General features: G+C 52.7%; 47 protein-coding genes (2 of these 47 cut by a window edge). 30 read left to right on the forward strand and 17 right to left on the reverse strand.

From position 1 onward, the window contains the following. Together IE076_RS14780 and IE076_RS14785 are read right to left on the reverse strand one after the other, a co-directional pair. Positions 1-1,365: the 5' portion of a heavy metal translocating P-type ATPase gene (locus tag IE076_RS14780; RefSeq protein ID WP_189437562.1), read on the reverse strand. 855 nt of this gene lie to the left of the window's left edge; only the first 1,365 of its 2,220 coding nucleotides appear in the window; the start codon lies at positions 1,363-1,365; the stop codon falls past the left edge of the window. Positions 1,366-1,710: 345 nt separating this feature from the next. After that, entirely contained in the window at positions 1,711-2,613 is a 903-nt protein-coding gene (locus tag IE076_RS14785) for a LysR family transcriptional regulator (protein ID WP_189437563.1), read from the reverse strand. Between the two features lie 85 nt (positions 2,614-2,698). Between IE076_RS14785 and IE076_RS14790 the strand changes: the two genes are divergently transcribed. Beyond that, positions 2,699-3,322 (forward strand): class I SAM-dependent methyltransferase, encoded by a 624-nt coding sequence (locus IE076_RS14790; RefSeq protein ID WP_189437564.1) that lies wholly within the window; start codon positions 2,699-2,701, stop codon positions 3,320-3,322. A 79-nt stretch (positions 3,323-3,401) separates the two neighbouring features. Here the strand turns inward: IE076_RS14790 and IE076_RS14795 are convergent, their stop codons facing one another. The 6 genes from IE076_RS14795 to IE076_RS14820 form a co-directional block, all read right to left on the reverse strand. Continuing rightward, a complete protein-coding gene (locus tag IE076_RS14795) occupies positions 3,402-3,767 on the reverse strand; it encodes a UCP032817 domain-containing protein (RefSeq protein ID WP_189437565.1) in 366 nt (121 codons plus the stop codon). Between the two features lie 78 nt (positions 3,768-3,845). Further along, positions 3,846-4,328, reverse strand: a complete 483-nt coding sequence (locus IE076_RS14800) for a hypothetical protein (protein ID WP_189437566.1) — start codon at positions 4,326-4,328, stop codon at positions 3,846-3,848. Between the two features lie 268 nt (positions 4,329-4,596). After that, complete coding sequence (locus IE076_RS14805) at positions 4,597-6,324, reverse strand: ABC transporter ATP-binding protein (protein WP_189437567.1); 1,728 nt, start codon at positions 6,322-6,324, stop codon at positions 4,597-4,599. A 12-nt stretch (positions 6,325-6,336) separates the two neighbouring features. Beyond that, positions 6,337-7,299 (reverse strand): ABC transporter permease, encoded by a 963-nt coding sequence (locus IE076_RS14810; RefSeq protein ID WP_189437568.1) that lies wholly within the window; start codon positions 7,297-7,299, stop codon positions 6,337-6,339. Positions 7,300-7,319: 20 nt separating this feature from the next. Next, complete coding sequence (locus IE076_RS14815; RefSeq protein WP_189437569.1) at positions 7,320-8,300, reverse strand: ABC transporter permease; 981 nt, start codon at positions 8,298-8,300, stop codon at positions 7,320-7,322. A 72-nt stretch (positions 8,301-8,372) separates the two neighbouring features. Beyond that, a complete protein-coding gene (locus IE076_RS14820) occupies positions 8,373-9,953 on the reverse strand; it encodes an ABC transporter substrate-binding protein (protein WP_189437570.1) in 1,581 nt (526 codons plus the stop codon). Positions 9,954-10,263: 310 nt separating this feature from the next. On the opposite strand from IE076_RS14820, the gene IE076_RS14825 reads away from it, so the two are divergent. After that, entirely contained in the window at positions 10,264-10,617 is a 354-nt protein-coding gene (locus IE076_RS14825; RefSeq protein WP_189437731.1) for an ArsC family reductase, read from the forward strand. A gap of 569 nt (positions 10,618-11,186) precedes the next feature. Here the strand turns inward: IE076_RS14825 and IE076_RS14830 are convergent. Further along, positions 11,187-11,990 (reverse strand): creatininase family protein, encoded by an 804-nt coding sequence (locus tag IE076_RS14830; RefSeq protein ID WP_189437571.1) that lies wholly within the window; start codon positions 11,988-11,990, stop codon positions 11,187-11,189. A 206-nt stretch (positions 11,991-12,196) separates the two neighbouring features. On the opposite strand from IE076_RS14830, the gene IE076_RS14835 reads away from it, so the two are divergent. From IE076_RS14835 to IE076_RS14845, 3 genes are all read left to right on the forward strand, one after another. Continuing rightward, a complete protein-coding gene (locus tag IE076_RS14835; protein WP_189437572.1) occupies positions 12,197-13,009 on the forward strand; it encodes a hypothetical protein in 813 nt (270 codons plus the stop codon). 28 nt (positions 13,010-13,037) lie between these two features. Further along, on the forward strand, positions 13,038-13,811 hold the full coding sequence (locus IE076_RS14840) for an ABC transporter ATP-binding protein (RefSeq protein WP_244649686.1): 774 nt from the start codon (positions 13,038-13,040) through the stop codon (positions 13,809-13,811). Positions 13,812-14,161: 350 nt separating this feature from the next. Next, complete coding sequence (locus IE076_RS14845) at positions 14,162-14,689, forward strand: MarR family winged helix-turn-helix transcriptional regulator (RefSeq protein ID WP_189437573.1); 528 nt, start codon at positions 14,162-14,164, stop codon at positions 14,687-14,689. Between the two features lie 53 nt (positions 14,690-14,742). Here IE076_RS14845 and IE076_RS14850 read toward each other — a convergent pair whose 3' ends face one another. Further along, complete coding sequence (locus tag IE076_RS14850; protein WP_189437574.1) at positions 14,743-15,270, reverse strand: DinB family protein; 528 nt, start codon at positions 15,268-15,270, stop codon at positions 14,743-14,745. Between the two features lie 193 nt (positions 15,271-15,463). Here IE076_RS14850 and IE076_RS14855 point away from each other — a divergent pair, with 193 nt between their 5' ends. Then, positions 15,464-16,513, forward strand: coding sequence for a LacI family DNA-binding transcriptional regulator (locus IE076_RS14855; RefSeq protein WP_189437575.1), 1,050 nt, complete (start codon positions 15,464-15,466; stop codon positions 16,511-16,513). A gap of 317 nt (positions 16,514-16,830) precedes the next feature. On the opposite strand, the gene IE076_RS14860 is transcribed toward IE076_RS14855, so the two are convergent. Beyond that, on the reverse strand, positions 16,831-17,184 hold the full coding sequence (locus IE076_RS14860; protein WP_189437576.1) for a hypothetical protein: 354 nt from the start codon (positions 17,182-17,184) through the stop codon (positions 16,831-16,833). 284 nt (positions 17,185-17,468) lie between these two features. On the opposite strand from IE076_RS14860, the gene IE076_RS14865 reads away from it, so the two are divergent. The 5 genes from IE076_RS14865 to IE076_RS14885 all read left to right on the forward strand — a co-directional run bounded on the left by IE076_RS14865 (position 17,469) and on the right by IE076_RS14885 (position 21,896). Then, positions 17,469-17,903 carry an AprI/Inh family metalloprotease inhibitor gene (locus IE076_RS14865; RefSeq protein WP_209009143.1) on the forward strand — a complete coding sequence of 145 codons (435 nt, stop codon included), beginning with the start codon at positions 17,469-17,471 and terminating at the stop codon, positions 17,901-17,903. 397 nt (positions 17,904-18,300) lie between these two features. Continuing rightward, positions 18,301-19,401 (forward strand): CobW family GTP-binding protein, encoded by a 1,101-nt coding sequence (locus IE076_RS14870; protein WP_189437578.1) that lies wholly within the window; start codon positions 18,301-18,303, stop codon positions 19,399-19,401. Between the two features lie 6 nt (positions 19,402-19,407). After that, entirely contained in the window at positions 19,408-20,385 is a 978-nt protein-coding gene (locus tag IE076_RS14875; RefSeq protein WP_189437579.1) for a WD40 repeat domain-containing protein, read from the forward strand. Between the two features lie 18 nt (positions 20,386-20,403). Further along, the gene (locus IE076_RS14880) at positions 20,404-20,928 is read left to right on the forward strand and encodes a DUF2937 family protein (protein WP_189437580.1); all 525 of its coding nucleotides are present in this window, start codon (positions 20,404-20,406) and stop codon (positions 20,926-20,928) included. A gap of 26 nt (positions 20,929-20,954) precedes the next feature. After that, on the forward strand, positions 20,955-21,896 hold the full coding sequence (locus tag IE076_RS14885) for a LysR family transcriptional regulator (RefSeq protein ID WP_189437581.1): 942 nt from the start codon (positions 20,955-20,957) through the stop codon (positions 21,894-21,896). Between the two features lie 99 nt (positions 21,897-21,995). Here IE076_RS14885 and IE076_RS14890 read toward each other — a convergent pair whose 3' ends face one another. Next, positions 21,996-23,084: a Glu/Leu/Phe/Val family dehydrogenase gene (locus IE076_RS14890; RefSeq protein WP_189437582.1), complete on the reverse strand. Its 1,089-nt coding sequence runs from the start codon at positions 23,082-23,084 to the stop codon at positions 21,996-21,998. A 269-nt stretch (positions 23,085-23,353) separates the two neighbouring features. Between IE076_RS14890 and IE076_RS14895 the strand changes: the two genes are divergently transcribed. From IE076_RS14895 to IE076_RS14965, 15 genes are all read left to right on the forward strand, one after another. Then, positions 23,354-25,186 (forward strand): HoxN/HupN/NixA family nickel/cobalt transporter, encoded by a 1,833-nt coding sequence (locus IE076_RS14895; RefSeq protein WP_280514303.1) that lies wholly within the window; start codon positions 23,354-23,356, stop codon positions 25,184-25,186. Between the two features lie 694 nt (positions 25,187-25,880). Then, on the forward strand, positions 25,881-26,969 hold the full coding sequence (locus IE076_RS14900; RefSeq protein ID WP_189437584.1) for a TRAP transporter substrate-binding protein: 1,089 nt from the start codon (positions 25,881-25,883) through the stop codon (positions 26,967-26,969). A 130-nt stretch (positions 26,970-27,099) separates the two neighbouring features. Then, the gene (locus tag IE076_RS14905) at positions 27,100-27,633 is read left to right on the forward strand and encodes a TRAP transporter small permease subunit (RefSeq protein ID WP_189437585.1); all 534 of its coding nucleotides are present in this window, start codon (positions 27,100-27,102) and stop codon (positions 27,631-27,633) included. A gap of 6 nt (positions 27,634-27,639) precedes the next feature. Next, positions 27,640-29,220 carry a TRAP transporter large permease gene (locus IE076_RS14910; protein WP_189437586.1) on the forward strand — a complete coding sequence of 527 codons (1,581 nt, stop codon included), beginning with the start codon at positions 27,640-27,642 and terminating at the stop codon, positions 29,218-29,220. Positions 29,221-29,671: 451 nt separating this feature from the next. Next, positions 29,672-31,654 carry an AMP-dependent synthetase/ligase gene (locus IE076_RS14915; RefSeq protein ID WP_189437587.1) on the forward strand — a complete coding sequence of 661 codons (1,983 nt, stop codon included), beginning with the start codon at positions 29,672-29,674 and terminating at the stop codon, positions 31,652-31,654. A 5-nt stretch (positions 31,655-31,659) separates the two neighbouring features. Further along, the gene (locus tag IE076_RS14920) at positions 31,660-32,469 is read left to right on the forward strand and encodes an ABC transporter ATP-binding protein (RefSeq protein ID WP_189437733.1); all 810 of its coding nucleotides are present in this window, start codon (positions 31,660-31,662) and stop codon (positions 32,467-32,469) included. Between the two features lie 10 nt (positions 32,470-32,479). Next, positions 32,480-33,463 (forward strand): branched-chain amino acid ABC transporter permease, encoded by a 984-nt coding sequence (locus tag IE076_RS14925; protein ID WP_189437588.1) that lies wholly within the window; start codon positions 32,480-32,482, stop codon positions 33,461-33,463. An 11-nt stretch (positions 33,464-33,474) separates the two neighbouring features. Beyond that, complete coding sequence (locus IE076_RS14930) at positions 33,475-34,551, forward strand: branched-chain amino acid ABC transporter permease (RefSeq protein WP_189437589.1); 1,077 nt, start codon at positions 33,475-33,477, stop codon at positions 34,549-34,551. A 72-nt stretch (positions 34,552-34,623) separates the two neighbouring features. After that, complete coding sequence (locus tag IE076_RS14935; RefSeq protein ID WP_189437590.1) at positions 34,624-35,937, forward strand: ABC transporter substrate-binding protein; 1,314 nt, start codon at positions 34,624-34,626, stop codon at positions 35,935-35,937. An 87-nt stretch (positions 35,938-36,024) separates the two neighbouring features. Further along, the gene (locus tag IE076_RS14940) at positions 36,025-36,888 is read left to right on the forward strand and encodes an ABC transporter ATP-binding protein (protein WP_189437591.1); all 864 of its coding nucleotides are present in this window, start codon (positions 36,025-36,027) and stop codon (positions 36,886-36,888) included. Positions 36,889-37,011: 123 nt separating this feature from the next. Continuing rightward, positions 37,012-38,037 (forward strand): ribonuclease T2 family protein, encoded by a 1,026-nt coding sequence (locus IE076_RS14945; protein ID WP_244649688.1) that lies wholly within the window; start codon positions 37,012-37,014, stop codon positions 38,035-38,037. Between the two features lie 77 nt (positions 38,038-38,114). Next, positions 38,115-39,359 carry a phenylacetate--CoA ligase family protein gene (locus IE076_RS14950; RefSeq protein ID WP_189437593.1) on the forward strand — a complete coding sequence of 415 codons (1,245 nt, stop codon included), beginning with the start codon at positions 38,115-38,117 and terminating at the stop codon, positions 39,357-39,359. A 173-nt stretch (positions 39,360-39,532) separates the two neighbouring features. After that, positions 39,533-40,579, forward strand: a complete 1,047-nt coding sequence (gene hemH / locus IE076_RS14955) for a ferrochelatase (protein WP_189437594.1) — start codon at positions 39,533-39,535, stop codon at positions 40,577-40,579. A 149-nt stretch (positions 40,580-40,728) separates the two neighbouring features. After that, positions 40,729-41,703: an SPFH domain-containing protein gene (locus tag IE076_RS14960; RefSeq protein WP_189437595.1), complete on the forward strand. Its 975-nt coding sequence runs from the start codon at positions 40,729-40,731 to the stop codon at positions 41,701-41,703. 5 nt (positions 41,704-41,708) lie between these two features. Beyond that, positions 41,709-42,176 (forward strand): NfeD family protein, encoded by a 468-nt coding sequence (locus IE076_RS14965; protein WP_189437596.1) that lies wholly within the window; start codon positions 41,709-41,711, stop codon positions 42,174-42,176. Between the two features lie 3 nt (positions 42,177-42,179). Here the strand turns inward: IE076_RS14965 and IE076_RS14970 are convergent, their stop codons facing one another. From IE076_RS14970 to IE076_RS14980, 3 genes are all read right to left on the reverse strand, one after another. Beyond that, positions 42,180-43,040 (reverse strand): OmpA/MotB family protein, encoded by an 861-nt coding sequence (locus IE076_RS14970; protein ID WP_189437597.1) that lies wholly within the window; start codon positions 43,038-43,040, stop codon positions 42,180-42,182. A gap of 24 nt (positions 43,041-43,064) precedes the next feature. Continuing rightward, a complete protein-coding gene (locus IE076_RS14975; RefSeq protein ID WP_189437598.1) occupies positions 43,065-43,835 on the reverse strand; it encodes a motility protein A in 771 nt (256 codons plus the stop codon). 198 nt (positions 43,836-44,033) lie between these two features. Further along, positions 44,034-45,047, reverse strand: a complete 1,014-nt coding sequence (locus tag IE076_RS14980) for a KpsF/GutQ family sugar-phosphate isomerase (RefSeq protein WP_189437599.1) — start codon at positions 45,045-45,047, stop codon at positions 44,034-44,036. Positions 45,048-45,288: 241 nt separating this feature from the next. Here IE076_RS14980 and IE076_RS14985 point away from each other — a divergent pair, with 241 nt between their 5' ends. The 4 genes from IE076_RS14985 (at position 45,289) to IE076_RS15000 (ending at position 50,976) form a co-directional block, all read left to right on the forward strand. Then, positions 45,289-46,797: an outer membrane beta-barrel protein gene (locus IE076_RS14985; RefSeq protein WP_209009145.1), complete on the forward strand. Its 1,509-nt coding sequence runs from the start codon at positions 45,289-45,291 to the stop codon at positions 46,795-46,797. A 202-nt stretch (positions 46,798-46,999) separates the two neighbouring features. Next, positions 47,000-48,217, forward strand: coding sequence for a lytic murein transglycosylase (locus tag IE076_RS14990; protein ID WP_189437600.1), 1,218 nt, complete (start codon positions 47,000-47,002; stop codon positions 48,215-48,217). A 61-nt stretch (positions 48,218-48,278) separates the two neighbouring features. Further along, positions 48,279-49,451, forward strand: coding sequence for an SGNH/GDSL hydrolase family protein (locus IE076_RS14995; RefSeq protein WP_209009146.1), 1,173 nt, complete (start codon positions 48,279-48,281; stop codon positions 49,449-49,451). A gap of 184 nt (positions 49,452-49,635) precedes the next feature. Beyond that, positions 49,636-50,976 carry a methyl-accepting chemotaxis protein gene (locus IE076_RS15000; RefSeq protein WP_209009147.1) on the forward strand — a complete coding sequence of 447 codons (1,341 nt, stop codon included), beginning with the start codon at positions 49,636-49,638 and terminating at the stop codon, positions 50,974-50,976. 701 nt (positions 50,977-51,677) lie between these two features. On the opposite strand, the gene IE076_RS15005 is transcribed toward IE076_RS15000, so the two are convergent. Together IE076_RS15005 and gltB are read right to left on the reverse strand one after the other, a co-directional pair. After that, positions 51,678-53,111: a glutamate synthase subunit beta gene (locus IE076_RS15005; RefSeq protein ID WP_189437603.1), complete on the reverse strand. Its 1,434-nt coding sequence runs from the start codon at positions 53,109-53,111 to the stop codon at positions 51,678-51,680. A gap of 11 nt (positions 53,112-53,122) precedes the next feature. Beyond that, positions 53,123-57,671 carry the 3' portion of a glutamate synthase large subunit gene (gene gltB, locus IE076_RS15010; protein ID WP_189437604.1) on the reverse strand. 134 nt of this gene lie beyond the right edge of the window, so the window shows 4,549 of its 4,683 coding nt (coding positions 135-4,683); its start codon lies off the right edge, out of view; the stop codon is at positions 53,123-53,125.

Here is a 57,671-nt window from a genome sequence, read left to right on the forward strand (position 1 = left end):
GTCGTTGCGGTCAAATGCTTGCGCATCCGTCAGAACCGGCTTGCCGACGGTCAGCGTGCCGGTCTTGTCAAAGAGGATGGTATCGACCTTGTGGGCGCGTTCCAGCGCTTCGATATCGCGGATAAGTATGCCAGCCTTGGCTGCGGCGCCAGTGCCTGCGACAAGTGCTGTGGGGGTAGCAAGTCCCAATGCGCATGGGCAGGCGATGACGAGGACAGCGACGGAGGCGCCGACGGCTGTAGTGATATCGCCGGAATACATCATCCAGCCAGCGAAGGTTGCCAGCGCGATCAGTACGATAATGGGAACAAAAATACCGGCGACTTTGTCGACTAATTTCTGCAGTGGAGCCTTGGAGGCCTGTGCGCCTTCGACAAGGCGGATAATCTGGGCCAGGCGTGTTGATTCGCCTAGCGCTGTGGTGCGGACAAAGATCGCGCCGGATCCGTTGATTGTTCCACCGGTTACCTGATCGCCTGTGTATTTGTGCACGGGAAGGCTCTCGCCGGTGAGCATTGATTCATCCAGCTCGCTTTCGCCGTCTTCAATCAAGCCATCGGTTGGAATGCGTTCACCGGGTTTGACAACAATGTAGTCGCCAAGACGCAGGTCCGAGATGCTGACGGGCACAATTTTGTCGCCGGAAATCTTGTTGGCTGTGGTCGGGCGCAGGGCAATCAAAGAGCGGACAGCTGCCGAGGTGGAGCGTTTGGCTTTAATCTCCAGATACTTACCCATCAGGATGAGCGTAAGAATGACGGCAGAGGCTTCGAAATAAAGGTCTGCTGTGTGGGCGTTGGCAGCGAAGAAGACGTTGTAAACGCTGTATAGATACGCTGCGGAGGTGCCCAATGAAACGAGGACATCCATGTTGGCGGCGCCGTGGCGCAGTGCTGCAAATGCACCTTTGTAGAATCGGGCACCGACGAAAAGTTGAATTGGCGTTGCTAACGCAAACTGCAACAGTCCGGAAAGCTCAAATTGCACGCCAAAAGCCATCAAAACCATTGGAATTACTAAAGGAATTGCCAGTAGCGTTGAAAATGCGAAAAGTTGAAAGGTTTTGCGTTCTTCTGCGTCGCTATGTGCCTCGCGCTCTTCAAAAGCCTTCTGCGCGGCCTCTGCTTCCTCCCGGCGTTCTTTCGCCTCAAAGCCAGCTGTGGTGACCACAGCAACGAGGTCATGCGTTGCGAGCTGAGGCGAGTGTTCCACCTCTGCCGTTTCCAGTGCGAAGTTGACAGTCGCGCCGACCACACCTTCGGTTGCTTGCAGGGCCTTTTCCAAGCGAGATGCGCAACCTGCACATGTCATTCCGGTTATGTCGAGTTTGACGGTTTTGGCTGTGGCGGTTGCGTGTACGTTCATCAGAGCTATCTTCGGTTGCCGAGTTTAGACCATCAGGACTTATTACCATTGTTGATGGCGGGTCAAGAGGTTGTAGAGAGTGTAAATACGCAAGCTCCCTTATGTGATGTAGAGTTGCTGTGATCCTGATCAAAGCAGAGCTCAGGGCTTGTTCAATTTTACTGAGAACTTATGGGTTTTAACGGTGTTTGGCGTGTAAATGACCTTCCGTTGGCAGAAGAGACACTGTGGATAGTCACGCTATGGGAAACCGGCGACCATGCTCGCGAGTTACGTCAACAGGAGTGAGATTCCCTGAGCAATCGGGTTGGATGGATTTGGTTGGTTTTGACGCGTTTGACGGTTCTAGCTTATCAGCTGCTTGCCTGAGAGTGCGTCGGCCAGAAGGTCGAAGACGATGCGGATGCGTCTTGAGGTGTGCAGTTCGCGGTGGGTTGCGAGCCAGAAGGGGACGACGAACGGCTCGAAGCTTGGCAGGACTTGCTCCATTTCCGGAAACTGTTCTGCGATCTCTTTGATCATCACGATGATGCCGAAGTCGTTTCTTGCCATCTCCCATCCGACCAATCCGCTTGCAGTTGCCAGCTTGAAGTTGCGTTCTTGCAAGGGGAGGCCGGTCTCAGTGAAGTGCTGAAGGAATCGGTCTGGTCTGTCGAAGGCGATAAATTCGTGGCTGGACAGGCCTTCGGCAGATTGCGGGCGGCCTTTGCGGTCCAGATACGCCTTGCTGGCGTAGAAGTGGGCTGCCGTTTCTCTGACAAGTCTTGCAGTGAGGTCAGGTTGCTCGGGGCGCACATGACGGATGGCGATGTCTGCTTCGCGGAGTTGCAAATCACTGACAGCATTGGTTGCGACGATCTCCACGTTGATTCCCGGTGCGCTCTCTCGAAGGCGCTTCAGAATTGGGGGGAGCAGGTAAGCGGAGGCGGTGTCGCTGGCGCTGATGCAGACGGTACCGTCGATCTCCTGTGATTGGCCCGAGGCTGCCAGCGAGATACGGTTGGCGGCTTCTCCCATGGACTTCACGTGGTCCAGCAGCTCAAGGCCTGCCGGTGTGAGGGAGAGGGAGCGGCCAATGCGCTCGAACAGGGTGACACCTAACGCTTCTTCCAGAGCGGAGACCTGCCTGCCCAATGTTGGCTGGGTGAGGCCAAGAGCGCGGGCGGCAGCCGACAGCGAGCCTTCCTCTGCGGTGACGAGGAAGGCGCGGGCCTGATTCCAGTCAAAAGAGACGCTTTGCCAGTTCATGCATATTTGTATATCGCAACTGCGAATTTTGGCAATTTGTTTTGAGAATATGCATGGATACACTGCAGGAAATGGAGGGATTTCGATGCAGGATTCAGCAGGTTTTTGGGATAGGCAAGCGCCGGGTTATGTCGCCCGACCAATGAAAGACGTTGCCTCCTATGAAAAGGCTATGGACCGAGTGCGCTCTTATCTTGCACCGGAGCAAGAGGTGCTGGAGCTGGGCTGCGGCAGTGGGATGACTGCGATGCTGTTGTCCAGTCACGTCAAGCACGTCACCGCCAGTGACATTTCTGGAAAGATGATTGAGTTGGGCCGTGAGAAAGCGCAGGCGGATGGGATCGAGAATGTGAGTTTTGTGCATGCGCCAGCAGGTAGCTTAGCATTTGAAGGGCACACCTATGATGTGGTGATGGCGTTTAACGTGATCCATCTGATTAAAGGCTCTGCCACAGCGCTTAATCAGGTGCACAGAGTATTGAAGCCGGGCGGGCTGTTTATTTCCAAAACGCCATGTGTCGGGGATTCTGCGTTTTATTGGCGTTGGCTGATCAATGTGATGCGGGTTGTCGGGTATGCGCCTTATGTGACCTACTTCAAGCAGGTCGAGTTGGGTCGGCAGATTGAGAATTCGGGTTTCAAGATTGTTGAGACCGGCAACTATCCCGCTTCTCCAATGGGCCGCTTTATTGTGGCGCGTAAGATATAGGCAATGTGACAAGTCGCAGTGGGAGCGAAAGGCTCTGTAAGGGTGCCTCTGCTGATAATGCCTGAAGGAGCTGAGTGGATTACCCCGTTACAGGTGTAGGGACCTGCGGGGCGTGATGCAGGTAACGCCCGAAGATTGTGTTGCAATCTTCAAAGTACTTTTCGGTGAAGAGAATGTGAGTGTGCCAGACGATTCCCACGGCTTTGGAGGGTCTGGTGCGTGCGTCGCGGGCCCGCTCTTTGTGAAAGTCGATCTCAAGTTTGAGGGTGTCAGTAAGAAACTCCCGGTAGTCCTTTAGTGCCTTCCGGGCGTCTTTTTGCGACCACTCATAACCGCCAGTTTTAACGGGAGCCGTGAGCTGGTTTAAAACGCACTCCAGATCAAGGGCTGCGATTTTCTCGCGACCCTCTTCATATCTGGAGTGTTTTGTTGAATACCAGTCCATGTCTTCGGCTCCCGTTGCCAGAAGTTAAGCTTCAGCTCTGATGAGAGACCTGAAGCTTTGTCTTCCTTGTTTGATCTATTATGACGCGGAACCGTCAACCTCAACTGAGATGCGGCCACGGCATGTGCCATCGGAGAAAACGCCTGTTACAGGGCTTTCGCCGCTCAAACCGGAAGCAAACATCTGCACTTCAACAGCATCGCCGTTGTCACTGTCCGGGAAGACGATCGCGTAGGTGTTGCTGAGAGTGTAAATCCCTGCGCCAACTGTCCCGTCTGTTTCAGTGATCACAATATCGTTGTCCTGATCGGACTGTGCTTGACTTTGGTCCTGATCAGACTGGCCCGCCTGGGGTGCGGTGTAGCTATTTGAATAGCGGGTCGCACATGTACCATCATCTGCAGATCCATCCGCCATAGACAGGTCGGAGAACGAGATAGTTGCTGGACCGCCAGCAGGGGGTGTTGCATCAGCATTTGAATCTTGGGCGTTGGCAAATGCTGGGTAAGCGACGAGGGCCAGGATGCCCAGGCCTGCGATGGTAGCAGTTGTTCTTTTCATGTTTTCAGCCTGCTTTGATCAAAATGGGTTGGCATTTATTTGGTATTTTATCCTTGCGGATGCGCAGAGCTTAAGGATGGTAGCCTTAATGAAAACAGTACTGGCGCGGTGGATGTGCATCCTAGGGTAATGCAAGCTGAAGTAGTTGTTTGGCAGTTTAAGCACTATTGAAACAAAGTGTTTCCTAAAGCGTTTCGTTCTACGCTCGTGTGCTGCGAAAAAAAGGGCCCGCTGGGGCCCTTTGTGATTTTCAGATCTTCATCCAATGCTAGGCCAGCTCTTCTTCGAGATTGCTGCGCGACAGGCCTTCCATGCTTGGCATCAGGGAGAGAAGCTCCTTGGTGTAGGCATGTTTTGGGGTGTCGAAGAGTTCTTCCGTTTCAGAGACTTCCAGAAGCTGGCCGTGGCGCATGACACCGATGCGGTTACACATCTGCCGAATGACCGCGAGGTCGTGGCTGATAAACAGCATGGTCAGGCCAAGTTCGTCCTGAAGGTCCTTCAGCAGGTTCAGGATCTGAGCCTGAATGGACACGTCCAGTGCGGAGGTTGGCTCATCACAGACGAGGAAGCGTGGACGAGTCGCCAGTGCGCGGGCAATGGAGATACGCTGACGCTGACCGCCGGAAAACTCGTGCGGGAACTTGGCAGCCGCAGCAACGCCAAGGCCGACGTGCTCCAGAAGGTCGTCGACGATCTGATTTACTTCGCTGTTGGTGCTTGCCAGTTTGTGGAACTTGATTGGCTCAGCCACAATGTCACGCACACGCATGCGGGAATTGAGGGACGAGAACGGGTCCTGAAAAATCATCTGCATCTGACGACGCATTGCCAGAACCTGCTTCTTGTCCTTCAGGCTGGTTAGTTCTTGCCCCGCGAAGTGGGCGGTGCCGCCTGCCGGGTGGTAAAGACCAGTGATGACGCGGGCGACGGTTGATTTGCCTGAACCACTTTCCCCCACGAGGCCGAAGGTTTCGCCAGCGTAGATGTCGAACCCGACCTTATCCAGTGCTGTGAAGTACTCTCTGTTCTTTGGGAACCACGAGTCCTTGGTGAGGAACTTCATGGTGATGTCTTTGACAGAGAGCAGTGGGCCGTCGACTGGCTTGTAGTCGCGGGCTTTGCCCAGCCAGTGGGTGGAGATGTCGATCTGCTTGAATGGCTTTGCAGAGCCTTCAATGTAGTCCACCTGTGGGAAGCGATGGACTTTTACGTCCGGACGCGGAACGGCTGCGATAAGGCTTTGAGTATATGGGTGCTTTGGAGCGCCCAGAACCTGTCTGGATTCGCCGTACTCCACCAGATCACCACGGTACATAACAGCAACGTGGTCGGTGAGGTCTGCGATCACGCCCATGTCGTGGGTGATGACGACCATCGCCACGTTCTTCTCTTCACACAGACGCTTCATCAGCTTCAGAATTTGCGCCTGAATGGAAACGTCCAGAGCGGTTGTTGGTTCATCGGCGATGACAACTTCCGGGTCTGCGCAGAGGGCGAGGGCGATCACGACTCGCTGACGCATACCGCCAGAGAACTGGTGCGGATACTGTGAGATGCGCTCTTCAGGGTTTGGAATGCCGACCTGGTTCAGCAGGTCCACCGCGCGGGCCCGTGCTTCTTCCTTGGAAAGCGGCAAGTGCAGGCGGATGGTTTCGATCAGCTGGAACTCGATGGTCTGGAGCGGGTCCAGTGAGGTCAGCGGGTCCTGAAAGATCATGCCGATGCGCTTGCCGCGCAGCTTGCGCATGCTTTCCGGATCAAGATTGTCGATGCGCTGGCCGTCGAGGTGGATTTCACCTTCCGCAATACGGCCCGGATGCTCCAGCAGGCCGATGGTGGCGTTGCCGACGGTGGATTTACCTGCGCCACTCTCACCCACAACGCCGAGGATCTTTCCAGCGTCTACAGAGAGATTGACATTGCGGGACGCCGTGAAGACGTCTTTGCGGCTCGGGAACTGAACAGTGAGGCCGCGGATATCTAAGATGCTCATGGTCTGGCCTCCCTAGCGCAGTTTCGGATTGAGTGCGTCGCGGAGCCAGTCGCCCAGCAGGTTCACTGCCAGAACGAGGATCGCAAGAGCCAGACCTGGGAAGATCGCAATCCACCACTCGCCTGAGAACAGGAAGTCGTTACCGATGCGGATCAGCGTGCCCAGAGATGGCTGTGTTGATGGAACACCAACACCGAGGAAGGACAGAGTAGCTTCTGTAATGATCGCCAGAGCAAGGTTAATGGTTGCAATAACCAGAACCGGGCCAAGTACGTTTGGCAGAACGTGGCGGATCATGATGATCCATGCGGGAATGCCGATGACGCGGGCGGCCTGAACGTATTCCTTGTTCTTCTCGACCAGCGTGGAGCCACGAACCGTACGTGCATACTGCACCCAGAAGGACAGGCCGATGGAGAAGGTGAGGATCCAGATCGCCCAGGTTTCGCGGTCGATGTTGCCAAAAATACCGCTGGCGATGCCATCGATAAGCAGAGCGAGCAGGATGGCCGGGAAGGTGAGCTGAACCTCTGCAATACGCATGATGATTGCATCTGTTCGACCGCCTACGTAACCGGAGATCAGGCCCAGAGAGATGCCGAGCACTGCTGCGAAGGCGACGGACAAGAAGCCCACCGCCAGCGAAATACGCATGCCGTACAGGATGCCGGAGAGCAGGTCACGGCCCTGATCGTCGGTTCCCAGCAGGTAGCGCGGGTCAGACCATTCCATGCCGATTGGCGGGATACGTGCGTCCAGAATGCTGATCTGTGCCAGATCGAACGGATTGAACGGTGCTACGAGCGGTGCGAACAGTGCAGCCAGCATCAGTCCCAGTGTTGTGATTGCAGCCAGAACTGTAATCTTGGAGCTGAGGAAGCTGTGCAGCAGATCGCTGTCCAGGAAGCGGGCCAGCGCGGAGCGGGAGGCTGCTGAAACCTCGCTTCCGGAAACGGTTGGTGTGTTATCTGTCATGATTGTTGTCCTACCGTTTCTTATGCGCGGCCGCGTTCGGTGCGCAGGCGTGGATCAATCACAACGTAGAGAAGATCTACGATGAGGTTGATAACAACGAAGATGAATGCGGTGAGCAGCAGGTATGCTGCCATGATTGGAATATCCACGTTCTGAACGGCTTGCAGGAAGAGGATACCCATACCCGGCCACTGGAATACGGTCTCAGTGATGATCGCGAAGGCGATGATGGAGCCGAGCTGCAGGCCGGTGATGGTGATCACAGGCACCATGGTGTTTTTGAGCGCGTGGACGTAGTAGACGGACCGGTTCGGCAGGCCGCGGGCGCGGGCGAACTTGATGTGGTCGGTACGCATAACTTCCAGCATTTCAGCGCGGATCAGGCGCATGATGAGGGTCATCTGGTACAGGCCAAGTGTGATCGCTGGCAGGATGATGGCCTTGAGACCGCTGGCGGTCAGGAAGCCGGTATCCCAGAACGGAGCGATCTGAACAACTTCACCGCGACCAAAGCTTGGTAGCCACTGTAAGGTGACCGAAAACAGGAAGATAAACAGGATGCCGATAAAGAATGTTGGCAGGGAGATACCTACGAGAGATACCGAGAGGAATACTTTCGAGAGCCATGAATCCCGGTTCAGGCCGGTGTAAACGCCCATCGGAATGCCGAGCAGCAGTGCGAAGATCGCGGAGGCAAAGGAAAGTTCCAGAGTTGCAGGCAGACGGCGACCGATCAGGTCTGCTACAGGCTGCTTGAACTGGTAGGAGTTGCCGAAGTCAAATTGGACGGCACCCCAGATATAACGAAAGAATTGAGTGAGAACGGGGTCATTCAGGCCGAGGCGTTGGCGCAGGGCTTCACGCTGTTCCGGGGTGGTCTCAACGCCAACCATCTGGTTGACAGGGTCTCCAACAAAGCGGAAGAGCAAGAAAGAGATTAAGGCTACGACAAACATGACCACGAGGGCCATGGCGATACGCCGAGAAATAAAGCCAAACATTTTTTTAATTGTTCCTGAATAAGGGAAGCCCGGCACCCGTGGCGCCGAGCTTTTCTCTATGTGCTTACAGGCTTATTTGAAGTTCACGTATTTCAATAGGAACTTGTTGTCTGCGCGTTGTGTCACTGTAACCTTGTCAGATACACCCCAAGCTAGGCCTTGCTGGTGCAGCGGGATGTGGGACACGTCGTTGTTAATGATGGTGTAGGCCTCGGAGATCAGCGCGTTACGCTTCTCTTCGTCGTTCTCAGAGAGAACCAGCTTGGTCAGCTCATCAACCTTCGGGTTACAATAGCCACCCAGGTTGAATGGGCTTGCTGTACCTTTGTCATCACGGCAGTTGTTCAGGTTTTTGAGAATGTTATAGCTATCAAAGGAACCTGGGGTCCAGCCGAGCATGTAGAAGGAGGTGTCAAAACCACCAGAGGCAAGAACCTTAGCAAAGTACTTTGCTTTAGGCTGTGCGTTCAGGTTGATTTTGATGCCTACGCGAGCGAGGAATGCCGCGGTTGCCTGACAGATTGCTTCGTCGTTCACGTAGCGATCGTTCGGGCAGTCCATGGATACTTCAAAGCCGTCTGCATAACCTGCTTCTGCAAGGAGTGCCTTTGCTGCTTCCGGATCGTATGGGTAACGAGAGAAGTCACCAGAGTTTGCAAAGAGGAATGGCGAGATCAGCAGGGCTGATGGCTCGGATAGACCACGCATGATTTTTGCTTTGATCGCGTCAACGTCAATTGCCTGATAGAACGCCTTACGAACGCGCACGTCCTTGAACGGGTTCTTGCCTTTGATGTTGGAGTAGGTCAGCTCATCGCGGCGCTGATCGAAACCAAGGAAGATTGTGCGCAGCTCTGGTCCTGTCAGAGCAGAGGTGCCCGCATTGTTGTCTACGCGCTTGATGTCCTGAACCGGGATCGGATAAGCCATGTCCAGCTCGCCGGAAAGCAATGCTGCAACACGGGTTGCATCTGATCCAATTGGCGTGAACTCAGCGCCCGTCAGGTTGTGTTGCTTCTCGTCCCACCAGCTGTCATTCACGGTGTAGGTCGTTTTCACACCTGGCTCATGGGAAGCGATCTTAAATGGACCGGTCCCATTTGCATGCAGAGATGCATAGTTTGGATTGGTGTCAGAAGCGGAAGTGACCTTCACAGCGTCGTTTGCTTCTGTCCATTCCTTGTCCATGATGGGCCAGTTTTCCCACTCGGAATGCAGAATTGGATTGACCCCTGGCAGAATGAAGTCGACGGTATAATCATCAACCTTTTCGACCTTTACTTCTGCTGAAAGAACCTGGGTAAGGTCAGAGCCTTCTGCGCGCACGCGGTCTGCGGAGAAGATCACGTCATCTGCGTTGAAGTCGTTACCGTTGTGGAACTTTACGCCCTTACGCAGGTGGAAACGCCAGCGGGTAGGCTCAATAACTTCCCAGCTTGTTGCAAGTGCCGGCTCAATTTTCAGGTCTGCCGAGCGGCGGACGAGAGTTTCGTAGACATTGCCATGCATGCTGAGCGAAAATGTTTCGTTCAGGCTGTATGGGTCCAGCTGGTTGTATGTTCCCTGAAACGCGAACTTAAGTGTTTCTGCATTTGCTTGAGTTCCCGCAGCAAGCACCATAGCCAATGCAGCGGATGCAATCTTTAAACGCATTCTCTTTTAACTCCCCTAATCCCCTTAATGCAGAAAAAATGCTTCTGCGGGGCCCCTCTGATTTCGCCAACTCCTTATCAAGTGGATTCTGGCGTCCCGATGATATTAACGATATGAATGAATGCGTCTAGGGGGCATTGAGTAGTTGAAACGCGGAATTACTGTGCATGCAGCGCAATTTCATAGCGTATTCAGAGGTTAAGGTATGTATTGGTGACGCTTTGAAGCGTTTCAATTGAAAGACACTCTAGCGTTAGGTGAGTAAAATTCATCTGATCACTAAAAATGAAGGGTTCTGATCTTGTTGGTTATGTATGGTATTCGCAATTGCGACACTGTTCGTAAGGCACGTAAGCTTCTGGATGAAAAGAAGGCGACTTACACTTTTCACGATTACAAGAAAGAGGGTGCTGATGAGCAGGCTCTTAAGGATGCCTGCGCGCAGTTTGGCTGGGAAGCTGTTTTGAACAAACGCGGGACCACGTGGCGCAAACTGGATGATGAAACCAAGGTGGGTGTGACGGATCAGGAGAGTGCTATCTCATTGATGATGCAGGAAACTTCTCTCATTAAACGACCGCTTGTGACCGGAGGAAAGCAGCTGTTGCTTGGGTTTGATGCTGTGTTGTGGGATGAGCTGTTGGAAAAAGGAGAGCTTTATTGACAGTGGACCTGTCGTAGTTCTCCTTTGCTGGACGGGAAACTTCAAGGGTTGGGGAGCCTTGGGTTTCGCCGTCCTGCTATGGTACGAGGCGCTGGCAGCTGGGAATTGTAAGGGGAAGCTGCCAACCTGAGATGTTTTATCCTATGAAGTTTTCTCGAAGCTGACCGCTGCGCTCGGAAAATCCCCGTAAGCCTCCTTTTTGGCCGAGGCTCCGGTGGGTTTTTGGGGCTGCTGAGCGGAACACGGCATCACGATGACCGATCAATGATGATCCACTCAGTATTAGGGTGAAATTGCGGTTTACATGAAAAATCTGAGTGTATTGCCGTTGGGTCAGAACTGAACGAAATGTCATCCATATTTCCATGTGCATGAGTGTTGGAAATTAGGAGTTTTGAGTATTTAGCTACGAAAAATCCGTGGAACCTGTTGGAGTGCCACCATGGGTGAGTATTACGTCTTAGTAGTAAGTAAGTGGTTCTTCTTCCGCTGCGGCTTCCAAAGGTTATGGTTGTCTTACTGTGGGAGATGTGTCTGAGGGACACATCTCAACATGCGTGTTCTGAAGATCAGGTGTTGCTCAGCGAGGAGACATCAAATCGCTGCACGTCCCTCAGCAGCTTGATGAACTCCTGAGAGGCGTGGGTGAGAGAGGCCTGGCCCTTTTCTGCGGTTGCCAGGGCCGCGTTGCCAAGTGCGCCGGTTTTGTTCAGATCTTCGCTCATCCAGCCGTATTGATGGCGGCCATGTGCACGCAGGTAGGCATCGTTTTTGATGTGGTTCGTTTGTGTGGAGGTGAAATCTGCTGCCTTGTCCATGTGCACAAGGTTGGGGCGGAGGGCCAGCATAATGGATGTCTCGATATCTCCTCCATGAATGCCATAAGAGAACTCTTCCTCAGAATAGAGACCTTGTGGTTGACCGAAGCGAAGCCAGCTGGATTCGACCGCAAGCATGTTGTGCTTGTAGCGCAGCTCGCGCGTGATGATATCCATCAGCGGGGAATTTCCGCCGTGAGAGTTGGCGAGCACCAGTTTGCGAATTCCTGCACGGGCAACGCATTCTCCGATTTCCACCCAGGCTTTGACGGCAGTTTCCCAGCTCAGGCTTAGGGTGCCGGGGAACGAGACGTGCTCATCTGATTTGCCGACGGCTTGCACCGGCAGAAATGTGACCGGCAGATCGTCCGGTAGCAGCTCAATGGTGCGAGAGATCTGGCCTTCTGCGATGCAGGTGTCGGTTGAGAGCGGAAGGTGAGGGCCGTGCTGCTCGATTGCTGCAATTGGCAGCACCGCGATCCACTCGCTGGTGTCGTTCCCAGAGAAGTCAGAGGTGGTCATCTCGTGCCAATAGGGGCGGGGCAGGGCGCTCATGTTGTTATCCGTGCTTGTTGTCTTCGCGCAAGAGTAGCGCGTTGGAGGGCTGACGTCATCGGTGGACGTGGGGGATGCTCTGGTTTTTCAGAGGTTGAGGGTAGCAAAGTGTTTAGTTTGTTAGTTCCTTTGCGGGCCTGATGGGTCACGGGTGCTTGGTTCTCACGTCTTTCTTGTTGGCTAATAACAAGAAGGAGAAGCCACTTATGTTTTCCAAGAAAATACGCGAAGGATTGATTGGCGGCGTTGCACTGGCATTGGCTGGGGTGATGGCTGGTGAGGCTGGGGCTGCCGGAGCCGTTTTGCTCACAAAGGAAATCTGCACCAATCCTGCCGATATTATCGTGTCGCATTGGGCTAAGCTGAAGCATGACGCCAATGATGTGTATTTCATGAAGGCAACAGGTGAGGTCGAGAACGTTAATTCCGACACCGTTTTTGATGATCTTGCGACCGTGTATATTTCTGCGCATGGGTCTCCGGAAAAAGTGGGCGGCATTACAAATGCTCATTTTGCCACCTTCTTTAAGGCAGCCCATGCAAGTACCCCTGAAACTGTGTTCTTTAGCAGTTGTAGTACTGGGGCAGGCAATGTGCGCAAGCTGACAAACGAAAAGTATGGGGGTGCTGTTGGTTCGCTTTACGGGCCTCTTGCTTCATGTGCTTTGGTCGGAGATGGCAGTACGGATCTAGCAAGTGCCAAAAACTTGTATAGCGTGTCTCATACCGATGGTGAGGACTTCAATACTGTTGTTGCGAACATCATGAATGTCTGGTCTGTGGACGGTGCGTACAAAGATACCGGCAACACCTGGGAGGCAGCATGTGAGTCTTATGTTGATCCGTTTGACGCAGACAATCTTGCAGAGTTCCATGATGCGGTCTATCAGGAGTTTATGCTGGATGCACAGTCAGATGACATTGCGCGCAGCCATAATTACGGCTTGCTGATCAAATGGAATAATGAAGGTACAGAGTTTGACGTCTGCGGTGCAGACCATGGTGCCTGCCCAGACTAAGATTAGCTGAAACATTGGATATCAGACCGTGAAAGCCACAATAAACTCCCCCCTCCTGTCCCTGAAGGGCGTTTCCAAGACCTTTGAGAATGGCACCACTGCTGTTGATGGGTTTGATCTGGATGTGCGGGCGGGGGAGTTTTTGAGCATTCTTGGGCCGTCAGGGTGTGGCAAGTCCACAATTCTGCGGCTTATTTCTGGTTTGGAGGAGCCTAGTGCTGGTCAGATCATTCGATCCGGGCAGGATGAGGTTGGGTTTGTTTTTCAGGAACCGACGCTGCTGCCTTGGGCTACTGTCTCTGACAATGTTTACTGGCCGTTGAAGGTGAAGGGTGTTTCCAGGCGTGATGCGAAGGATCGCGTGGAGGAAGCTCTGGAGATGGTTGGGCTATCCAGTTTTGCTGATAACATGCCCTCTGAGCTTTCTGGTGGCATGAAGATGCGGGTTTCTATTGCGCGGGCGCTGGTCACCAAGCCAAAACTGTTGCTGATGGATGAGCCGTTTGCAGCATTGGACGAGATTACGCGCAACAAGTTGAATGACGATTTGCTTGAGCTGAAGTCCACCCATGACTGGACCATCCTGTTTGTGACCCACTCTGTTTACGAGAGTGTGTTCTTGTCCTCCCGCATTGTGGTGATGGCAGCAGGGCCGGGGCGGATTACCCATGATATGAGGCTGGACGCACCTTATCCGCGCTCTTTGAATTACCGCATGGAAGCGCAGTATGCCGCTTATTGCCGTGAGGCGGTGATGGCGTTGGAGCAGGCGATGGGGCATCACACTGCACTCTCCAGATAGCGTTCACTTTCTTCGCTTGCGATATAGGTTGATTTCCTCCGAGAACCAGCCCGTACTTTCGGGATTGGCACGCTCGTAATCTCTGTGAGCCGGGCTTTAAAAGCTTAGGGGCCTCAAAATTTCTGGTTAGGCCGCTAAATAATCGTCGGACTGTCATCTGACTTTTATATTCGGGGGCTATCACTGCTTTGAGGTAGGGTGCGCGGGGTTCTATGTGTTCATGCCATAAGCTCTAAGCCCTTATTATCACGCGTATTCTTTTTGGAAGACCGCGACCACTTTTTACGAATACGCTTCAGCCTTTTTCGGGCGTCTTTATTGATTGAAATAGCAGCGAGTTTTGCCAGACTATGGGATTTAATTTTAAAAAGAGTACGACTTTTCGTCTTGCGCAGGCAGCGAAGGCGCAGCGCGCGCGGTCAGGGGCGCACCTGTCGCGTATTGGACTGCACCCGGGGCAAGAAGCTGTTCTGAAGGTTTTGTTTGAGACAGATGGGAAGACCATGAGCCAGTTGGCTCTGGCGCTTGGGGTCAAGCCACCGACAGTCACTAAGATGGTGACACGCCTGACTGCTCAGGGGCTTGTCTTCCGCCGAATTTCCGAGAGTGATGGCCGTTTGGCGCGGGTGTTTTTGACTGAGGAAGGTCGTGAGCGGATATTGCTGGTCGACCGTGCGTGGAAGCGTCTTGAGAAAGAAGCGCTGGCGGGCATGGAGGAAAAAGACCGCAAAAAATTGCGCCGTTTGCTGCGTCAGGTAGAAAAGAACCTTTCCGCGAGCTTCGAAGATGATCCGGATCTTGAAGACCAGCTGGAGAATGAAACAGACTCAGCTGATGAGCAGGCAGGGAAGGTGAAAGAACGGGAAGCTGCGGACTAATCTGCGCGTATTGGGCCTGTGGTGAAGACAGGCCCATTTGTTTCTTGTTCCGATTATGCATCTTCGCAGAGAAAGAGCAGGTCTGTATCTGGTGTTTCCAGCCCAAACTGCGTGAGCAGCGTTGTTATCTGCCCACGGTGATGGGTTTGGTGGTTGAAGAAATGCAGCACCAGATCCCCGAAGTTTTTCGTGGCTGGGATGCCTTTTGTATCGGCATAGGCCAAGGCTTCATTGGCCTGAGACGTCGTAATGTCTCTTGCAAATTCTTCAATGATTTTGTCTAGCTTTTGCCGCGCTGTCTTGAGCTCTTCCCAATTGTCAAAGGGGATGGATGTTAGTGCGGTTGGTTTTGGAAATTCTTCCAGTTGCTGTAGGCTCTTGTAGTTTGGGGAGTGCTGCGCAAAGCGGCGTAGCCAAATCAGGTCTCCCACCACGAGATGATTGAAGGTGGCGAAAATTGATTTGAAGAATGCGCCACGATCTTCTTTTAGTTGCTGGTCGCTGAGCTGTTCAGCGCATTTATAGAGGCGTACATTCATCCACGTGTTGTACTGAGCCAATAATTTGAAGTCGGAATACATTCTGTGAAACCTGCTAATCTAATTATGAGTGGTGCAGAAAATATCGGGATCTCTTATGAGTTATGCAAGTGATTGACACTTGAGAATCCGTAATGATTTCTCTTTGTTGACCGTGTGGCGTATTGCTATTTACTAATGTTGCTGTGCATAAGAAGATGAACTGGATCCGGCTGGATATGCGAGGACATCAGCATTGAGCGGCACAGGCAAGCCACTGAGATTAGGCGATCTTGCTGAGAAGCTGGGCGTTTCGACGGCTACGGTTTCTTTGGCGCTGCGAGACTCTCCGTTGATCGCCAAAGACACAAAAGCGCGGGTGAAAGCCTATGCTGAGGAAGTGGGTTATATCTATAACCGGTCCGCTGCCTCGTTGCGCACGTCTCAATCTAATATGATTGGTGTGGCGGTTCACGATATTCTCAATCCATACTTTGCCGAGGTGTTTCGCGGACTTGAAGAAACGCTGGCGCAGCACAATAAGACAATCCTGATTTGTAATCACAGGGATATTGTCGAGCGGCAGAACCACTTTACGGATACGCTGCTTCAGCACCGCGTGGATGGGCTTATTCTTTGCGCCTCGGTTGGGACTTCTGACAAGGACATCAACTCCATCGTGCGTCAGGGCGTGCCAGTGACGCTTGTTTGCCGGGATGTGGCTGGAGCTGATGCGCCGTGTGTGCGTGGAGACGATTTTCTCGGATCCTACCGCATTACAAAACATCTGATCGAGCAAGGGCATACGCAGATTGCCATGGTTGGTGGTCGGCGTGGGAGCTCTGCTGGGCGTGATCGCAATCAGGGGTGGAGATCTGCTCTTGAGGAGTCGGGGATCAACGCGGACGCGCAGTTGGATATTCCTGAGTTGATGACGCAGGATGATGGCCGCTCTGTTGCTCAGCAGATTGTGGAGGCTGAACCGCGGCCAACAGCCGTGGTGTGTTTCAACGATCTTGTGGCGCTGGGCGTTATGAGCGCTGTGCGGCGGCTTGGTGTAGAGCCGGGCCCTGATCTGGCGATCGTGGGCTACGACGATACTGAGGGAACGGAAAATCGTACGCCTGCCTTAACCACTGTGGACAATGGCGCCGGGACCATTGGCATTAAGGCTGCAGAGCTCATGCTTTCGCAAATGAATGGCGAAAAGATCAGTAATGATCTGATGTTAATCGAGCCCAAGCTTCGCATTCGTGAAAGTGCTCCACCACCGGGCGAGCGTCTGGTCTCTGTGGGCGGCCTGTGAGTTAACCCTGAGTAAGTTTGTGCTGGTTGCGCAACTGTCCTTTCGCACCATGAAACTGCCCGATTGAAACCCTATGTTTACTATGCCGCGCTTACATATGCGGTGTGTTGTAGGGCGTTTGGGGGTTCGTCATGGTCAATAATCACAGTGATGCCGAAGATCGTAAAGATCTGAAAATGTTCGGCTTTTTTACGCTTGCCATGACTTGCATGGTGCTTCTTGTCGGTTAGGCGCTCCGGGCGACTCACTTGTTTTGACGGGCTGAAGTGCTCACGAATGAGAGCGAGTACGCACGCAGGCATTCACTCCTGTGGCATCTAGCCGATGTTGGTTGCCTTGAGGATACTATTGTCAATTTTGAGAGAATATATGCCACCACCGTCGTTGGTGTCTTTGAAATTGCCTGCTGTGTTTTTGCTTTTCAGAAGGTCCACCAACTTTGCGTAGGCATCGTGAATGACTTGTCCTTCAATATCCTTCCAGAAGTCGATGTTACCAAAGATCAATACTTCATCGAACTTAGGTGCGGCTTTGGCCTGCCGGAACTGATCCATCAGATCAAAGACAGTCTGGGCATCTGCTCTGCGATGGCGTTCAAGTCCGTAGCTTGAAGCAATACAAATGGCATGGCTATATTCCTCTTTATCTTCTTGATGCGGATATGTCCGCATTTGAGGAAGACGAAGGGGCTATTGATTTGTAAGGCAAATCTCTGCGGGCTGGGTGTTGTTTGTGACTTATGTAAATAATAGCCAGTATATAATATGATTTAGCTTAGATTGTACATGTCCTCTACAAGTAATTAGTGTATTTGTTTTTGAGTTAAATCCATGAATAAGTTATGTTTTTAGAGCTGTTATCTCTTGCTTAATTTATTGTTAACCTTGGGTTAACTGGATGAGCCCAGAATCTGTAGGAAAAACAGGTCCTGGAGGCGGTTCGCATGCATGGGATTTTGAAAAAAATAGTTGTGGCAGCTGGTGCAACCTTTGCGTTAGTAAGCCTTGGTGTCTTCTCCGGTCATGCCAGTGCGATTTCTGGTAACTGGTCCATTTCTGACGTGTTGTCTTCCAAATCCTGCTCGGCTGAGCTGGGTTCTGAACCTGCTGCGAGCGGGTACGGCAATTCGTTTGAGGCCACAAATTGTCATGGGCTTTATGCTCCAATTGCCAAAGCAACTGCGTGGCAGTGGAGCTTTGACGATGGTTTGTCGCTACTCGATCCAGAAGGGCAGGTTGTGCTTCAGTTCGATATTGATGAACTGGACGGATTGACCTCGTTTGGTCCTTCCTCGCTTTTCCTCATTATGCAGCCTGTGCATGAGGACAGTAACGTAACGGATCTTTCCGAGTTGATCGAAAAAGCGATTGTGGTGACGGCGCAGCGTTAAGGCGCCTTCAGACATGCTCATGTGTTGTGGGTGTCCAGCACGCCACCCATACGGGTCCGATAGCCGGCTGACCTTCGCCTTTGAATTGGCGTAACGCGCCGTAGTCTCCTTTCCGTTCCCAATTTTTCTCCGTCCCAATAGAGCAATGCGCCAATTGGTCTCAGCGCTGTGCGAAGTTCCGTCTGGCTCTGGCGCTGTGGCGGAAAACCAGCCTGCGATCGTGGCTGAGTGGTGCTCTTCAATCCTTGCTGGGTGACTGAATTCCTGGGGGACAGAAGGAAGGATATTCGCTAATCGGTGGGCGGGGTCTTTTGCTGGCAGAGCAACTGTCTATATTGAGGGCACGAGAATAATGTGCCAGCTGCTTGCAAGGGCACACCCATCCAAGGAGACGTAAATGTCCGAGGCTGCTGAGAGCCGTATTCCTGTTACCGTGCTGACCGGATATCTGGGCGCAGGTAAAACCACTTTGTTGAACCGTATTTTGAGCGAAAACCATGGCACCCGGTATGCTGTGATTGTCAATGAATTTGGTGAAATCGGTATTGATAACGACCTTCTCGTTGAGTCTGACGAGGAAGTCTATGAAATGAACAATGGCTGCATTTGTTGCACCGTGCGTGGCGACCTGATCCGCACCGTCGAGAACCTGATGAAGCGTAAAGGTGCGTTTGACGCGATCATCGTGGAGACCACTGGTGTGGCTGATCCGGCTCCTGTGGCGCAGACGTTCTTTATGGACGATGATGTACGCAATGCGGCCAAGCTGGATGCGGTTGTCGCGGTTGTTGATGCGCGCCATGTGCAGCAGCGATTGAAGGACACCAAGGAAGCGGAAGACCAGATTGCGTTTTCCGATGTGATTTTGCTGAACAAAACCGACCTTGTTTCTGCTGAAGAGCTGACTGGTGTTGAAGCTGCGATCCGTAAGATCAACCCTTATGCAAAGATCCATCACACAGAGCGTTGTCAGATCGAAATTGCGGATGTTCTGGACCGTGGTGCTTTTGAGCTGGACCGTATCCTCGATCTGGATCCGGAGTTCCTGAAGAAGGCCGAACACGCACATGACCATGAGTGTGGGCCTGATTGCGATCATGACCACGACCATGATCATCACCACCATCATGGACATGCGCATGATCACGATCATCCTGACCATGAGTGCGGACCGGACTGCGATCATGAACATGATGACCCGCATTCAGTGAAGTCCTTCGCCTTCACTGCTGGTGATCTGGAGCCAAAGGTGTTCTTTGACTGGATCAATCAGGTGACCCAGATTCAGGGCCCAAACATTTTGCGCATGAAGGGTATTCTGGCGTTTAAGGATGATCCGCAGCGGTATGTGGTGCAGGGCATTCACATGATCGTGGAAGGCAACCACCAGCGTGACTGGAGAGATGATGAGAAGCGCGAAAGCCGCATTGTCTTCATCGGTCGTGAGCTGGATGGTGCTGCGCTGAAGACTGCGTTTGAAGCTTGTGTTGCGGAGTAAGTTCTGGTGCCTGTAACTGCTCCTCTTGATACGGATGGCTTTGTCATCTCCGCAAACTTTCTTGGTGATGTTGCCGCCTTTGCCAGTGGCGAAGGGTCTGTGTTTTTTGCTGGTGGGCCGGAAACACAGACGCCGGTTCACAAAAACGGATTGCTTTGCGCGACGCCCTCTTTGGATGGCAAATCTTTGATCACGGGCGGCGGCGATGGCCGTATCTGCAAGGTCAATGCTGATGGCAGTGTTGAAGAGATTGCCGAACAGCCGCGTAAATGGATCGACATTATTGCTGCGGGTCCGCAGGATAGTGTGGCCTATGCTTCTGGCCGTACCGCTTGGGTTCGTCTCAAAAGCGGCGAAATCAAAGAGTTTCAGCTGCCGCGCGCGTTTTCTGGTTTGACGTTTGCTCCCAAGGGTATGCGTCTGGCGGCGTCCCGCTATGATGGTGTGACGTTGTTTTGGGTGAATGCGGCGGGTGATCCGCAGGAACTGAGCTGGAAGGGCGCACACAGTCTGATTACTTATTCTCCTGACGGGAAGTACCTTGTGACTTCCATGCAGGAGAATGCTCTGCACGGTTGGCGTCTGGCGGATAGTCAGGATATGCGCATGACTGGGTATCCGGGTAAGGTGAAGTCTGTGAGTTGGTCTGCCAAGGGCAAGTATCTTGCCACCTCGGGTGCTCAGGCTGCGATTCTCTGGCCGTTTATGGGCAAGAGTGGCCCTATGGGGCAGGCGCCGTTGGAGCTGGGTGTGCGCGGTGATAGCATGGTCACCACGGTTTGCTGCCATCCGAAGGAAGATATGCTGGCGATTGGGTATCAGGACGGCATGGTGATGGCTGTTCGTTTCCATGACAACGCCGAGGTTTTGCTGCGCCGTCCAGGTGCTGGTCCTGTTTCTGCCCTTGCCTGGGACAAGAAGGGGAACCGCCTGGCATTTGGTACGGAAGAAGGTGCTGCCGGGGTGATTACCCTGGTGGACTAAATTAAGGGGGAGGTTGTGATGATGCTTGCGAGGGTTTTGACGCTGGGCGTTGCGCTTGTGAGTGGCACTGCGACCTCTCAGCTTCCGGAGTTTGCTCAGCAGTACCGACAGCGCATGGGCGGTGCCATCGATGCACTGGAGGTGGTGAAGGCGGACTTTGTGGCGGATGCAGCTGCGACCAGCCGGAGCGTTTCTACCGCATTGGATCATATGGCGCAGAGCGGCGATGAATTTGTGCAGCTGCGCGGGGAAAGCATCGAACGTTCGCTGGAGCGTCTTGATGCGTTGCGAGCGCAGCAACTGGCGATGACGGGTGCTGCTGCATTTGAGCGGGTCTGGATCTTTCTGAAAGAGCCGGATACCAAGCTTTCCAAGGCGACCTGGGATGATTTTGAGCCAGCTGTGCCTGTGACTGCAGAAGGCGGTGTGCTGGCAGGCTTAGGGTTTGCTGTGGGATTTTTTGTGTTGCACGCAATGGGTCTTATTGGACGCGTGAGACGTCGGCGAAAGCACCAGCAAAAGCGGTTGGCGAAGGCCCAATGAGTTTTACCACCCAAGAGGTTTGATAGATGGATTCCATCACACGAATTAGATGTTTTTTGCAGGTGGTAGAAAGCGGTGGCTTTTCGGCAGCGGCGCGGGATATGGGGCGCTCTAAGGCGCTGATCTCTAAGTATGTGAGCGAGCTGGAAGATGAGTTGGGTGTGCGTCTGCTGAACCGTACGACCCGCCAGATATCGCTGACGCAGGTTGGGGAAGCTTATTTCCGTGAGGCGGGTGAGCTGTTGCAGCGGTTTGACGATCTGAAGGATGCTGTTCAGCAGGATCATCGGGAAGTGCGTGGCCGGTTGCGGCTTAGCGCGCCGCGCTCGTTTTCAGAAGCGACGCTCAGCAAAGTGCTTGCTTCGTTCTTGCAGGATCATCCGCGGGTTGAGCTGGATATCGAGATGGAAGACCGCTTCGTCGATATTGTCGAGGAGGGGTATGATGTTGCCATTCGAGTCGCTGAGCTTGAAGATTCCAGCCTGATTGCGCGCAAGATCCGTGATGTGCGGGTGATTATTTGTGCGTCACCCGCGTACTGGGAAGCACATGGCATGCCTGAAAGGCCCAGTGAGCTGGCCAATATGCCGTGCATCGTTGATACCAACTACAAGCACAAGACCAACTGGATGTTTCTGGAGAACGGTGAACGGTCTTCCGTTGCTGTCAAAGGCCCGATGCAGGTGAACAGCGCCAAGACAGCGGTGGCTGCTGCTTCGGCCGGGCTTGGCGTTGTGCGCCTTCCGATCTTTTATGTGTTGGATGAGTTGATCGACGGGACGCTGGTCCCGGCGCTGGAAGAGTTTGAAGTGCCGGGGCCTGCGATGTACGCGGTTTACCCGCATCGCAGGCACCTTTCGGCGAAGGTTCGAGCTTTTGTCGATTACATGGTCGACTGGCACAAGCAACTGGAGCAGCAAGGTGACTGCCCCAATATGCTTAAAGGGCCGGAGCCGAAGATCGCTTAGAGCCTATCGCGTTCATATGAATTCACGCACCAAGCTCTAAGCGTTTATTTTTACGCGTATTCTTCTCCGAAAACCGGACCCACTTTTCGGGAATACGCTCTAGGCTGAATAGTGCTGGTGTTGAAAGCGCTCTTCAGCCAACTCGTCTGCGATGAGGTTGGTTGGGCGTTTTTCGGTAGCCGCTCTTTCAAAAATCTGTGTCAGCGTGTCACCAATGGCGATGGTTTTCTGGCGCACGACGCTGTCTGAAATGCCCGGCTCTCCCAGAGCAACGGAGATGACACCACCTGCGTTAATGGCATAATCGGGCGCATAAAGAATGCCGCGCTCCATGAGAGCTGCGCCGTCTTCAGGTGTTTCCAGCTGATTGTTTGCAGCACCAGCCACAATTGCCACTTTCAGATGCGGGATTGTATCGGCGTTGAGACCTCCACCCAATGCACATGGTGCAAAGATGTCGGCTTTGACCAGATGGGCTTCATCCGGAGACACGCTTGTGGCACCAAGCTCTTCGACTGCGCGGGTTACAGCCGGATCATAAATGTCTGAAACTATGAGGGTTGCACCGGCTTCATGGAGCTGGCGGGCGACGTCGTATCCCACATGGCCAAGACCCTTCAAAGATACGGTGAGGCCATTAAGGTCGTCTGAACCGAACTTGTGCTTGGCGGCGGCTTTGATGCCGACGAAGGTTCCCAGTGCTGTATATGGCGATGGATCGCCAAAGCCTGTTGCTTCAGTTCCACGGGCGAAATCGGTTACGCTGCCGATGATTTCCATGTCATCAGAGCTGATACCCACGTCTTCAGCGGTGATGTAGCTGCCAGCCAGACGATTGATGTGCCGGCCAAAGGCTTTGAGAAGCTCTGGGGTCTTATCTGTGCGTGGGTTTGCGATGATGACTGACTTTCCTCCTCCCAAAGCAAGGTCAGCCAACGCGTTTTTGTAGGTCATGCCCTTGGAAAGGCGGAGCACATCTGTAAGTGCTTCATTTGCGCTTGCATAATTCCACATGCGACATCCGCCGAGACCCGGACCGCGGTTTGTATTATGAACCGCGATAATCGCTTTCAGGCCCGTTTCGTTATCTGTCGCAAAAACAATTTGCTCGTGGCCAGCGAATTCTGGATGATCCAATGGGGTCATATAGGTATCGATCGTTATTTTGTTATGCAATGGCACGTTCATTCAGCCCTCCCAAACGAAATTGAACAAGAAGCGTTGCAGGGATCTTGGTTTATTCTCAACGCAATATCCGGTTTATTTCGTAGGTGATGAGCATGTAATTCGGAATAATTATCCATACGGTTCTGAATTTCAGGAAAAACGTATCTAAGGATCCTAAAAAAATGGGTCTTGAATTTGCCGTTATTTTATTACACTTCTCGAGCTGGGTCCTCGCGTGTTGTTAAGGTATCATGTTTCACAAGCTCCTACGGTATTTTACCGCACTCTTCATGTTTCTCGCGTTTCTAATGCCATCTCAACAGGTTATGGCGCATCCGCACATGTTTGTGCAGGCGCGTGCGGAGCTGGTTTTTGATGATGACGGGTATCTGACGCATATCCGGCACAGATGGTTGTTTGATGACCTGTATACAGCCTATGCGGTACAGGGGCTGGACACCAACAGGAATGGAATTTTGGAGGAAAGCGAGCTCGCTGGGCTCGCCGAAAGCAACATTCAGGGGCTTAAAGAGTTTGGTTATTTCACCTTCGGGGATGATAGCCAGATCGAACTAGATTTTACCCAACCGTTTGAACCGTCCATGAGGATGGTGCAGGTCGATTTTGATGACTACTGGCTGATCAGTGACGAGGACCGCCAGGCAATTGCCGAGGACATTGCGGCTGGGCGCAGTAAGCCGGTTACTGGTCCGGTCTCTTTGGTTGAGCTGAATTTTACGCTTCCGCTGAAAGAGAAGGTCAAGGCTGATAAACCGATCACACTCGATGTTTATGATCCTACCTACTACATCGATTTTAAGTGGGATAAGGAGGGGACGGCGGTGACGCTGGATAATGCCTCAGGGCATTGTGCGGTTTCCTTGGTGCACCCGCCAGAACTGAATGGACAGATTGCAGCGCAGTTGGCGACGATCGATGCTGATCAGCGCGATATCCCTGATGAGCTGCGCAATTACACCGAGACGCTTGTCAATCAGGTGGTTCTGACCTGTGACGGAGCGGCGCCAGCTGCCGCGTCCAGCGGGACTGGCGGAGGGACTGGTGGCAATACCGGTAGTACGAAGTTTGTCTACGAGATTTCCCGCGAGGCTCCGGTTGCAAACCCGCCTCAAACTGCTGAGCTGGCTGCTATGGGGCTTGCACGGGGGGGCAATCCAGTTGCTCTGTCTTCGATCTCCGTGCCGGAAAGTATCACAGAGACCGAGGTTCGCGGTCCAGATATGAATATCATCCAGCAGGGTATGGCGACGCTTACCCGGCTGCAGAATGAGTTCTATCTGAAGCTTACAAGTACGTTGAGAAATTTCCGGAACAATCCGTCCGCAGGCTGGCTTCTTATGCTGATCAGCTTTGCTTATGGCGTGTTCCACGCAGCAGGGCCGGGACATGGCAAGGCGGTGATTTCTTCCTATGTGATTGCCGATGACCAGACGCTGAAGAAAGGCATTGTGCTGTCCTTTGCGTCTGCGCTTGCGCAGGCCGTGACGGCGATTGTTCTGGTTGGTGGTGCCGGTGTTCTGTTGCATCTAACCAGTACAGCGATCAGCTCAACGGCGCGCTGGTTTGAACTGGGCTCTTATGTGCTGGTCTTCCTGCTTGGCCTTTATCTTGTCTGGCAGCGTGTTCTGAACCCATGGTTTGGAAAGAAGTCTGCTTCGAGCTGTGGTCATCACCATGATGAGCATACGAGCCACGGCAAAGTCTGCTCCAGTTGTGGGCATTCGCATGCGCCAGATCCGGAGATGGTGCAAAATAGTGCAATGACGCTGACAAGCATCTGGTCCATTATCCTGGCCGTTGGACTTCGTCCATGTACGGGGGCCTTGGTTGTTCTTGCCTTTGCCTTCTCACAGGGCATGGTATGGGCCGGTGTGGCGTCCACGCTGGTGATGGCGCTGGGGACGGGCATTACCGTTTCCATTCTGGCAAGCCTTGCTGTGCTTTCACGGGATGTTGCCTTGCGGATCTGGGGTGCCGAGAGCCAGGCTGGTACGCTTATCACGCGCGGTTTTGAGGTGGCTGGTGCGCTTACCGTTCTGCTCATGGGCACGCTGATGCTGGTGGCCGGACTGAACGGCGGTGGTGCTGCGGCTCTGTTCTAGAATCGGGTGTTTTGGGGGCTGATCTGCTCCCAAAATAGATGAGAAAAATGCTTCTAAGCATCCGATGAAGGGTAAATTTGAGTGAATTGCGCAATATCGTTAATGCGCCAATTTCCTTTGCACTTCATGGCGGCGCGAGGCCCGGATCGTCCGCTGAAAGGCCCCCAGAGACGCTCAGTTTTTATCGCATTGTGAAGATACCGCCTGAGAGACCGGGCGGTGTTGCCATGTCTGGTGATCGTTTGCTCTGGTCGTCAAGTGTATATCCCGCGAAATCTGTTGATCTCTCCCCCTAAATAGTTGTTTTTTAAGCTCTCCGTCAAATTACCTAAGGAAAACAGCGGGAAATTCCTGAAGCGGTTTCGGGTAGGAATGCGCAGTTATTAACATTGAAAGAAAAGCCTAAAAAATCGATCTTTTAAGGTTCATTATTGTCTTCGCGAGGCGGGAATTTCTACGAATATTTCGGTAGTTACGTAACGGTCGATTTTAGGTTAAAAACGCATTGTTGAGCGATGCTCAGTTGATCGAACTATAATTAATTTGTCGAATGCCATGTACATTTCCGTGTATTTCCACTTAGTTTTAAGGTTATAATAAGTTGGTGATGTGGTCGCAGATATCTCAAAAGAAGAGGGTGGTTTCTGCGGTGGCATAGAGGGATAGAATTAAGAAGCTCTTTGGAGGAGTTTTTATGGACCGTCGTAGTTTTCTGAAAAATGCTGGTTTTGTAGGCGCGACCGCAGGTGCTGCTACTCTTGCAGCTCCGGCTCTCGCATCTGGTAAGCGCGAACTTAAAATGGTCACTACCTGGCCGAAAAACTTTCCAGGTCTGGGTGTGGGTGCGCAGCGTATTGCTGACCGCATCACAGCTGCAAGTGAAGGTCAGCTGACTGTTAAGCTTTTCGCAGCTGGCGAGCTTGTTCCTGCATTTGAGAGCTTCGACGCCGTCTCTAACGGTACGGCTGACATGTACCATGGTGCTGAGTACTACTGGCTGGGCAAGCACAAAGCATTTGGCTTCTTCACTGCTGTTCCAAATGGCATGACCGCTGCTGAACTGGAAGCGTGGATGCACTTTGGTGGTGGTCAGCAGCTTTGGGATGAGCTGTCTGCTGAGTTTAACGTGAAATCCTTCCTGGCTGGTAACACTGGTCTTCAGGCAGGTGGCTGGTTCAACAAAGAGATCAACTCTCTTGAAGACCTCAAAGGCCTGAAAATGCGTATGCCTGGTCTGGGTGGCGAAGTTCTGCGCCGTTTGGGTGCTTCCGCTGTTGCTCTTCCTGGCTCTGAAATCTTCCCTGCGCTTCAGTCCGGTGCGATCGACGCAACCGAGTGGGTGGGTGCATGGAACGACATGGCATTCGGCTTCTACAAAGTGGCAAAATTCTACTACACCAAAGGCTTCCATGAGCCAGGTGCTGGTCTGTCTCTGGGTATGAACAAAGGTGTTTGGGAAAGCTTTACACCTGGTCAGCAGGAACTGATCCGTTCTGCTTCTATGGCTGAGAACAATTACATGTTCGCTGAATACAACTACAAGAACGGTGCTGCTCTGGAGACTCTGCTGAGCAAGCACAATGTTCAGGTTCGTGATTTCTCCGACGATGTGTTCGATGCAATTGGCCGTAAGTCCGAAGAAGTTGTGGCTGAAGTGGCTGAAACTGATGATCTTTCAAAGCGTATCTATGAAAGCTACCTGAAGTCTCGTAAGGAGACCTCTGCATGGTCCAGCATTGCGGAGCGTAACTTCCTGACGGCACGTGACCGTATTCTGGGCTAATTTTTCTTATTTGCTGCACGAGCTCTCCGCACCCGTTGCGGAGAGCTTTTCTTTCAAAATTCTACCCTGGCCTTTGGGGCCCAATAAAAATCCTAGAGGCTTGGCTTAGATCAAGACAAAAGAGGCGGGCATGCGCGCCCTTATGAACCTGATTAACTCAGTCAATGGCGGGATCGGTAAGACCTGCGCCTGGCTGTCTTTGGGCATTGTTCTTGTCCAGTTTACTGTGGTGGTGATGAGATACGTTTTCGGTCTCGGCTCGATCTGGATGCAAGAATCCATCACCTACATGCACGGTTTCCTGTTTATGTTGGCTGCTGCCTATACGCTCAGCGTGGATGGGCATGTGCGAGTTGACATCTTTTACCGTGATGCACGTCCCCGCTTCAAAGCAATGGTTGATCTGTTCGGTTCAGTCGCCTTCCTTCTTCCGATGTGTGCCGTGATTGTCTATTGGTCCTGGGGTTATGTGGCCAGTTCATGGGCAATCTGGGAAGGGTCTCAGGAAGCATCAGGCATTCAGGGACGTTATCTCCTGAAGAGCGCGATCATTGCCTTTGCTGTTCTCGTTGCCCTGCAGGGGCTTGCTATTATTATTCGATGCGTTCTTGCCCTTGGCGGTGACAAGCAGGCGCTCGACTCTTTCCGTCAGAACCAGGAGTAAACGGAGATGGATGGACTTCTTCATACTCTTGATATCTTGATGTTCGCGGTTGCCTGCATCTTCTTGCTACTGGGCTTTCCTGTTGCATTTACGCTTGCCGGTGTCGCACTTATCTTCGCTCTGATTGCAACTCTCCTTGGTGGCAGTGTTACGCTCGGGGCAATTCCAAGCCGAATTTTCGGCACCATGTCTAACGAAACCCTGATTGCTGTTCCGCTTTTCATCTTTATGGGTGTGATGCTGGAGCGCTCTAAGGTGGCTGAAGAGCTGCTTGAGACCATGGGCCGCCTGTTCGGGCGGATGCCGGGTGGTCTGGGCATTTCCGTGACTATTGTGGGTGCGTTGCTTGCTGCTTCTACCGGTATTGTGGGCGCAACCGTTGTGACCATGGGCCTGTTGTCGCTGCCAACAATGCTGCGTAACGGCTATAATCCGCGTATTGCCTGTGGTTCGATTGCGGCTTCCGGTACGCTTGGCCAGATTATTCCGCCTTCTATCGTGCTCGTGTTCCTGGCGGACCAGCTGTCTAACGGCTACCAGATTGCACAGCGTGAAATGGGCAATTTTGCTCCAGAGCCGTTCTCAGTGGGTGACCTTTTCGCAGGTGCGCTTATTCCGGGTCTGGTGCTGGTTGGTTTGTACCTCTGCTATCAGCTGTTTGTTGCGTTTACCCAGCCGCACAAGTCTCCGCCTATGCGTAATGAAGGTACGGCGGGGCCAACGCTGAGCCAGATCCTGCATGCGCTGGTTCCGCCAATTGCGCTTATCATTGCGGTTCTTGGCTCTATTCTTGCTGGTATCGCAACGCCGACTGAAGCGGCTGCTGTTGGTGCCGTGGGTGCGCTGTTGCTGGCTGGCTACCGTATGAAGGAAGATAAGCCGTGGCCGATTTACATGGCGGTGCTTTCGCTCATTGTTGTGCTGGTGCTGACGTCCTTTATGGATCTGCGCGTTGCGCGTACCGTGATCCCGACAGGTGATATGGTAGGTATCTGGGTTGCTGGTGCAGCCTGTGCCGTGCTTGCTTATGGGTTGCTGGTGTCACTGTACCGAGTGTTTGCCGGTAAAGTGCTGGTGCCTGTGATGCAGTCGACCACACAGATCACCTGTATGGTGTTTGTGATCCTGATCGGCGCGACCTTCTTCTCTTTGATCTTCCGCGATCTTGGTGGTGAAGAGTTGGTGCGTGAAGCGCTGACCGGTCTGCCTGGTGGTGCGTTGGGTGCGATTATTGCAGTTATGCTTGTGATGTTCGTACTTGGCTTCTTCCTGGACTTCCTGGAAATCGTGTTCGTGGTTGTGCCGCTTGTTGCACCAATTCTGTTGCAGCTGGAGATGCCTAATGGTGAGCCAATGAACCCAGCGTGGCTGGGTGTGATGATGGCTGTGAACCTGCAGACATCGTTCCTGACGCCTCCGTTCGGCTTTGCACTGTTCTACCTGCGCGGTGTTGCTCCTCCGTCTGTGAAGACCTCAGACATCTACCTCGGCATCATCCCGTTTGTTCTCATTCAGGTGCTGATGCTGGTGATCCTGTGGTACCTGCCAGATCTGGCAACATGGCTGCCGAAAGTCATCTACGGCTAAAGGTAGTAATCGATTAGTATTAGTAAGGGGCGCGAGTATTCGCGCCCCTTTTTTGTTGCAGTGCTACTAATCGAAATAAGTGATTCTTTTTTGAGTTAGTCCAATGTTCTATAAAAAGGAATTTATCCTTATTCAAAAGTATTGGAGCTTGATTTCCCTAGGGTATTTCGCGTGTGCGTGGCAAATATAGTGCATGTATACCTTAGTCTAGACGTTTTCTAATGTAACGCATTGAAATATCACAGTTTTGCATTGCACAAGTGCGTAAGGTTGCAATGCGCAATAAATAAAACCAATTAAAAAAGCTTCTGTATCTTGCTAAGACTCAGTGCAGGGGAGGAGCTCGCAGGTGGAGGACTTGCGAGGCGAGGCTACTAGTCTTTCGTATTCCTCAGAGTAAACAGGCAGACCAAAGGTCCTTTGGTGACCTTTGGCGAGAGGTGATGGAAAGATGCAGGTGCCTCCGTCAGCGGGTATGGATACATTCCCGCAGTTGCTTATTCGGAATGCGCGGGATTGGGGGGATCGGCCCGCGTATCGAGAGAAGGACCTCGGGATCTGGCAGAGCTGGACCTGGCGCGAGGTTCTGGAAGAAGTGCGCAAGCTTTCCCTTGGGCTCAAAAGCCTTGGGTGTAAGGAAGGCGACAAGGTTGCGGTGATTGGTGCAAACCGTCCGCACCTTTATTGGGTTTTTGCAGCGGTACAGGCCTTAGGTGGTGTTCCGATCCCGGTCTATTCTGACTCAGTGGCCGAAGAGATTGCTTATGTTCTTGGTCATGCAGAGGTTCGCTTTGCTGTTGCTGAGGATCAGGAGCAGGTTGATAAGCTGCTTGAGATGTCCGAGAAGCTGCCGCTGCTTGAGCACATCATTTATGAAGACCCTAAAGGTCTGCGTGACTACGACCACACCAGTCTTCATCGTTATTTGAGCGTTCAGGAAGCCGGACAGGCGCTGCTCGATACTGATGAGCAGACTGCCAATGAGTGGTTTGAAGCTGTCAACGCAGGCAAGCGTGAAGACATTGCTGTGATCCTTTACACCTCCGGTACGACTGGTCGTCCCAAAGGGGTGATGCTGACCTTCAAGAATCTGATCGTTGCAGTCGAGAACGCGAACAAGTTCGATAATCTGGATGAAAACGCGGATACTGTTGCCTACCTGCCAATGGCATGGGTTGGCGACCACGTGTTCTCCTACGCCCAGTGCCTTACGGCTGGCTATTGCGTGAACTGTCCTGAGGGGCCTGAGACGGTTTCAATCGACCGTAAGGAAATCGCACCAACATACATGTTTGCGCCGCCTCGCGTATTTGAGGGCATGCTGACGCACATCATGGTTCGCATGGAAGATGCGAGCAAGATGAAGAAGAAGCTGTTCGACTACTTCCTCGATTATGCCAATCAGGTTGGCGAGCGCATTTTGAACGGAGACAAGGTTTCTCTGTTTGCGCGTATGAAGTACGCGGTTGGTGAGTTCTGCGTTTATGGTCCGCTGAAGAACGAGATGGGTTTTTCCCGTGTTCGGGTGGCGTACACGGCGGGTGAAGCGATCGGGCCTGAGATCTTCAAGTTCTATCGTTCGATTGGCTTGAACCTGAAGCAGCTTTACGGCCAGACAGAATCCTCCGTGTTCATTACCTCTCAGCCAGACGGTCAGATCTATGCGGATACGGTTGGCGTTCCTATGCCAGACGTTGAGGTGAAGATCGCTGACAGTGGTGAGGTTATGTATCGCTCTCCGGGTGCGTTCCTTGGTTATTACAAGAACGATGACGCGACCAAGGATACCAAAACCGAGGAAGGTTGGGTTCACACGGGTGACGCAGGCATGTTCCTTGATAACGGTCACCTGAAGATCATCGACCGTGCGAAGGACGTGGGCAAGCTGAATGATGGCTCCATGTTTGCGCCGAAATACATCGAGAACAAACTGAAGTTCTTCCCGAACATCAAAGAGGCTGTGACCTTCGGGAATGAGCGCGATTATGTTTGTGCCTTCGTGAACATTGATCTTGTTGCGGTTGGCAACTGGGCGGAGCGTAACAACATTGCTTACGCCTCCTATCAGGAACTTGCTGCGCATCCAGAGGTTTACAAGACAATCCAGAGCCATGTGGATCAGGTGAACAAGGATCTTTCGCAAGAGCCGATGATGGCTGGTGCCCAGATCAAACGCTTCCTTGTTTTGCATAAAGAACTGGACCCGGATGATGGCGAGCTGACACGTACTCAGAAAGTACGTCGTAACTTCGTTGCCGATCGTTATGCGCCTTTGATTGAAGCGTTTTATGCCGGCGAGACCTCCAAGCATGTGGTGACTGAGGTGACTTTTGAAGATGGTCGTCAAGGTACGATCGAAGCCACTGTCGAGATCCGGGAGATGGACACTTATCGTACTGATGCAATGTCCGCGATTGGGGAGGCGGCAGAATGACTGTAATGGATCCAACGCTCGAAGAGGTCAAAAGACGGGCCGAGGAGCGCGAGGTTTTGCTGGATCTTGAGAATGTTTCTCTCTCCTTTGGCGGCGTTAAGGCAATCACGAATATCTCCTTCAACATCAAGAAGGGCGAAATTCGCGCAATCATCGGTCCCAATGGTGCTGGCAAGACGTCCATGCTCAATGTGATCAATGGTTTTTACCAGCCACAGGAAGGTGTGATCACCTTCAACGGCGAAAAGCGCAGTTCCATGAAACCGCACCTTGCGGTTAGTCAGGGTATTGCTCGCACGTTCCAGAACGTTGCTTTGTTCAAGGGCATGTCCACGCTGGACAACATCATGGCGGGACGGGCAACGCGGATGAAGCGGAACATGTTCTGGCAGATGCTCTATTGGGGCCCTGCACAGCGGGAAGAGATTGAGCACCGCAAGAAGGTCGAGGAGATCATCGACTTCCTCGAAATCCAACATATCCGTCGCACACCTGTGGGTACGCTTCCATACGGCTTGCAAAAGCGTGTTGAGCTTGCTCGCGCGTTGGCGATGGAGCCAGAACTGCTGCTGCTCGATGAGCCGATGGCAGGGATGAATTTGGAAGAGAAAGAGGACATGAGCCGCTTCATTCTTGATGTGAATGATCAGCTCGGCACCACGATTGCTCTGATTGAGCATGACATGGGTGTTGTGATGGACCTTTCTGATCGTGTCGTTGTTTTGGACTATGGCCGCAAAATCGCTGATGGCGTGCCAGAAGAAGTGCAAAGCAATCAAGAAGTCATTGATGCCTATCTGGGCCTCTCACACTAGGGAGCTCCCCATGGAAACGCTTTACAGTGTATTTATTGATCCATTCGTTCAGATGTTCGAACTGCCGGACTTCTTTCTGCAGGTTTTGTGGGAAGGGTTGGTCTCCGGCGTTCTTTATTCTCTGATCGCACTTGGTTTCGTTCTTATCTTTAAGTCCTCGCGCATCTTCAACTTTGCGCAGGGTATTATGGTTGTGTTTGCGGCGCTGTCTTTGGTGGGCTTGCACTCCTTCCTGGTTCCGTTCGTGGGCAACGAGTTTGTTGCTGCTGCAATCGCGATGCCGCTTACTCTGGGCATTATGTATGCCTTGGCGATGGGCGTGGAGCGCATGGTGCTTCGTCCGCTTGTTGGTCAGCCGGATATCATTTTGTTCATGGCGACCATCGGGATCACCATGTTCCTCATCGGGTTCGGCGAGTTCGTGTTCGGTGGTGAAAACAAGGTGATGATCACCGAAGCGCTTGGTATTCCAACTGGTTCTATTGAGTTTGAACCGTTTGGCGGCTTCCTGCTTCTGGAAGAAAAAGATGTGTTTGCGGTCGTCATGGCGATTGTGCTGGTGGTCAGCTTGTTGGTGTTCCTCAACAAATCCGCCATGGGCCGTGCGATCCGTGCGCTGGGGGATGATCATACTGCGGCTCTGTCGGTGGGTATCTCTCTCAGCACCATCTGGGTTCTGGTCTGGTTCATTGCGGGTGTGATTGCGCTTGCCACCGGTATTGTCTGGGGTGCCCGTGCAGGTGTGTCCTTTGCTCTGGAAGTGATCGCCTACAAGGCACTGCCGGTGTTGATGCTTGGTGGTCTGGAATCGGTCTCGGGTGCCATTATTGGCGGTATCGCAATCGGTCTTCTTGAGAAAATCTTCGAAATTTATTGGGGCCAACCCCTGTTTGGTGGCAACACCGAAACCTGGTTCGCCTTCATCTTTGCTTTGATTGTTCTGCTGTTCCGTCCGCAAGGGCTGTTCGGTGAAAAAATCATCGAGCGCGTGTAAGGGGGCCTGCCGTGTTTTACAGAACTTCTGGTCAGTTCAAAACGACTTACGAAAGCGATCAGGCGCTCTTCCCAATCAAGCAGGACATGTTCTTGCTGGTTGTGATCCTTGCGATCATGTATGCGATCTTTCCGATGTTTGCGTCGGAGTTCACCTACAAGGCTCTGCTTGTGCCGGTGCTGATTTATTCTCTGGCCTCGCTTGGCCTGAATATTCTGACAGGATATGCAGGTCAGCTCTCGTTGGGTACCGCAGGCTTCATGGGTGTTGGCGCTTATGCTTGCTACAAGATCACTACGATCTTCCCCGAAATGAACATCATTATTGCGCTGTTCCTTTCCGGGTTCTTCTCGGCGGCGGTTGGGGTTGCGTTTGGTCTACCGTCATTGCGGATCAAGGGGTTTTACCTTGCGATTGCAACGCTTGCTTCGCAGTTCTTTCTGGTGTGGCTCTTTGAGAAGTGGGCGTGGCTTTACAACTACAATGCATCTGGCGCGATTGAAGTGCGTACCATGGACATCTTCGGTCTTGTTGTGACTGGCCCGACTGCGTCGCCCATGGTCCAGTACTACTTCGTCCTTGGTATTGTCTCGGTTGTGACCTTTGCGATGATCAACGTTACACGCGGCCGTTATGGCCGTACGTGGAAGGCTGTTCGCGATATGGATATTGCGGCGGAGCTGGTGGGCATCAATCTGATGCGTGCAAAGCTTTCGGCCTTTGCGGTCAGCTCTTATATCGTCGGTATTGCCGGTGCGTTGATGGTGTTCTTCTGGAAGGGCGCTGCTGAACCGAACCTCTTTGATATTCCAATGAGTTTCCAGATCGTCTTCATCGCGATCATTGGTGGTCTTGGCAGTGTGATGGGCAACTTCCTGGGGGCGATACTGATCGTGGCTCTGCCGGTTGTTTTGGGCCTGTTACCTGAACTTCTTGGTCTGACCATTGGTTCTGCCACCATGGAACACGTCAACGTTATGGTGGTTGGTTCACTCATTATCATGTTCTTGATTGTTGAGCCTCACGGTCTGGCGCGGTTCTGGGCGCTTATTCGTGAAAAGCTCATTATTTGGCCATTCCCTCACTAATTAAGAACTGCGGGAGCAGCTGGGGAATAGAGGAAATGGCCCGCGGTGGGAGCCGCAAATGTGGAGGAAAATATGAAACACTTTGCGAATTTTAGTAAGGTCGTTGCAGCAGGTGCTCTTGCAGTCGCTATGAGCTCGGCTGCGATGGCAGCGGACGGTCTTAACTTTCCAAACCTGACATACCGGACAGGCCCATTTGCGGGTACTGGTACTCCGATCATGAACGGTCAGCGTGATTATATGCTGATGCTGAACGAGCGTGACGGCGGTATCGGTGGTGTGCCGGTTGACTACATTGAGTGTGAAACCGGCTACAACACCAACAAAGGCGTTGAGTGCTACGAGAAGACCAAGGGCGACGCACTCGTCACACAGCCATGGTCTACCGGCATCACCTTGCAGGTTATGCCGCGCACCAATGTTGACCGTATTCCAATTCTGGCACCGGGCTATGGTTTCTCGCCTATGTCAGACGGGAATACCTTTGCCTGGGCGTTTAACCCGCCTGTGTCCTACTGGGACGGGGCTTACATGATCCTCGACTATATTGCCAAGGGTGACATGTCTTCGCTGAAGGGTAAGAAGATTGTTCTTCTGCACCTTGACCATCCGTTCGGCAAAGAGCCAATTCCGCTTCTGCAAAAGCTCTCCGAAATGCATGGCTTTGAGCTGGTTCCAGTTCCAGTTGGTCTGAAAGAAATGCAGAACCAGTCTGCACAGTGGCTGCAGATCCGCCGCGAGCGTCCAGACAACGTCGTGATGTGGGGTTGGGGTGCTATGAACGCCGGTGCGATCACCGAAGCGGTTAAGACCCGTTACCCAATTGAAAACTTCATCGGGATCTGGTGGTCTGGATCGGACGCAGATTTGCAGAACGTTGGGGCAAAGGCGAAGGGCTATAAGTCCATCAGCTTCAATGTTCCAGGCAACTACCCTGTGATGGATGACATCCGCAAGCATGTTGTTTCCAAAGGCAAGTCGCATGTCAAATCTGATGCGGACCTGGACACCGTGTTCTACCAGCGCGGAATTATCCTGTCTCTCTATCTGGCTGAAGCTGCAAAAACGGCTCAGGAGCACTTTGGTGTGAAGAACATCAACCCAGAGCAGCTGCGTTGGGGCCTTGAGAACCTGAACATCACCGAAGCTCGCCTTGAAGAGCTGGGTATGAAGGGCATGACCCCGCCACTGCAGATGGGGTGTGACAACCATACCGGCCATGCGGGCGCGTGGATGCTTGAGTGGAATGGCGAAGAGTTCGTGCGCGTAAGCGACATGCTGAAGCCGGACCGTGAGCTGATCAAGCCACTTGAGCTGGAGAAAGCTGCAGAATACGCGAAGAACAATGCTCCTTGGCCGGGTCGTGGCGACCTTGCCTGTAACTAAGCATTTGTAAAATGGTCGGGCGCTTCGGTGCCCGTCCATCTCTACCAATTCAAACATTCGGAATGTTCGCAGGCTAAGGCTGATCTCATGAACGCAATTGCAGAAAAGACATCAAACTCCAAGGCACCAGCCGCTAACCTGCAGGTTGCCGACGACATTTTGTCTATTAACAACATTGAAGTCATTTACGACCACGTGGTGCTGGTTCTCAAAGGTGTCTCTTTGACCGTGCCCAAGGGCGGGATTGTTGCTTTGCTCGGGGCGAACGGTGCCGGTAAGACAACGACCTTGAAGGCTATCTCCAACCTGTTGCAGGCAGAGCGTGGAGAAGTGACCAAGGGCAATATCATTTTTCAGGGCGAAGAAGTTCAGGCTCAGTCTCCAAACGAGTTGGTTCGGCGAGGGTGCATTCAGGTTATGGAAGGTCGCCATTGCTTCGGCCATTTGTCCATTGAAGATAACCTGATGACGGGTGCCTATACCCGTAAGGATGGTTCTGCCGCGATCAAGCGTGATCTTGAGATGGTTTATGACTATTTCCCGCGTTTGCGTGAGCGGCGTGCTTCGCAGGCGGGTTACACTTCTGGCGGCGAGCAGCAGATGTGTGCGGTGGGCCGTGCTTTGATGAGCCGCCCGGAAATGATCCTTCTTGATGAACCGTCTATGGGTCTCGCACCGCAGCTGGTGGAAGAGATTTTCGAGATTGTGAAGCAGCTTAACAAAAACGAAGGTGTGTCGTTCCTTCTTGCCGAGCAGAATACCAATGTGGCGCTGAAGTACGCGACCTACGGGTACATCATGGAAGCAGGTCGTATCGTGCTGGATGGTGATGCTGAATCTTTGCGTGAAAATGAAGACGTAAAAGAGTTTTATCTTGGTGTTGGCGGAGAAGGGCGCAAATCCTTCCGCGATGGCAAACATTACAAGCGTCGTAAGCGCTGGTTGGCGTAATCTGGTGCTGTTCGCAGAGCTACCCCAAAAAGATGGGGGTGAACTATTACAGGAAGTCAATGTATCTGGTTTTGAATAGTCTGCATGCTGCTTATTGCTGCAAAAGGTATTTTGGAGGACCACATGCGTTTGCTTCTTAGGGTTATTGTCGGGGCTGCACTTGTAAGTGTGGCCTCTGTTTTGCCTGCTGTCTCTCAAGTTAAACTGGATGGCTTCTTTCTTGCTGAAGAGGCCTGTCCGGCGTTTCAGTCTTTTCGCAAGCAGACTAATCCGGGCAACGTTTATGTGGAACGGATGCATGCCTATGAGCTGCTGGGGAAGAACAAAGCTGAAGCATCGCATTACTTTATCCGTATGAATGGTGTGAGCCCCGCAGAGCGGTGGGTGGAGATTTCCTGTGGTCTTCATCTGGTTGAGGCTGAGGGCGGTGGTCAAAGCTCTGGCGATGGCTCTGGAGGTTCTGGCAGTGCAGAAGTGGTTCGTCCGGCAGTGCAGGGACCTTCTGCTGATGCGGAGTTCTTGCTGGCGGCAAGCTGGCAGCCTGCGTTTTGCCAGACGCATCAGGATACTGCTGAGTGTGCCTCACAGGTGTCTGGCCGGTTTGATGCCAACCACTTTGCGCTGCATGGATTGTGGCCGCAGCCGCGCGGGAATTTCTGGTGTGGTGTGACGCACGAAGAAAAGCGGCTTGCCGAGAACCGTTCCACATGGGGCGAGTTGCCAGCGTTGGAGCTTGATGAGGCGACCCGCGAGGAACTTGATAAGGTGATGCCGGGCACGCAGTCTTATCTGCACCGGTATGAGTGGGTGAAGCACGGTACCTGTTACAGCGATAGCGCTGAAGAGTATTTTTCTGAATCTCTTGATCTTATGGGGCAATTGAACGGCTCGGCTGTCCGTGATCTGTTTGCTGCTAATATTGGTGAGGTTCTGACCACAGCGCAGGTTCGAGCAGCGTTTGACGATGCCTTTGGAGCAGGAGCCGGGAACCGGGTTGAAGTGCGTTGCAGAGGCGGCTTGATCACAGAGCTCTTTATCAATCTTAAGGGCAAGATTGAGCCAGACACCCCAATGCGCGACTTATTGCTGGCAGCAAAGCCAGTGCAATCTGATTGTCAGGGCCGGGTTGATCCTGTCGGGTTTAACTGAGGGACCCGGCTCTAATGCATATGCAGGAGGGGGATGCCTTTCCTGCAGGCTATCTTTGAGGCCATGGGAGGGCTTCTATGGGAAACCAATATTTTGACAAGTTGGAGATCCGTTCGCCGGAAGAACGCGAAGCTGATTTGATGGCGCGTTTGCCGGGGCAGATTGCCATGGCGAAGAACGAGGCTTCTGGTTGGGCCAAACATCTGGCTGATTTTGATCCTGCGGAGATCACGAACCGTGCAGCGCTGGCTCAGCTCCCCGTGCTGCGCAAATCAGACCTTATGGCAGCGCAGGATGCAGAGCCGCCGCTTGGTGGGTTCGCTGCGGGTGATTTTTCCAGCTATAAGCGTATCTTCATGTCTCCGGGCCCAATCTGGGAACCGCAAGGGCCAGAAGCTGATCCGTGGAAGTCTGCTCGCGCGTTTCACGCAACAGGCATTCGCCCCGGTGACATCGTTCACAATGCGCTTTCCTATCATATGACGCCGGGTGGGTTCATTCTGGATCAGGGTGCACGCGCTTATGGCTGCGTGGTGTTTCCTGCCGGGATTGGCAACACGGATATGCAAGTTTCTGCGATTTCCAGTTTACGCCCGACAGCTTATGCGGGAACGCCGGATTATCTGAAGGTTATACTGGATCGGGGCGATGAACTTGGGGTGGATGTAAGCTCGATCACACGCGGTCTTGTCTCTGGTGGTGCGCTTTACCCGAGCCTGCGTGAAGAGTACGCCAATCGCGGGGTTAAAGTGCTGCAGGCGTATGCAACAGCTGATCTGGGTATCGTGGCTTATGAGAGTGAAGCCATGGAAGGTCTGATCGCCAACGAGGACTTCATCATCGAGATTGTTCGTCCCGGTACCGGAGACCCGGTTGCGCCGGGTGAAGTTGGTGAGTTGGTGGTGACAACATTCTCCCCGACCTATCCGCTTATTCGTTTCGCGACTGGTGATTTGTCCGCCATCATGCCGGGTATCTCGCCGTGTGGCCGCACAAATATGCGCCTGAAAGGCTGGATGGGGCGTGCTGACCAGCGCACCAAAGTGAAGGGCATGTTTGTGGACCCAGCGCAGATTGAGCGCCTTCGCAAGAATGCCGGTGATGAGGTTGGGCGGGCGCGGCTTTCAGTTGTTCGTCAGGGGGAACAGGATCACATGATCCTGAGAGTGGAAACGGAAGCTGCGAGTGAAGACTTTATCGCTGCGTTGAAGAAATCGCTGAAAGAGCACACAGGGTTGAATGGTGATGTGGAACTAGTTGCTCCCGATGCCTTGCCGAATGATGGAAAAGTGATCTCGGATGAGCGGGAAGTGACCGCGTAGTCCTTCTTTTCACTGCTACATCTCTGAAATGCCAGTCTGCTTGTGTGGGCTGGCATCTTTCTATTCTGGGTAGTTTCACGGAAATAATCAGAAAATCATAGGGTTTGATCTTGGCGTGGACAGCTGGAAACTCTATTTAGCAAAGGGATTGGATCTGACGGGCAAGGGGTCTCATGAGCCAGAACACAAGCGGTAACGCCACAAACCATGACAATCATCCTTCGGTTTCTTTCGGGAAAGTTGGTGTACTTCTCGTAAATCTCGGGACGCCAGATGGAACTGACTATTGGTCAATGCGCCGATACTTGTCACAATTTCTTTCAGATCGCCGTGTGATTGAATGGTCTCGCTTGTTCTGGCAACCCATTCTCCAAGGGATTGTGCTAAGCAAACGCCCGCAGAAATCTGGAGCAGCTTATCGGGAAATCTGGAATAACGAGCTGGATGAAAGCCCGCTGCGCACGATTACACGAAGTCAGTCGGACAAGCTTGCTGGTTTGCTTTCGGATCTGGGTGATGATGTGGTTGTGGACTGGGCGATGCGTTATGGCAACCCGTCCATCGTAAGTCGTCTTGATGCACTAAAGGAAAAGGGCTGCGATCGTATCCTCGTCTTCCCGCTTTACCCGCAGTACTCAGCTTCGACAACAGCGACGGTAAATGATGAAGTGTTCCGCGCACTCCTCAAGATGCGCTGGCAGCCGACTATTCGGATTGTGCCGCCCTACCATGATGATGAGACCTACATCGACTCGCTTGCGGCTTCCATCAAGAATAAGCTTTCTGAGCTGGAGGAGGAGCCGGAGACGGTTCTTGCGTCATTCCATGGGATCCCACAAAGCTACTTCGACAAGGGCGATCCGTATTACTGCCATTGTCAGAAAACGACCCGCTTGCTGCGCGAGAAGCTGGGTTGGGATGACAAGAAACTTCAGATCACCTTCCAGTCGCGCTTTGGACCAGAAGAATGGTTGCAGCCTTATACTGACAAGACGGTAGAGAAGCTGGCCAAGGAAGGCATGAAGCGGATTGCGGTTTTGAACCCGGGATTTGTGGCAGACTGCCTTGAAACGCTGGAAGAGATTGCCGGTGAAGCTGCCGAGATCTTTGAGGAGCATGGGGGAGAGCACTTTACGCATATCCCATGCCTGAATGATGCTCCGGAAGGCATGGCTGTGCTGGAGAGTGTAGTTCGGCGTGAACTCTCCGGCTGGACCTAGAAATTAAGTTTAAATTTACTATGTGAAAAAGAGCATCAGTTTCCTTTGGGAGGCGGTGCTCTTTTTGCATTTATTCCCGCAGTTTTCTCTGGTCTTTATAAGGCAAAGCTACGATAGTTTAGTTCTAATACTCCAAAGGACTCAAAGTTATGGACATTCTGACAGGCAGTTCGATCACCGTCCTCATTTTGGTGGTTGTGATCATACTTGTTGTATTTGCTGGCGCGAAGATGGTCCCTCAGGGCTACAACTACACGGTTGAGAGATTTGGCAAGTACAGGCGGACATTGAACTCTGGTCTGAATATCATTGTTCCTTTCATTGATCAGATTGGCCACAAGGTGAATATGATGGAGCAGGTGCTTGATGTGCCTGCGCAAGAAGTTATCACCAAAGACAATGCCACGATTACTGCCGATGGTGTGACTTTCTATCAGGTTCTGAGCGCTTCCCAGGCGGCCTACGAAGTTCTGGGCCTTCAAAACGCGATCCTGACGATGACCATGACTAATATTCGTAGTGTCATGGGGTCCATGGATCTGGATCAGCTGCTCTCCAATCGTGATGAAATCAATGCACGACTGCTACGGGTTGTTGATGCGGCCTGTGAGCCGTGGGGTGTGAAGATTACTCGTATCGAGATTAAGGATATCAATCCACCGAATGATCTTGTTGATGCCATGGCTCGCCAGATGAAGGCGGAGCGCGAAAAGCGTGCGGCGATTCTGGAAGCGGAAGGCGCTCGGCAGGCTGAGATTGCCAAGGCAGAAGGTGTAAAGCAGTCGCTCATTCTGGAAGCGGAAGGCCGTCAACAGGCCGCAATGCGTGATGCGGAAGCGCGTGAGCGTCTTGCCGAGGCAGAAGCCAAAGCGACCGTGATGGTTTCCAAGGCAATTGCTGAAGGAGATATGGGTGCAATCAACTACTTCGTTGCAAACAAGTACGTTGAAGCATTTGGTGAACTTGCCAAATCACCAAACCAGAAAACCCTCATCCTGCCTATGGAAGCAACCGGTATGATCGGAAGTCTTGCGGGCATTGCCGAAATTGGAAAAGAAGCGCTGAAGGAATCTGAGAAGCGCCGGTCCAGCCGTATTCCTAACACTGGTGGGTCAGAGGGCTGATTGATATGCTGATAGAGCTGTTCCAAAACGGTATCGAACCTTGGGTTTGGTTTGCGTCCGGGCTCGTTCTTATCGGGCTGGAGTTGGCGGTACCAGGCTCATTCCTGATCTGGTTTGGAGCGGCGGCTCTTATCGTCGGGGCGCTGGTTGCTTACGTTGACGTGGATTGGCGTTGGCAGCTGGTCCTGTGGGGTATTTTGTCTCTCAGTCTGCTGCTTGTTGGTCGCCGTGTGACGGTTCGAGCCGGTGCTAAGGAAGGCGATCCTTATCTCAATAAAAGGGGGAGCCGTTATCAGGGACAGGTGTTTGTGTTGAAGCAGCCTCTCACCCACGGAGAAGGTACGCTAGAGATCGGCGATTCACTCTGGCGGATCAGCGGTCCGGATTTGCCAGCGGGTACTTCTGTTAAAGTCGTTGGTCAAAAGGGGACGACGCTGGTTGTTGAAGCTGCTTCTGAGGATACGGAGGCTTAGCGCCTACTGATATGGATTAAAGTCTGGTGGCAACGGTGGTTCTTCTGCCATCAGCAGAATTGAAATGCGGCGGTTTGCTGCAAGATACGGGTCATTCGGGAAGAGGGGCTCAGTATCCGCTTTTCCGACGACCGAATATATATTGTTTGAGGGCAGGCCATATTCGGAGAGAATTTGGCGCGCAGTGTTTGCGCGATCTGCAGAAAGTTCCCAGCCTGTTTCGTTCGGAGAGGTCACCAGCTGACCTGTTGTGGTGTGACCGGTGATACGGACGCGGTTGGGCAGTTTCGCCAGAACCGGCGCCATCTTGGCAAGCAGGCGCCGTGTGATCTCATAGGGATACTTGGAGCCTTCCGGATACATGGAGCGGCCTTCCTGATCGACAATTAGGATATTGAGGCCCTCATCGGTTTGCTCGAGAATAATGTTGTTCGAGATCTCGTTTATGTCAGGCATTTCCTGAAACGCCTGGCGCAATGAAACGGCGGCGGTTGCAAACTGTCTTGGCTTTTCGATCGCCGTTTTCTTGGTGGTATGGGTGTTTGCCTCAGGCCCCTGTTTGCGTTTTTCCGGGTGGCTCTCGGTAGCAAAATCAGCATCTGTGTTTTGCAGCTCGTAGGTGATGTCTTTCATAAAGTCGCGCAGAGGCACGCCTTCGATTTCAAGGACACCGGCGCGCTTGGTGACCTGTTTGATGCCGAATGCGTCTTTAATGGAACCAGCTACGACCTGAAGTTTCTGCTTGTCTTGCACTGAGAACGAGATGATGAGCACGAAGAAGCACACAAGCAGGGACATCAAATCGGCAAACGTTATCAGCCAGGCCGGGGCACCCTTGCGTGCCGCTCTTTTTCTACCCACCATTGTGCTCTCCTTGCCCCGAGCCGCTTATGTTGCCGCTTCGGCCATGTTTGAGCGCCCTTTTTCCGGAATGTAGGCCAGCAGCATCTCACGGATCAGGGAAGGGCTCTTGTTCTCGCGAATTTGCAGCACGCCATCGATGACCAGGGTCTGGTTGAGTTCTTCCTGCTCGAATTTGGAATCCAGTTTATCTGCAACAGGGGTACACACCACGTTGGCGATGAGTGCACCATAAAGCGTTGTCAAAAGCGCAATCGCCATTGAGGGGCCGATGGTGGACGGGTCGTCCATGGTCGCAAGCATCTGGACCAGACCGACGAGCGTTCCAATCATTCCGAAGGCCGGTGCTGAGTCGGCAAGGGCTCGGTAGACGCGGGCGCCTTCGTTCAAGCGCGTCAGGTAAAGGTCGCGTTCTTTCTCCATCGAATCGCGAATGAGATTGTAGTCGTAGCCGTCGGCCACATATTGCATGCCTTTCGCAAGCGTTGGTTCATCGATCTTGACGTTTTCCAGACCGAGAGGACCTTCTTTGCGAGCGGTTTCAGCAAGATGCGCGATGTTTTCGACAAGTTCGCGAGGCTCGATCTTTTTGTGGGTGAAAGCCAGCTTTGCTCCCATCCCAAAGGCACTTAGCAAGCCATTCAGCGGAAATCTGACGAGTGTGGCCGCAAGACCGCCACCGACCACGATCAAAAGAGACGGAAGGTCAACGAACTGGCTGAAGCTTCCACCTATAAAAATAGCTGTCAGCACGGTTACGCAAGCGGCGATAACGCCGATTATCGTGGCTAGATCCATTTAGCTTACCCGAATGCGCCTTTGATGAGGCAATTTAACTAGTATTAATCTGGGGTATTATGGCTAACCAAATCCTAATAAATGGGAAAATTTAGGCTGCGCAGGATTACTAGTGTGTATCCCTGGGATCGAGGCAGGACTCAAAATGCCCGAGCGTGGGGTTATCTCGGGCATCAAGCAGTTTGTGGTCGGCTAAAGCTAGGCTGTGCCGATTTTCAGAAGGTCCAGTGTGCGAATGATTCCAACTGGTTTGCCATCTTGCTCGATAAACAGTGAACTGATCTTAAGAGAATTCATCAGTTCCAGAGCAGAAGGGGCAAGCAGCGTTCCTTCGATTGTTTTGGGATCATGGGTCATTACATCTTCGACTTTCTTATCGAGAAAGTCTGGACTGATGTGTCGGCGCAAGTCACCATCTGTAATAACGCCAATCAGTGCACCATCACTATTGGTAATTCCGAGAACACCGAAGCTCTTCTGAGTCATCAGAACGAGAGCCTCTTTCATCAGCATTCCTTCCTGAGCAATAGGTAACCTGTCGCCGGTGTGCATGACGTCCTGCACATGCATCAGGCTCGCACCCAGCTTTCCGCCCGGATGATAAACTTTGAAGTCCTGGGCAGTGAAGCCTTTGGCTTCCAGCAGTGCGATTGCGAGTGCATCGCCGAGAGCCAGCTGGATCAGGGTGCTGGATGTTGGTGCAAGACCATGTGGGCAGGCTTCTGGTACCTGAGGCAGTGCTAGGCAAATATCTGAGGCTTTTCCGAGAGCGCTGGATGCGTCGCGTGTGAAGGAAATAAGTGGGACCTTGAAGCGCCGCGTAAAGGTGATGAGGCTCGCCAGCTCCTGTGTTTCGCCGGACCAAGACAGTGCGATTACGACATCTTCCTCAGTGATCATTCCAAGGTCGCCGTGGCTTGCTTCACTTGCGTGCACGAAGAATGCTGGCGTTCCGGTGGAGGCCAGTGTTGCTGCGAGTTTGACGCCGATGATGCCGCTCTTACCGATACCGGAAACGATCACTCGCCCTTTGGAATGAGCAATTGCTTCTACGGCCTTCGTAAAAGGTTCTGCCATGCCATTGCTTAAACTTGCTTGTAAGGCATTGAGCGCTGCAATCTCGGTTTTAATCGTCTTTTCGGCGGAGTTTATCCACTCACTAGCCGGACGCAGAGGACGATCTTCCTCCGTTAAAAATGATGGCATATGCATTGGCACAACTTTTTAGCTTTGCTCTCGCGAGCACGATGATGTCTTTGCAGCTGGATTTCTACACGTAATAAGAGTGCATTGTGAGCACTCTGAGGCAAGACGTGGTTTCCCCTCTATCAAATTTCAATCGGTAAAACAATCAAGCGTAGTGTCAGTTTTTGCAATGAAACATTAACTATGTTCGGCGAGGGTGACACTAGTTTAATTTCCTTCATTTGAAGGTGCGTTGCTGGAATATTTTATGTGGTTGCTTCGTGGGTTCCTGAAGAGCATTCGAGGAAGGTCAATTCTGACCTTTGTCGTCATGATGGGCGTATTCCCGTTGTATCAGGTTGCCGCGCAGAGCATCGATCTGGGGTTCCGTGAGAGCTTTGCTTTCGAAGATGACCCAAGTGTAGATTTCCAACTGCCTTCTGAAGCTGACCCTCAGTCACTCGATCAGTTGAGTGAAGAAGGGGGGCAACAATCCAGTGTGCCTTCTTTTGCTCCCACCATTCGTCAGCAACTTGCGGGTGTAAGCCGTGGCGGCAGAGCGGCGCGGTTTTCCCAGCGTGTTGAAGCTGCCTCGCGTTTGTCGGGGTCAAGTGGTGGTGTGATTGCTGATGAGGGTGTCTTTGATGGTGAAACTGAACAGGATCGCCCTGATGGGTTCCGACTAGGGTCTTTGCGACTTACACCGTCCTTTGATGCGGGGCTGGGCTGGGCTGACAATGCCGAGCAGGCCAAGGGTGGTCGTCCGGATGGATTTTATTCGGTAGACGCAGCTGTTGGTGTGACCTCAGACTGGGATCGCCATGAACTTGGGCTGGAGCTTCGTGGTAGTCTTCGTGCGTTCTTTCGTGAACCTGATAACAACCAACCTGTGGCCACCGCAGGAGGCAATCTGCGGTTTGATCTGGGGGAGCTAACGACCGCCGAACTTGATGGTGCGTATTCCTTTTCTAGGGAAGAGCGCTCTTCTGCTGAGAATGAAGCGGCCACCGGGCGGACAAATCCGGTGCAAGGGATGAGCGGGAGATTTTCGTTCAGCCGGCAAGTTGCATTAGTTCAGCTACGCGGTGGTCTGGGCGTAGAGCGTACCGCTTATGGAGGGCGGGAGAGTGGCGCACAGCCGCGCGATAACAACGTGTTTGATGCAACGCTGCGCACATCATTCGATAATGGGGCGATGTTTGAACCCTACCTGGAAGGTGGCTTTCTCTACCGCAAATACGATGAAAGCTGTCATGGGGAGCCTTCATGCATTGACAGGACGTCACGCGGGTATCTCGTTAAAACCGGTCTCACTGTTGATCGGGGACCGAAACTACGCGGGGAATTTGGTGTTGGGTACCGGGCTGAATACCTGAACGATAACCGTCTTGATGCCTTGCAAGGGCTGGTCTTTGACGGTGCCTTTGTTTGGTCACCAACGCGCCGCGATACAGTGACGGTAAGCGGTGCCACCAGCTTTGCTGGTACCAACATTGATGGCGCATCCGGATCAATTCTTTATGCCGGGGATGTGCGATATGCGCGTCAGTTTACCGCAGATCTGGTTGGCGATGTCCAGCTTGGCTACACCTACAGGACGTATCAGGGCATTGACCTTGTTGAACATGAGGGGACGGGCTCCCTTGGTTTAGCGTGGGCCTTTTCTAAGGATGCTGCTCTGCTTTCCCGTTATACGTTCCAGGCGTTTGGAAGCTCCTCTTCAGATAGCAGCTATACGAGCAGTCTCATTGAAGCCGGTCTTCGGATAAGGCGCTGAATTCTTAAGAGAATTTAAGGTGTATGAATTTCTGATGAATTGTCTTGTAAAAATTTACCAGCTTTAAAATGGGTTTTGATTAAAAGCGGTCATTTTTTTACCATGGTTGGTAGTCATGGCAGTACTGCCTCCGAGGGCTAAGCAAAAAGACTGCGCGAAGTGCGCCTAATTAACTCCCATTCGGGTGACTGGAGAAAGCTTAATGCGATTTTCTTCTTTGCCAGCTGTTCTGTGCGCTGGGTTTCTACTTTTCAGTAGCTCCTACGGCTTTGCCCAGACGAGCGATTTTCAAAATTGGATTGCAAACTTCAAGAAAACTGCTGTTGCGCAGGGTGTAAGTCCCGAGCTTTATGATCGTGTTTTCAAAGGCATGACACCTGACCCGCGTATCAAGAAGAGTGCTGATAACCAACCTGAGTTTACCCGTGCGGTCTGGGAGTATCTGGATAGCGCTGTCTCAAAAGACCGTGTGCTCCATGGTCGTCAGATGGTGGATGAATGGGCTGGCTGGCTTGATAAGATTGAGAGCAAATATGGCGTGAACCGTCATGTGGTGCTTGCGATCTGGGGTATGGAAAGCTCCTACGGGCGTATCCTTGATAACAAGTCGATCGTGCGTTCAACACCTCGCGCACTGGCAACCTTGTCTTACAATGGTGGTCGCCGCGGGAAATATGCTCGCAAGCAGTTGATCGCAGCGCTCAAGATTCTTCAAAACGGCGATGTAACACCTGAGCAGATGCAGGGCTCCTGGGCTGGTGCCATGGGGCATACGCAGTTTATTCCAACCACCTATCAGGCCTATGCCGTTGATATTACCGGTGATGGAAAGCGGGATATCTGGAATAGCATTCCGGATGCTTTGGCTTCAACAGCGGCTTACCTTTCCGAGATGGGCTGGCAGTCCGGTGAGACCTGGGGGTATGAGGTTACTCTACCGAAGAACTTCAATTATCGTTTGAGCAATCAACGTAAGCAGCAGTCTGTTGCACAGTGGACCAAGCTTGGTGTGAAGCGTGCCAGTGGTCTGGACTTCCCTCGTGAAGCTGATATGGCACGGCTGTATACGCCTGCGGGTGCAAAGGGGCCTGCCTTCCTGTTGCTCAAGAACTTCTATGTGATCAAGCGCTACAATAACTCAGATTCTTACGCACTTGGGGTCGGTCACCTTTCTGATCGCTTGCTGGGGTTATCCGGGTTTGTTGCGGATTGGCCGCGCGGAGATCGCCCTCTGACCTTCAGCGAGAAGAAAGCACTACAGAAGCGTTTGACTGAAATTGGCTATAAACCGGGCACCGTTGATGGAAAGATTGGCCAAAAAACCCGTGAGGCTATTCAGGCTTATCAAAAGGCTTCCGGACTTGTTCCTGATGGTCACGATTCAGTAAAGCTTCTTAAGAGGTTGCAAGGTAGAACATAATCGGGTTTCCTGATGGCGGAAACCAATGGTGGTGATTGGTTCCTGCGGGAGACATGCGGTTATGCAACGATCCTTTTTGTCGCTTGTATTTGTTGCTCTGATAAGCCTCAGCTTTGTCAGCGTGTTGGTTGTGCCTGTAGAAGTGGTTGCGCAGGTACGGACGAACAACTCAGGTGCGCCCAAGAAAAACAATAAGGGTTTCTTTGGCTGGCTGTTTGGTGGCGGTAAGGCAAGGATGGAGCAAGTAAGGCCTAAACAGCGGAAAAGCCGTCGAAGCAGTCCGAGTCGGAGCCGAAGCCAAAGCCGCAGCAATGGTGTTGCTGTGGTAAAAGCTCCTAAGATCACTGAGAAAGAAAAGAGTAAGGATGCCAAGATCCTGCTGGTCGTTGGCGATGATCTGGCTAAGGGACTGGCAGATGGCTTGCGAGCGGTGTATGCGGAAACTCCGTCAATCAAGGTCAAAAAACTCGTCTATCCCCAAACTGGTCTGGTTGCGGACAAAAATCCGGATTGGCCGGAGGATGTGACAGAAGCTCTTAAGGATGAGGATGTGGGTCTTGTTGTTGTCGCTCTCGGTGCCCGCGATAACCAAAACATCAAAGTGGTCGAGCAGGGCTTGCAAGATGGAGAGCCCGTTAGCTACGCGGCAGAATTGCAGTTTCAGGGGGAAGAGTGGAAGAAAGAGTACCGCTTCAGGACAGCATCCTTGGTTGCGGCTGTTCGCAATGAGCAGCTTCCGCTGATCTGGGTGGGGCTCGCGCCTGCAGAAGACTATCTGACGAGTGCTAATTTCAGTTTTCTGAATGATTTATTCACCGAACAGGTTGAGCCTGCCGGTGGGATCTTCGTTGATATCTGGAGCGCTTTCCAGAATGAAAATGGAGAATATGCGGCTAATGGTCCGGATATTACCGGTAAGCCAGCGCGTTTGCGGGCGTCAGACGGCGTCTATTTTACCTGGGCCGGATACCGGAAGGTAGCCTACTTTGTTGAGCGGGAAATTGCGCGCATATTTGGGAGTGCGACGGCCTTTATTTTTGAGGGCGTGAAGGATGACCCGAATTTTATCGTTCTGACTGGCCGCTTAACTTCTCCGGAAACCAAACTGATTGGGCCGGACGACAAGGGCGGCAAAGCAGCAGCTGGAAGTGCCCTTCATAAGCTGACTGTCTCTGGAGAGCCATTGCCAGAAGTCTCAGGACGATCTGATGACACTCGCTGGAATGGATTTTAATATCTGAAATATTCTTTTACGTGTTCGCTCCGAGTGTTAGCAGTCGCTCAGGGCTGTTTGGAAAAAGATGAATTTCTCGCTATTTTCTTAAATTCTTTGCAATTTACAGCTGCATGGTAGTGTTCTGTTTACATCCATGGGTAACATTACTCACATTAAACTTATGGGTGGAATGGGGTTGTTAATGGTTACCCAACCGCAGGTTTTCAAGTTGTCGATGGTGGCAAAGTTTGTTCTGGTCGTATTTTTGGCCATGGCAATCATGTCACTTGGAACGCTGTTTTCCTTTGTCACAATATATGATGCGATGAGTTCTGCACTGGAAGATGATGCGGTGAGATCTCAGCTCATGTCTGATCATGGTCAGAATGCGCTGGAAGCACTCCTTCTCGATAATCTCGTTTTCATCGCAACGGTTTGCGCACCGGTGGGAGCGGTGTTCTTCATCGCTGCAGCAGCGCTTGCGCGTGGTATGCGAAATAACATGGCGGCACTGCAAAGCGGGTTGGATGCACTTGCCGCTGGTGCGTTGGATTCTGAGATTAAAGGCACCCACCGTGGTGATGAAATTGGCGCGATTGCGCGTTCTATCGCTCAGTTCCGCGTTGTATTGAAAGAAAAAGCTGATTCTGACGCCAAGGCGAAGATACAACAGGAGCTGGAACTTGCGGATGCGCGCAAGGAAGCTCTTGCCAGTGTTGCGCGGGATTTCGAGGCGTCTGTGGGTCATGTCGTACATGATCTGCTGGAGATCAGCCAGTCGGTGGAAACACGCTCCAGAGAGCTGGATGCCAGTGTTCAGGGTGCCCATAGCGCCATGGCGTCATCCAGTGATGTTGCGCAGACCACGCAGACTTCGGTAGAAGCGCTGGTTGAGGCAGCTGAAGGGGTTTCGCGCTCCTCAGGCATGATTGGTGATAATACAACGCAGGCGGCAAGCTTTGCGGAGGATGCGGCGGCGCATGCACATAAGACCAATGAGATTGTTGGCCGTCTGGTAGAGAGCGGCAAAGCAATCGGTGAGGTAATTGATCTGATTGATCAAATTGCTGACCAGACGAACCTTCTTGCACTTAATGCCACCATTGAGGCTGCCCGCGCCGGAGAGGCCGGACGTGGCTTTGCTGTTGTTGCCAGTGAGGTGAAGAGCCTTGCCGGTCAGACCTCAAAGGCGACGGAAGAAATTTCGGCTCAGGTGGTGTCTGTGCAAAAAGTCGCTGAGCAGGCGGTGACTGCAATTCGCTCCATCGGAGAGACGATTGAGCAGATCAACACGCTGTCGACTGGCATTAATGAAGCTGTTGGAGAGCAAAAACAGGCGACCGAGGATATTTCCCGGAATCTGAACAGCGCACACCGGAATGTGTCTCAGGTTGCTTCTGATATGCAGGATCTGGACAGTGGGTTCCAGGGCACAAAAGATGCGTCGAATGATTTGCATCAGGCTGCCGGCAAGCTTGGCCTGCTCTCAGAGAACCTACGGTCTGAAGTCGCCAGTTTCCTTGAGAACGTGAAAGCTGCGTAAACTGCTTCGAACTCCCGCTGGAAGCACGGGTAAACGGTGAGGAATGGGGCGTTTTCAAAAACTTATCCCCCTCACGCGAATATGCCCTCATACTAATTCCATGCCCACGTGACGGGCTGCTGGCGGACCGTCCGTCGGTTTGTCGTGGGCTGGGTGGGGCTGCCTGAAGAGGTAACGCATCTTTTGGTGGTCCGGTGGAACCGATTCTCAGGCGTGACTGCATGGTCTGAGAGGAAGGGCCCAAGTCTGAGGGGCATCACGCAGTGGCATATGCCGGTCAGAGCGGTATATGTCAGGGGCAATGGACCTGTTTGGATACTGAAACTTATCTGAGCAAAGCCGTTGTCTTTCCGGGAAACCGGCTATCCGTGTCTTTCAGGATAAGAGGCGATGTTGTCCATACCAAAATGCCCGGGCAAGGCGCGTAGCCAATGCCGAAGACTCTATTTCAGTTAAACAGCGCAGGTGTTGCCTGCCGCCTTGCTCATCCCGATTTTTGGGAAACCTAGCTTCACCACTGCATGGGATGCCATGTGGTGCTATAGCCATTGTTTTTTGCGGATCTTTATCCGAAAACCGGTTTCCACTTCTCAGCGATACGCTGTAGCAGGCTCAAATCATGGTGTATGAACGTGAGATTATCAAAAAGCCCCGGGAAGCGGGGCTTTCCGGGGCTTTTAAAGTTTGATTGACTGCCAGGATTAGCGTGGCAGGTCAGAGGAACCTGTCAGGAACTCGTCGATAGAGCGGGCTGCCTGACGACCTTCGCGGATGGCCCATACAACGAGGGATTGACCCTTACGCACGTCACCGGCTGCGAAGACCTTTTTGAGGGAGGTTTTATAGTCCTCAGTGTTGGCTTTCACGTTGGTGCGTGGGTCCAGTTCCAGTTCGTCACCAGCTTCTTTAATATAGGTTTCCATGTTTGGACCCGAAAAGCCAATGGCAGCCAGAACAAGATCTGCCTTGAGGATGAACTCAGTGCCTTCAATTGGCACACGCTTTTCATCCACGCGAGCACACTTCACGCCGGTTACATGACCGTCCTCATCACCGACGACTGCCAGTGTTGCTGCGGAGAACTCACGCTCTGCACCTTCGGCCTGAGAGGTTGATGTACGGAACTTGGTTGGCCAGTAGGGCCAGAACTGGTTCTTATCTTCCTTCAGCGGTGGCATTGGGCGGATATCCATCTGGGTGACAGACAGTGCGCCCTGACGAAAGGAGGTTCCGACACAGTCAGATGCGGTGTCACCACCGCCAACGACAACGACGTGCTTGCCGCCTGCCCAATATGGTTCTTCGTCGGAAATGTCTTCCCCGCCAACACGGCGGTTCTGCTGCACGAGGAACGGCATTGCGTACATGGCGCCTTTGAGGTCCATACCGGGAATGCCCGGATCACGCGGACGCTCTGCACCGGTGCATAGCAGAGTTGCATCGTGGCGGGTGTAGATTTCCTCGAACTCTACATCCTTGCCGATTTCGCAGCCGTAGTGGAAGGTGACGCCTTCGCCTTCCAGCTGCGCAACACGACGTTCGATGTAGTGCTTTTCCATCTTGAAGTCAGGAATACCGTAGCGCAGCAAGCCACCAGCGCGGGGTTCGCGCTCGTAAACGTGTACGGTATGGCCAGCCCGCGCCAGCTGCTGTGCAGCGGCCAGACCTGCTGGGCCAGATCCGATGACAGCAACGGTTTTACCGGTTTTAGACGTGGCTGGTTCTGGTTTGATCCAACCTTCTTTGAAGGCGCGGTCAGCAATTGCCTGTTCAACCGTTTTGATGGCGACCGGAATGTCTTCCAGATTCAGTGTACAGGCTTCCTCACAGGGAGCTGGACAGATACGGCCCGTGAACTCCGGGAAGTTGTTGGTTGAATGCAGATTGCGTGCAGCTTCTTCCCAATCTCCAGCATACACCAGATCATTCCAATCCGGGATCTGGTTGTTGACTGGACAACCAGCCGGACCGTGACAAAACGGGATGCCACAGTCCATGCAACGCGCTGCCTGACGCTCTACATCGGTTTGTGAGAGCGGAACCGTGAATTCACGGAAGTGGCGGATGCGATCTGACGCTGGCTGGTACATTTGTTCCTGCCGGTCGATCTCCAAAAAGCCAGTTACCTTACCCATGTTTTCCCCTCTTATTCCGCAGCCGCAAGGCCCAGACGCGCAGCTTTCATTTCCTGAAGCGCGCGACGGTATTCAACCGGCATAACTTTCACAAATTTTGGACGCCACTCTTCCCAGTTGGCGAGAATGTCTGCTGCCTTGGTGGAGCCTGTATACTTCACGTGTTTTTCAAGAATGAGACGCAGACGTTCATCGTCGTGACGTGTCATGTCAGCTGACAGGTCCACACGTCCTTTGTGCTCGATATCGCCGCCGTGGTGATGCAGCTTTTCAAGCAGGTCGTCTTCTTCTTCCACTGGCTGAATCTCGACCATGGCCAGATTACAGCGCGAGTTGAAGGTTTCGTCTTCGTCCAGAACGTAAGCAACACCGCCAGACATACCTGCTGCGAAGTTACGGCCTGTCTGGCCGATGACCACAACAACGCCGCCAGTCATGTATTCGCAGCCGTGGTCGCCAACACCTTCGACAACTGCGGTTGCACCGGAGTTACGAACAGCGAAACGCTCGCCTGCGACACCGCGGAAGTAAACCTCACCACTGGTTGCACCGTAGAGCACGGTGTTGCCAACAATGATGGAGTTTTCCGGCACGATGCGAGTGTTTTCTGGTGGGCGCACGATGATGCGTCCACCTGCAAGGCCCTTGCCAACATAGTCGTTAGCGTCGCCTGCCAGATCAATGGTGACACCTTTTGCAACAAAGGCACCAAAGGCCTGACCGGCAGTACCAGTCATGGAGATATGAATGGTGTCGTTTTTCAGGCCCTTTGCCCCGTAGCGTTTTGCGATCTCGCCAGAAAGCATTGCGCCGACAGAGCGATCCACAGACTTGATTTGCGCAGGGAAGGAGACCTTCTCTTTGCTCTCAAGGGCAGGGGCTGCATTTTTGATAAGCTCGCGATCAAGAATGTCGGTAATCGGATGCTCCTGCAGCTGGGACCAGCGGCTTTCCTCCTGCGTGGCCTCTGGACGATAGAAGATCCTGGAGAAATCAAGACCCTGAGACTTCCAGTGGTTGATTGCAGATTCTTTGTCGAGCATGTCGGAACGACCGATGATGTCGTCCAGCTTCTTAACGCCGAGTTCTGCCATGAGGTTGCGCAGTTCTTCTGCAACGTAGAAGAAGTAGTTGATGACGTGCTCAGGTGTGCCTTTGAAGCGTTTGCGCAGGACTGGGTCCTGTGTTGCAACACCAACCGGGCAGGTGTTTAGGTGACACTTGCGCATCATCAGACAGCCTGCTGCGATCAGTGGAGCAGTGGAGAAACCGTATTCATCCGCACCCAGCAAGGCGCCGACCAGAACGTCGCGACCAGTCCGCAGACCGCCATCCACCTGGAGGGCTACCCGAGAGCGCAGGCCATTGAGAACCAGCGTTTGCTGAGTTTCTGCCAAGCCCATCTCCCATGGAGAGCCAGCGTGCTTCAGAGAGGTCAGTGGGGACGCGCCTGTGCCGCCGTCGTAACCGGATACGGTGATGTGGTCAGCACGTGCTTTTGCAACACCGGCTGCAACCGTACCAACTCCGACTTCAGACACCAGTTTTACGGAGATGTCTGCTTCCGGGTTCACGTTCTTCAGGTCGTAGATCAGCTGTGCGAGGTCTTCGATTGAATAGATGTCATGGTGTGGAGGTGGTGAAATGAGGCCAACACCTGGAGTGGAGTGACGGGTTTTCGCGATCACTGCATCCACTTTGTGGCCCGGCAGCTGTCCGCCTTCACCTGGCTTTGCACCCTGCGCAACCTTAATCTGGATCATGTCGGAGTTGACCAGATATTCGGTGGTTACGCCAAAGCGGCCAGATGCGACCTGTTTGATTGCAGAACGCATCGGGTTTGCAGATCCGTCCGGGAGCGGGTTGAAGCGTTCTGCTTCTTCACCACCTTCACCGGTGTTGGATTTGCCGCCGATCTTGTTCATCGCAATCGCAAGAGAGGTATGTGCTTCGCGAGAGATGGAGCCGAACGACATGGCGCCGGTTGAGAAGCGCTTGACGATCTCTTCTGCGGATTCAACTTCATCGATGCTGATCGAAGTGCGGCCCAGCTCTTCGGCAGATTTGATGCGGAACATGCCACGGATCGTGAAGCGGCCGGAGCTCTCGTTCACTTCCTTTGCAAACTCCAGATACTTTTCTGGCAGATTGTTGCGAACCGCATGCTGAAGCGTTGCGATGCTGTCCGGGGTCCACATGTGGTTTTCACCACGGGTGCGGTAGGCATATTCGCCGCCAACATCAAGGGACCGGCGAAGGATTGGAATATCGTCGAACGCATCGTGGTGACGAAGAACTGTTTCCTCTGCCACTTCCTTCAGGCCAATGCCTTCGATTGTGGTCGCTGTTCCAAAGAAGTACTTCTTGATGAACTGTGAGTTCAGGCCGACGGCATCAAAGATCTGCGCACCGCAGTAAGACTGGTAGGTGGAGATGCCCATCTTGGACATGACTTTGAGGATGCCTTTGTTGATGGCTTTGATGTAGCGGGAAACGACTTCGTGCTCATCCACTTCTTCAGGGAAATTGCCTTCCGAATGCATTGAGCGGATTGTTTCAAACGCGAGATATGGGTTGATCGCTTCTGCACCATAACCGGCCAGTACGCAGAAGTGGTGGACTTCTCGGGCTTCACCGGTTTCGACCACAAGACCAACAGAGGTACGAAGACCTTTGCGGATCAGGTGGTTATGCACTGCTGCGGTTGCCAGCAATGCAGGAATCGCGATGCGGGCACGTGAGATTACACGGTCTGACAGGATGATGATGTTGTAGCCGCCATGAACCGCCTTCTCGGCGCGTGCGCACAAGCGTTCAAGTGAAGCCTCCATACCCTCGGTTCCCTTCTCCGCAGAGTAGGTGATATCGAGGGTCTTCGTCTGGAACTGAGTGTCTGCGATGTCACCGATTGCGCGGATCTTCTCCAGATCAGCGTTGGTGAGGATCGGCTGACGGACTTCCAGACGCTTGGAAGTAGACAGACCTTTCAGGTCAAACAGGTTTGGACGCGGTCCGATGAAGGACACGAGGCTCATCACCAGTTCTTCGCGGATCGGATCGATCGGCGGGTTGGTAACCTGCGCAAAGTTCTGCTTGAAGTAGGTGTACAGCAGTTTGGATTTGTCAGAGAGAACAGACACAGGGGTGTCAGTTCCCATGGAACCCAGAGCTTCCTGTCCAACGGTTGCCATTGGCTGCATGAGAAGCTTGATGTCTTCCTGCGTGTATCCAAAAGCCTGCTGACGGTCGAGAAGCGTTTCGCCAGCAACCGGCGCGCGTTCACGTACTGGTGGCAGATCTTCAAGAACCATCTGCGTGCGGTGCAGCCAGTCTTTATATGGGTATGCAGTAGAGAGCTGGCGCTTGATTTCCTCATCGGAAATGATGCGGCCTTCTTCCAGATCAATCAGAAGCATTTTGCCCGGCTGGAGGCGCCATTTCTGAACGATTTTCTCTTCAGGAATATCCAGAACGCCAACTTCGGAAGACATGATGACGAAATCGTCGTCTGTTACGATGTAGCGGGCTGGGCGCAGGCCGTTCCGGTCAAGGGTCGCGCCGATCTGGCGACCATCTGTAAAGGCCACCGCTGCGGGTCCGTCCCATGGTTCCATGATGGAGGCATGGTACTGGTAGAAAGAGCGGCGGTTTTCGTCCATCAACGGATTGCCAGCCCATGCTTCCGGGATCAGCATCATTGCTGCGTGCGCAAGGGGATAGCCGCCGGTAACGAGGAACTCCAAGGCGTTATCGAAACAAGCGGTGTCGGACTGACCTTCGTAAGAGATTGGCCATAGCTTGTTGATGTCATCGCCGAATGCAGGAGAGGACACAGATGCCTGACGGGCAGCCATCCAGTTGACGTTGCCGCGTAGGGTGTTGATTTCACCGTTGTGTGCGACCATGCGGTATGGGTGCGCCAGATCCCAGGACGGGAAGGTGTTGGTTGAAAAGCGCTGGTGGACCAATGCCAGAGCAGAGACATAGCGCTCGTCACGAAGGTCATCATAATAGGCGCCAAGCTGGTATGCGAGGAACATGCCTTTGTAGACGATTGTACGGCTGGAGAAGGAAACGATGTAGAAGCCTTTTTCTACTGCATCGGATTTCTCGCGCACAACGTTGGAGATGACCTTGCGCAGAATAAAGAGACGGCGTTCCAGAACATCACCATCAGTCGTGTCTGGTAGTGCAACAAACAACTGACGGGAGACTGGTTCGGTCGCGGCAATATCTGGTGCTTTGGACAAAGAAGAATTATCGACTGGAACATCGCGCCAGCCTAATACTTCAAGACCTTCCTCGGTAACACATTCCGTAACAATGGTTTCGCATTGCTCGCGGAGTTTCTTGTCTTGTGGAAGGAAGAAGAATGCTACACCGTATTGGCCGGCTTCTGGCAGGTCAAATCCGATCTTCGCGCAGTCTTCTTTAAATAACTCGTGTGGGATCTGTGTCAGCATCCCTGCACCGTCGCCCATCAATGGGTCGGCGCCTACTGCGCCACGGTGTGTCAGGTTTTCAACGATCTGCAGGCCGCTTTGTACCACATGGTGAGAT

The organism is Pseudovibrio japonicus (assembly GCF_014651595.1).
In the GTDB taxonomy this organism is placed as follows: domain Bacteria; phylum Pseudomonadota; class Alphaproteobacteria; order Rhizobiales; family Stappiaceae; genus Pseudovibrio; species Pseudovibrio japonicus.

Coding starts and splice junctions, on each gene's coding strand:
- IE076_RS14785 (WP_189437563.1), bottom strand. CDS start 2,613: ATGAACTGGCAAAGCGTCTCTTTTGACTGGAATCAGGCCCGCGCCTTC.
- IE076_RS14790 (WP_189437564.1), top strand. CDS start 2,699: ATGCAGGATTCAGCAGGTTTTTGGGATAGGCAAGCGCCGGGTTATGTC.
- IE076_RS14795 (WP_189437565.1), bottom strand. CDS start 3,767: ATGGACTGGTATTCAACAAAACACTCCAGATATGAAGAGGGTCGCGAG.
- IE076_RS14800 (WP_189437566.1), bottom strand. CDS start 4,328: ATGAAAAGAACAACTGCTACCATCGCAGGCCTGGGCATCCTGGCCCTC.
- IE076_RS14805 (WP_189437567.1), bottom strand. CDS start 6,324: ATGAGCATCTTAGATATCCGCGGCCTCACTGTTCAGTTCCCGAGCCGC.
- IE076_RS14810 (WP_189437568.1), bottom strand. CDS start 7,299: ATGACAGATAACACACCAACCGTTTCCGGAAGCGAGGTTTCAGCAGCC.
- IE076_RS14815 (WP_189437569.1), bottom strand. CDS start 8,300: ATGTTTGGCTTTATTTCTCGGCGTATCGCCATGGCCCTCGTGGTCATG.
- IE076_RS14820 (WP_189437570.1), bottom strand. CDS start 9,953: ATGCGTTTAAAGATTGCATCCGCTGCATTGGCTATGGTGCTTGCTGCG.
- IE076_RS14825 (WP_189437731.1), top strand. CDS start 10,264: ATGTATGGTATTCGCAATTGCGACACTGTTCGTAAGGCACGTAAGCTT.
- IE076_RS14830 (WP_189437571.1), bottom strand. CDS start 11,990: ATGAGCGCCCTGCCCCGCCCCTATTGGCACGAGATGACCACCTCTGAC.
- IE076_RS14835 (WP_189437572.1), top strand. CDS start 12,197: ATGTTTTCCAAGAAAATACGCGAAGGATTGATTGGCGGCGTTGCACTG.
- IE076_RS14845 (WP_189437573.1), top strand. CDS start 14,162: ATGGGATTTAATTTTAAAAAGAGTACGACTTTTCGTCTTGCGCAGGCA.
- IE076_RS14850 (WP_189437574.1), bottom strand. CDS start 15,270: ATGTATTCCGACTTCAAATTATTGGCTCAGTACAACACGTGGATGAAT.
- IE076_RS14860 (WP_189437576.1), bottom strand. CDS start 17,184: ATGCGGACATATCCGCATCAAGAAGATAAAGAGGAATATAGCCATGCC.
- IE076_RS14870 (WP_189437578.1), top strand. CDS start 18,301: ATGTCCGAGGCTGCTGAGAGCCGTATTCCTGTTACCGTGCTGACCGGA.
- IE076_RS14880 (WP_189437580.1), top strand. CDS start 20,404: ATGATGCTTGCGAGGGTTTTGACGCTGGGCGTTGCGCTTGTGAGTGGC.
- IE076_RS14885 (WP_189437581.1), top strand. CDS start 20,955: ATGGATTCCATCACACGAATTAGATGTTTTTTGCAGGTGGTAGAAAGC.
- IE076_RS14890 (WP_189437582.1), bottom strand. CDS start 23,084: ATGAACGTGCCATTGCATAACAAAATAACGATCGATACCTATATGACC.
- IE076_RS14895 (WP_280514303.1), top strand. CDS start 23,354: ATGTTTCTCGCGTTTCTAATGCCATCTCAACAGGTTATGGCGCATCCG.
- IE076_RS14900 (WP_189437584.1), top strand. CDS start 25,881: ATGGACCGTCGTAGTTTTCTGAAAAATGCTGGTTTTGTAGGCGCGACC.
- IE076_RS14905 (WP_189437585.1), top strand. CDS start 27,100: ATGCGCGCCCTTATGAACCTGATTAACTCAGTCAATGGCGGGATCGGT.
- IE076_RS14910 (WP_189437586.1), top strand. CDS start 27,640: ATGGATGGACTTCTTCATACTCTTGATATCTTGATGTTCGCGGTTGCC.
- IE076_RS14915 (WP_189437587.1), top strand. CDS start 29,672: ATGCAGGTGCCTCCGTCAGCGGGTATGGATACATTCCCGCAGTTGCTT.
- IE076_RS14920 (WP_189437733.1), top strand. CDS start 31,660: ATGGATCCAACGCTCGAAGAGGTCAAAAGACGGGCCGAGGAGCGCGAG.
- IE076_RS14925 (WP_189437588.1), top strand. CDS start 32,480: ATGGAAACGCTTTACAGTGTATTTATTGATCCATTCGTTCAGATGTTC.
- IE076_RS14935 (WP_189437590.1), top strand. CDS start 34,624: ATGAAACACTTTGCGAATTTTAGTAAGGTCGTTGCAGCAGGTGCTCTT.
- IE076_RS14940 (WP_189437591.1), top strand. CDS start 36,025: ATGAACGCAATTGCAGAAAAGACATCAAACTCCAAGGCACCAGCCGCT.
- IE076_RS14945 (WP_244649688.1), top strand. CDS start 37,012: ATGCGTTTGCTTCTTAGGGTTATTGTCGGGGCTGCACTTGTAAGTGTG.
- IE076_RS14950 (WP_189437593.1), top strand. CDS start 38,115: ATGGGAAACCAATATTTTGACAAGTTGGAGATCCGTTCGCCGGAAGAA.
- hemH (WP_189437594.1), top strand. CDS start 39,533: ATGAGCCAGAACACAAGCGGTAACGCCACAAACCATGACAATCATCCT.
- IE076_RS14960 (WP_189437595.1), top strand. CDS start 40,729: ATGGACATTCTGACAGGCAGTTCGATCACCGTCCTCATTTTGGTGGTT.
- IE076_RS14965 (WP_189437596.1), top strand. CDS start 41,709: ATGCTGATAGAGCTGTTCCAAAACGGTATCGAACCTTGGGTTTGGTTT.
- IE076_RS14970 (WP_189437597.1), bottom strand. CDS start 43,040: ATGGTGGGTAGAAAAAGAGCGGCACGCAAGGGTGCCCCGGCCTGGCTG.
- IE076_RS14975 (WP_189437598.1), bottom strand. CDS start 43,835: ATGGATCTAGCCACGATAATCGGCGTTATCGCCGCTTGCGTAACCGTG.
- IE076_RS14980 (WP_189437599.1), bottom strand. CDS start 45,047: ATGCATATGCCATCATTTTTAACGGAGGAAGATCGTCCTCTGCGTCCG.
- IE076_RS14985 (WP_209009145.1), top strand. CDS start 45,289: ATGTGGTTGCTTCGTGGGTTCCTGAAGAGCATTCGAGGAAGGTCAATT.
- IE076_RS14990 (WP_189437600.1), top strand. CDS start 47,000: ATGCGATTTTCTTCTTTGCCAGCTGTTCTGTGCGCTGGGTTTCTACTT.
- IE076_RS14995 (WP_209009146.1), top strand. CDS start 48,279: ATGCAACGATCCTTTTTGTCGCTTGTATTTGTTGCTCTGATAAGCCTC.
- IE076_RS15000 (WP_209009147.1), top strand. CDS start 49,636: ATGGTTACCCAACCGCAGGTTTTCAAGTTGTCGATGGTGGCAAAGTTT.
- IE076_RS15005 (WP_189437603.1), bottom strand. CDS start 53,111: ATGGGTAAGGTAACTGGCTTTTTGGAGATCGACCGGCAGGAACAAATG.